The sequence below is a fragment of the Christiangramia aestuarii genome, from assembly GCF_009735585.1.
Taxonomy (GTDB): domain Bacteria; phylum Bacteroidota; class Bacteroidia; order Flavobacteriales; family Flavobacteriaceae; genus Christiangramia; species Christiangramia aestuarii.
The window spans coordinates 288,357-345,846 of sequence record NZ_VJVW01000002.1; the positions used below are offsets into that span (position 1 = coordinate 288,357).

Annotated in this window: 57 protein-coding genes (2 of these 57 only partly in view); 33 read left to right on the forward strand and 24 right to left on the reverse strand. The window is 42.7% G+C overall.

Features of this window, described 5'->3' with window-relative positions; genetic code table 11:
• A protein-coding gene (locus FLP08_RS05340; protein WP_156274794.1) for an O-acetylhomoserine aminocarboxypropyltransferase/cysteine synthase family protein crosses the window boundary here: on the reverse strand, positions 1-750 show its 5' portion. The gene continues 543 nt to the left of window position 1, outside the view; 750 of the gene's 1,293 nt are visible here — the first part of the coding sequence; its start codon is at positions 748-750; its stop codon lies off the left edge, out of view.
• An 867-nt stretch (positions 751-1,617) separates the two neighbouring features.
• Here FLP08_RS05340 and metK point away from each other — a divergent pair.
• The 5 genes from metK to FLP08_RS05365 all read left to right on the forward strand — a co-directional run bounded on the left by metK (position 1,618) and on the right by FLP08_RS05365 (position 6,810).
• Positions 1,618-2,877 carry a methionine adenosyltransferase gene (metK, locus tag FLP08_RS05345; RefSeq protein ID WP_156274796.1) on the forward strand — a complete coding sequence of 420 codons (1,260 nt, stop codon included), beginning with the start codon at positions 1,618-1,620 and terminating at the stop codon, positions 2,875-2,877.
• Positions 2,878-3,029: 152 nt separating this feature from the next.
• Entirely contained in the window at positions 3,030-4,394 is a 1,365-nt protein-coding gene (locus FLP08_RS05350; RefSeq protein ID WP_156274798.1) for an acyl-CoA dehydrogenase family protein, read from the forward strand.
• Positions 4,395-4,410: 16 nt separating this feature from the next.
• The gene (locus FLP08_RS05355) at positions 4,411-5,340 is read left to right on the forward strand and encodes a 2-hydroxyacid dehydrogenase (RefSeq protein ID WP_156274800.1); all 930 of its coding nucleotides are present in this window, start codon (positions 4,411-4,413) and stop codon (positions 5,338-5,340) included.
• An 18-nt stretch (positions 5,341-5,358) separates the two neighbouring features.
• Positions 5,359-5,805 carry a universal stress protein gene (locus tag FLP08_RS05360; RefSeq protein WP_156274803.1) on the forward strand — a complete coding sequence of 149 codons (447 nt, stop codon included), beginning with the start codon at positions 5,359-5,361 and terminating at the stop codon, positions 5,803-5,805.
• Positions 5,806-5,868: 63 nt separating this feature from the next.
• Complete coding sequence (locus FLP08_RS05365; RefSeq protein ID WP_156274805.1) at positions 5,869-6,810, forward strand: threonine ammonia-lyase; 942 nt, start codon at positions 5,869-5,871, stop codon at positions 6,808-6,810.
• On the opposite strand, the gene FLP08_RS05370 is transcribed toward FLP08_RS05365, so the two are convergent.
• Positions 6,791-7,315, reverse strand: coding sequence for a DinB family protein (locus FLP08_RS05370; RefSeq protein WP_156274807.1), 525 nt, complete (start codon positions 7,313-7,315; stop codon positions 6,791-6,793). The genes FLP08_RS05365 and FLP08_RS05370 overlap by 20 nt on opposite strands.
• A 102-nt stretch (positions 7,316-7,417) precedes the next feature.
• Here FLP08_RS05370 and FLP08_RS05375 point away from each other — a divergent pair, with 102 nt between their 5' ends.
• The 3 genes from FLP08_RS05375 to FLP08_RS05385 are packed head-to-tail and all read left to right on the forward strand — an operon-like array spanning position 7,418 to position 9,924.
• The gene (locus FLP08_RS05375) at positions 7,418-9,223 is read left to right on the forward strand and encodes an SLC13 family permease (RefSeq protein ID WP_156274809.1); all 1,806 of its coding nucleotides are present in this window, start codon (positions 7,418-7,420) and stop codon (positions 9,221-9,223) included.
• Between the two features lie 2 nt (positions 9,224-9,225).
• A complete protein-coding gene (locus FLP08_RS05380; RefSeq protein ID WP_156274810.1) occupies positions 9,226-9,564 on the forward strand; it encodes a DUF202 domain-containing protein in 339 nt (112 codons plus the stop codon).
• Between the two features lie 9 nt (positions 9,565-9,573).
• Positions 9,574-9,924, forward strand: a complete 351-nt coding sequence (locus tag FLP08_RS05385; protein WP_341484972.1) for a DUF6122 family protein — start codon at positions 9,574-9,576, stop codon at positions 9,922-9,924.
• On the opposite strand, the gene FLP08_RS05390 is transcribed toward FLP08_RS05385, so the two are convergent.
• Positions 9,921-10,418: a DUF302 domain-containing protein gene (locus FLP08_RS05390; RefSeq protein WP_156274814.1), complete on the reverse strand. Its 498-nt coding sequence runs from the start codon at positions 10,416-10,418 to the stop codon at positions 9,921-9,923. The genes FLP08_RS05385 and FLP08_RS05390 overlap by 4 nt on opposite strands.
• A 178-nt stretch (positions 10,419-10,596) precedes the next feature.
• Between FLP08_RS05390 and FLP08_RS05395 the strand changes: the two genes are divergently transcribed.
• Both FLP08_RS05395 and FLP08_RS05400 read left to right on the forward strand, forming a co-directional pair.
• The gene (locus FLP08_RS05395; protein ID WP_156274816.1) at positions 10,597-11,211 is read left to right on the forward strand and encodes a deoxynucleoside kinase; all 615 of its coding nucleotides are present in this window, start codon (positions 10,597-10,599) and stop codon (positions 11,209-11,211) included.
• 12 nt (positions 11,212-11,223) lie between these two features.
• On the forward strand, positions 11,224-11,892 hold the full coding sequence (locus FLP08_RS05400; protein ID WP_238388444.1) for a sterol desaturase family protein: 669 nt from the start codon (positions 11,224-11,226) through the stop codon (positions 11,890-11,892).
• Positions 11,893-11,961: 69 nt separating this feature from the next.
• On the opposite strand, the gene FLP08_RS05405 is transcribed toward FLP08_RS05400, so the two are convergent.
• From FLP08_RS05405 to FLP08_RS05420, 4 genes are all read right to left on the reverse strand, one after another.
• A complete protein-coding gene (locus tag FLP08_RS05405; RefSeq protein WP_156274820.1) occupies positions 11,962-12,999 on the reverse strand; it encodes an App1 family protein phosphatidate phosphatase in 1,038 nt (345 codons plus the stop codon).
• An 82-nt stretch (positions 13,000-13,081) separates the two neighbouring features.
• Positions 13,082-15,493 carry a DNA ligase D gene (gene ligD, locus FLP08_RS05410; RefSeq protein WP_156274822.1) on the reverse strand — a complete coding sequence of 804 codons (2,412 nt, stop codon included), beginning with the start codon at positions 15,491-15,493 and terminating at the stop codon, positions 13,082-13,084.
• 3 nt (positions 15,494-15,496) lie between these two features.
• Positions 15,497-16,273, reverse strand: coding sequence for a non-homologous end joining protein Ku (gene ku, locus FLP08_RS05415; protein WP_156274824.1), 777 nt, complete (start codon positions 16,271-16,273; stop codon positions 15,497-15,499).
• Between the two features lies 1 nt (position 16,274).
• Positions 16,275-16,523, reverse strand: coding sequence for a DUF7218 family protein (locus FLP08_RS05420; protein WP_156274825.1), 249 nt, complete (start codon positions 16,521-16,523; stop codon positions 16,275-16,277).
• Between the two features lie 394 nt (positions 16,524-16,917).
• On the opposite strand from FLP08_RS05420, the gene FLP08_RS05425 reads away from it, so the two are divergent.
• Positions 16,918-17,310 carry a hypothetical protein gene (locus FLP08_RS05425; RefSeq protein ID WP_156274826.1) on the forward strand — a complete coding sequence of 131 codons (393 nt, stop codon included), beginning with the start codon at positions 16,918-16,920 and terminating at the stop codon, positions 17,308-17,310.
• A 52-nt stretch (positions 17,311-17,362) separates the two neighbouring features.
• On the opposite strand, the gene FLP08_RS05430 is transcribed toward FLP08_RS05425, so the two are convergent.
• The 4 genes from FLP08_RS05430 to FLP08_RS05445 form a co-directional block, all read right to left on the reverse strand.
• Positions 17,363-19,777, reverse strand: coding sequence for a sodium-translocating pyrophosphatase (locus FLP08_RS05430; protein ID WP_156274827.1), 2,415 nt, complete (start codon positions 19,775-19,777; stop codon positions 17,363-17,365).
• 132 nt (positions 19,778-19,909) lie between these two features.
• Positions 19,910-20,422 carry an inorganic diphosphatase gene (locus FLP08_RS05435; RefSeq protein WP_156274828.1) on the reverse strand — a complete coding sequence of 171 codons (513 nt, stop codon included), beginning with the start codon at positions 20,420-20,422 and terminating at the stop codon, positions 19,910-19,912.
• A gap of 68 nt (positions 20,423-20,490) precedes the next feature.
• Complete coding sequence (locus FLP08_RS05440; RefSeq protein ID WP_202912749.1) at positions 20,491-22,983, reverse strand: DUF5686 and carboxypeptidase-like regulatory domain-containing protein; 2,493 nt, start codon at positions 22,981-22,983, stop codon at positions 20,491-20,493.
• A 59-nt stretch (positions 22,984-23,042) separates the two neighbouring features.
• Positions 23,043-24,020 carry a pyruvate dehydrogenase complex E1 component subunit beta gene (locus FLP08_RS05445; RefSeq protein ID WP_156274830.1) on the reverse strand — a complete coding sequence of 326 codons (978 nt, stop codon included), beginning with the start codon at positions 24,018-24,020 and terminating at the stop codon, positions 23,043-23,045.
• A gap of 307 nt (positions 24,021-24,327) precedes the next feature.
• Between FLP08_RS05445 and FLP08_RS05450 the strand changes: the two genes are divergently transcribed.
• The 11 genes from FLP08_RS05450 (at position 24,328) to FLP08_RS05500 (ending at position 33,966) form a co-directional block, all read left to right on the forward strand.
• Positions 24,328-25,074, forward strand: coding sequence for an electron transfer flavoprotein subunit beta/FixA family protein (locus tag FLP08_RS05450; protein ID WP_156274831.1), 747 nt, complete (start codon positions 24,328-24,330; stop codon positions 25,072-25,074).
• Between the two features lie 52 nt (positions 25,075-25,126).
• Positions 25,127-26,095, forward strand: coding sequence for an electron transfer flavoprotein subunit alpha/FixB family protein (locus FLP08_RS05455; protein ID WP_156274832.1), 969 nt, complete (start codon positions 25,127-25,129; stop codon positions 26,093-26,095).
• Positions 26,096-26,180: 85 nt separating this feature from the next.
• A complete protein-coding gene (locus FLP08_RS05460; protein WP_156274833.1) occupies positions 26,181-26,807 on the forward strand; it encodes a bifunctional nuclease family protein in 627 nt (208 codons plus the stop codon).
• Between the two features lie 6 nt (positions 26,808-26,813).
• Positions 26,814-28,520 (forward strand): NupC/NupG family nucleoside CNT transporter, encoded by a 1,707-nt coding sequence (locus tag FLP08_RS05465; protein ID WP_156274835.1) that lies wholly within the window; start codon positions 26,814-26,816, stop codon positions 28,518-28,520.
• A 133-nt stretch (positions 28,521-28,653) separates the two neighbouring features.
• Positions 28,654-29,631 carry a YihY/virulence factor BrkB family protein gene (locus FLP08_RS05470; RefSeq protein WP_156274837.1) on the forward strand — a complete coding sequence of 326 codons (978 nt, stop codon included), beginning with the start codon at positions 28,654-28,656 and terminating at the stop codon, positions 29,629-29,631.
• Between the two features lie 130 nt (positions 29,632-29,761).
• On the forward strand, positions 29,762-30,586 hold the full coding sequence (locus FLP08_RS05475; protein WP_156274839.1) for a thymidylate synthase: 825 nt from the start codon (positions 29,762-29,764) through the stop codon (positions 30,584-30,586).
• Between the two features lie 27 nt (positions 30,587-30,613).
• Complete coding sequence (locus FLP08_RS05480) at positions 30,614-30,991, forward strand: energy transducer TonB (protein WP_156274841.1); 378 nt, start codon at positions 30,614-30,616, stop codon at positions 30,989-30,991.
• A gap of 25 nt (positions 30,992-31,016) precedes the next feature.
• Positions 31,017-31,427 (forward strand): energy transducer TonB, encoded by a 411-nt coding sequence (locus FLP08_RS05485; RefSeq protein ID WP_238388445.1) that lies wholly within the window; start codon positions 31,017-31,019, stop codon positions 31,425-31,427.
• Positions 31,428-31,520: 93 nt separating this feature from the next.
• A complete protein-coding gene (gene egtB / locus FLP08_RS05490; RefSeq protein WP_156274843.1) occupies positions 31,521-32,684 on the forward strand; it encodes an ergothioneine biosynthesis protein EgtB in 1,164 nt (387 codons plus the stop codon).
• 13 nt (positions 32,685-32,697) lie between these two features.
• Positions 32,698-33,666, forward strand: coding sequence for an L-histidine N(alpha)-methyltransferase (locus FLP08_RS05495; RefSeq protein ID WP_156274845.1), 969 nt, complete (start codon positions 32,698-32,700; stop codon positions 33,664-33,666).
• A gap of 18 nt (positions 33,667-33,684) precedes the next feature.
• A complete protein-coding gene (locus tag FLP08_RS05500) occupies positions 33,685-33,966 on the forward strand; it encodes a DUF427 domain-containing protein (protein WP_156274847.1) in 282 nt (93 codons plus the stop codon).
• A 27-nt stretch (positions 33,967-33,993) separates the two neighbouring features.
• On the opposite strand, the gene FLP08_RS05505 is transcribed toward FLP08_RS05500, so the two are convergent.
• Positions 33,994-34,284 carry an isoamylase early set domain-containing protein gene (locus FLP08_RS05505; protein WP_156274849.1) on the reverse strand — a complete coding sequence of 97 codons (291 nt, stop codon included), beginning with the start codon at positions 34,282-34,284 and terminating at the stop codon, positions 33,994-33,996.
• 193 nt (positions 34,285-34,477) lie between these two features.
• The gene (locus FLP08_RS05510; protein ID WP_238388446.1) at positions 34,478-35,554 is read right to left on the reverse strand and encodes an aminotransferase class V-fold PLP-dependent enzyme; all 1,077 of its coding nucleotides are present in this window, start codon (positions 35,552-35,554) and stop codon (positions 34,478-34,480) included.
• Between the two features lie 63 nt (positions 35,555-35,617).
• Here FLP08_RS05510 and FLP08_RS05515 point away from each other — a divergent pair, with 63 nt between their 5' ends.
• The 6 genes from FLP08_RS05515 to FLP08_RS05540 all read left to right on the forward strand — a co-directional run bounded on the left by FLP08_RS05515 (position 35,618) and on the right by FLP08_RS05540 (position 41,536).
• A complete protein-coding gene (locus tag FLP08_RS05515; RefSeq protein WP_156274853.1) occupies positions 35,618-36,076 on the forward strand; it encodes a 2TM domain-containing protein in 459 nt (152 codons plus the stop codon).
• A gap of 6 nt (positions 36,077-36,082) precedes the next feature.
• A complete protein-coding gene (locus tag FLP08_RS05520; RefSeq protein ID WP_156274855.1) occupies positions 36,083-36,568 on the forward strand; it encodes a dihydrofolate reductase in 486 nt (161 codons plus the stop codon).
• The gene (locus FLP08_RS05525; RefSeq protein WP_156274857.1) at positions 36,552-37,409 is read left to right on the forward strand and encodes a fructosamine kinase family protein; all 858 of its coding nucleotides are present in this window, start codon (positions 36,552-36,554) and stop codon (positions 37,407-37,409) included. The genes FLP08_RS05520 and FLP08_RS05525 overlap by 17 nt, the downstream gene beginning before the upstream one ends.
• 98 nt (positions 37,410-37,507) lie before the next feature.
• Positions 37,508-38,008 (forward strand): pyridoxamine 5'-phosphate oxidase family protein, encoded by a 501-nt coding sequence (locus FLP08_RS05530; protein WP_156274859.1) that lies wholly within the window; start codon positions 37,508-37,510, stop codon positions 38,006-38,008.
• A 92-nt stretch (positions 38,009-38,100) separates the two neighbouring features.
• A complete protein-coding gene (gene fabD / locus FLP08_RS05535) occupies positions 38,101-38,985 on the forward strand; it encodes an ACP S-malonyltransferase (protein ID WP_156274861.1) in 885 nt (294 codons plus the stop codon).
• Between the two features lie 166 nt (positions 38,986-39,151).
• Positions 39,152-41,536 (forward strand): hypothetical protein, encoded by a 2,385-nt coding sequence (locus FLP08_RS05540; protein ID WP_156274863.1) that lies wholly within the window; start codon positions 39,152-39,154, stop codon positions 41,534-41,536.
• Positions 41,537-41,648: 112 nt separating this feature from the next.
• Here the strand turns inward: FLP08_RS05540 and FLP08_RS05545 are convergent, their stop codons facing one another.
• Positions 41,649-42,932 (reverse strand): metal-dependent hydrolase family protein, encoded by a 1,284-nt coding sequence (locus FLP08_RS05545; protein WP_156274865.1) that lies wholly within the window; start codon positions 42,930-42,932, stop codon positions 41,649-41,651.
• A 185-nt stretch (positions 42,933-43,117) separates the two neighbouring features.
• Between FLP08_RS05545 and FLP08_RS05550 the strand changes: the two genes are divergently transcribed.
• Complete coding sequence (locus FLP08_RS05550) at positions 43,118-45,481, forward strand: hypothetical protein (protein ID WP_156274867.1); 2,364 nt, start codon at positions 43,118-43,120, stop codon at positions 45,479-45,481.
• Positions 45,482-45,531: 50 nt separating this feature from the next.
• Here FLP08_RS05550 and FLP08_RS05555 read toward each other — a convergent pair whose 3' ends face one another.
• Positions 45,532-46,662 carry a DegT/DnrJ/EryC1/StrS family aminotransferase gene (locus tag FLP08_RS05555; RefSeq protein WP_156274869.1) on the reverse strand — a complete coding sequence of 377 codons (1,131 nt, stop codon included), beginning with the start codon at positions 46,660-46,662 and terminating at the stop codon, positions 45,532-45,534.
• A 98-nt stretch (positions 46,663-46,760) separates the two neighbouring features.
• Between FLP08_RS05555 and FLP08_RS05560 the strand changes: the two genes are divergently transcribed.
• From FLP08_RS05560 to FLP08_RS05570, 3 genes are all read left to right on the forward strand, one after another.
• Entirely contained in the window at positions 46,761-47,990 is a 1,230-nt protein-coding gene (locus FLP08_RS05560; protein WP_162430938.1) for a glycosyltransferase N-terminal domain-containing protein, read from the forward strand.
• A 103-nt stretch (positions 47,991-48,093) separates the two neighbouring features.
• The gene (locus tag FLP08_RS05565) at positions 48,094-48,333 is read left to right on the forward strand and encodes a hypothetical protein (RefSeq protein WP_156274871.1); all 240 of its coding nucleotides are present in this window, start codon (positions 48,094-48,096) and stop codon (positions 48,331-48,333) included.
• 75 nt (positions 48,334-48,408) lie between these two features.
• Positions 48,409-48,867 (forward strand): hypothetical protein, encoded by a 459-nt coding sequence (locus FLP08_RS05570; protein WP_156274873.1) that lies wholly within the window; start codon positions 48,409-48,411, stop codon positions 48,865-48,867.
• Positions 48,868-48,920: 53 nt separating this feature from the next.
• Here FLP08_RS05570 and FLP08_RS05575 read toward each other — a convergent pair whose 3' ends face one another.
• From FLP08_RS05575 to FLP08_RS05605, 7 genes are all read right to left on the reverse strand, one after another.
• Entirely contained in the window at positions 48,921-49,688 is a 768-nt protein-coding gene (locus FLP08_RS05575; RefSeq protein WP_156274875.1) for a LexA family transcriptional regulator, read from the reverse strand.
• Positions 49,689-49,769: 81 nt separating this feature from the next.
• Positions 49,770-51,758, reverse strand: a complete 1,989-nt coding sequence (locus tag FLP08_RS05580; RefSeq protein ID WP_156274877.1) for a heavy metal translocating P-type ATPase — start codon at positions 51,756-51,758, stop codon at positions 49,770-49,772.
• Positions 51,745-52,125 carry a DUF3703 domain-containing protein gene (locus FLP08_RS05585; protein WP_156274879.1) on the reverse strand — a complete coding sequence of 127 codons (381 nt, stop codon included), beginning with the start codon at positions 52,123-52,125 and terminating at the stop codon, positions 51,745-51,747. The genes FLP08_RS05580 and FLP08_RS05585 overlap by 14 nt, the downstream gene beginning before the upstream one ends.
• A 63-nt stretch (positions 52,126-52,188) precedes the next feature.
• Positions 52,189-52,602, reverse strand: coding sequence for a Fur family transcriptional regulator (locus FLP08_RS05590; RefSeq protein WP_156274881.1), 414 nt, complete (start codon positions 52,600-52,602; stop codon positions 52,189-52,191).
• 105 nt (positions 52,603-52,707) lie between these two features.
• Positions 52,708-52,938, reverse strand: a complete 231-nt coding sequence (locus FLP08_RS05595) for a hypothetical protein (protein ID WP_156274883.1) — start codon at positions 52,936-52,938, stop codon at positions 52,708-52,710.
• A gap of 274 nt (positions 52,939-53,212) precedes the next feature.
• Complete coding sequence (locus tag FLP08_RS05600) at positions 53,213-53,554, reverse strand: hypothetical protein (protein ID WP_156274885.1); 342 nt, start codon at positions 53,552-53,554, stop codon at positions 53,213-53,215.
• 143 nt (positions 53,555-53,697) lie between these two features.
• Positions 53,698-54,162 carry a hypothetical protein gene (locus FLP08_RS05605; protein WP_156274887.1) on the reverse strand — a complete coding sequence of 155 codons (465 nt, stop codon included), beginning with the start codon at positions 54,160-54,162 and terminating at the stop codon, positions 53,698-53,700.
• A gap of 237 nt (positions 54,163-54,399) precedes the next feature.
• Between FLP08_RS05605 and FLP08_RS05610 the strand changes: the two genes are divergently transcribed.
• Positions 54,400-55,245 (forward strand): universal stress protein, encoded by an 846-nt coding sequence (locus tag FLP08_RS05610; RefSeq protein ID WP_156274889.1) that lies wholly within the window; start codon positions 54,400-54,402, stop codon positions 55,243-55,245.
• Between the two features lie 92 nt (positions 55,246-55,337).
• Here FLP08_RS05610 and FLP08_RS05615 read toward each other — a convergent pair whose 3' ends face one another.
• Positions 55,338-56,117 carry a hypothetical protein gene (locus FLP08_RS05615; RefSeq protein ID WP_156274891.1) on the reverse strand — a complete coding sequence of 260 codons (780 nt, stop codon included), beginning with the start codon at positions 56,115-56,117 and terminating at the stop codon, positions 55,338-55,340.
• A 323-nt stretch (positions 56,118-56,440) separates the two neighbouring features.
• Positions 56,441-57,490: the final stretch of a catalase/peroxidase HPI gene (gene katG / locus FLP08_RS05620; protein WP_156274893.1), read on the reverse strand. Its footprint extends 1,248 nt past the window's final position; 1,050 of the gene's 2,298 nt are visible here — the last part of the coding sequence; its start codon lies beyond the right edge, outside the window; the stop codon is at positions 56,441-56,443.

Consider the following 57,490-nt stretch of genomic DNA (forward strand, 5'->3'; position numbering starts at 1 on the left):
TTCGTGGTAAACCAGTCCGTGATAACCAGGAGAAGGCTCGGTGAATTCAGGGAATTTTCCATTGGCCCAGTCGAATTTACCGGCATCGATAATTGCGCCACCTAAGGCAGTTCCGTTACCATTGATATATTTCGTTAATGAATGCAGCACGATATCTGCCCCGTGTTCAATTGGATTGAGTAAATAAGGTGTAGCAACCGTATTATCTACGATGAAGGGAACTTTAAAAGCTTTTGCTTCTTTTGAAATTCCTTTTAGATCCAGCACATCCAGTTTTGGATTTCCCACAGATTCAGCGAAGAATACTCTGGTATTCTCTTTTGCTGCTTTGGTAAAATTTGTTGGATCTGTTGGGTCTACGAAGGTGGTGGTGATGCCGAGGCGAGGTAAGGTATTCTTGAAGAGGTTGTAAGTTCCGCCGTAAAGGCTATTTGAAGAAACTATATGATCTCCTGCTTTTAAAAGGGTGAGCAGCGCGGTGCTTGTGGCTGCAGTTCCTGAGGCGGTTACCACGGCTGCGATCCCGCCTTCCAGTGCCGCCAGTCGCTGTTCCAGGATATCCAGCGTTGGGTTATTGATCCTGGTGTAAATAAATCCTGGCTCGGCCAGCGAGAATAGCGCAGCGGCATGATCGGAATTATTAAATACGTAAGAAGTGGACTGGTACAGCGGTACTGCCCTGGTTCCGCCATTTTGTTTTACATCGTGTCCTGCATGTAATGCTTTTGTTGAAAAATTTTTAGTACTCATGATATTGATTTTTAATGTTGATTTATCCCTAATAAAAAAGTCCCCCTGATATGCTATTACCAGGGGGACTTTGCGAATTGAACTTTATAACTAATTAAATTCTCCAGTTTTGGCAATAGCGATTCATACGGCGCATACACATCATGCACATACACATAGTCATCATTAGGTTGCCAATTGTTTTCATTAGATCTCTTCTTTTTTAGTCCTCCTGAACTTGGTTCGGGCTGAGGTTTGATTTGGGTTTTCCAACTTAAAAATCATGATATAAAAAAAGCCGCTGCGGTTGGCAGCGGCTTTTTGCAATTATATCTTTTCAGTTTTATGCAATAGAGTGCGCTGCGGAAGGTTTCCACATCATACACATCATATTACAAATTAGACTGATCATTTTTTCGTTTTCTGAATTACAAAGATATGCACGGAAATTTTTAATATCCAAGCTTTTAGAAAAGAAATGCGAAAATTTATTTTTTAAGCCCTTTATTTTGAAGTATTTAAAATTTCAATACACCTTTTTTGGTTTTTATTGAAAATATTTTGCGTTAGGGATTGAGCGGTTGTTTGAGCTCTCCCGATTTTTCATCGGGAAGCGAGCAGCGAAAGCCCGGCCCTACCCGCTTAGCGGGGAAGGGCAACGCCCCGATCAAAAACCCAGTGAACAAATAGGATAAAATGACGTTAAAAGAATTTGGGATGAACTGAATTTTTATACATTTGTAGCCAAGTTATTGAAAGGGATAGATTTGACTGATTGCAACCCTTATACTTCTAAAGTATAGCAAATGCTAAAGCAGAATGTAGACACACCTCTCTTAGCTCTTCACGTCAAATTTTTCCATTCGTATTAATTAAAAAAGAAATTGAATGGCTTATTTATTTACTTCAGAAAGTGTTTCTGAAGGGCACCCAGATAAGATTGCAGACCAGATTAGTGACACTCTTTTAGACAATTTTCTAGCCTTTGACGAGGAATCGAAGGTAGCCTGCGAAACGCTGGTAACTACCGGACAGGTGGTACTGGCAGGGGAAGTGAGAAGTAATACCTACCTGGACGTTCAGAACATCGCACGAGACGTGATCAATGATATTGGTTATACCAAAGGCGCCTATAAATTCAGCGGGGATTCCTGCGGGGTGATCTCTCTAATTCATGAACAGTCCCAAGATATTTACCAGGGGGTGGACCGCGGTAAAAAAGATGAGCAGGGAGCCGGTGACCAGGGAATGATGTTCGGCTACGCGACCAATGAAACTGAAAACTACATGCCTCTGGCACTCGACATCTCCCATAAGATCCTGATCGAACTCGCGAAATTGCGCCGTGAAGGAAAGGAAATCGATTATTTAAGACCTGATTCCAAAAGTCAGGTAACGATAGAATACAGCGACGATAATGTACCTCAGCGCATTGTGGCGATCGTAGTTTCTACACAGCATGATGATTTTGACAAGGACGACGAAAAAATGCTGGCCAAGATCAAAAAAGATATTATTGAAATCCTGATCCCTAGAGTGAAAGAACAATTGCCGGAATATGTTCAGAAATTATTCAATGACGATATCGTTTATCACATTAACCCTACCGGGAAATTCGTAATTGGTGGGCCTCATGGTGATGCCGGGCTTACCGGAAGAAAGATCATCGTGGATACCTATGGTGGAAAAGGTGCCCACGGAGGTGGTGCATTTTCTGGAAAAGACCCTTCAAAAGTAGACCGTTCCGCAGCTTATGCTTCAAGGCATATCGCCAAGAATCTTGTTGCTGCTGGAGTAGCTCCTGAAATTCTTGTCCAGGTATCTTACGCAATTGGAGTGGTTGAACCAACGTCCATTTCGGTTTATACTTACGGAAAGAAGAATGTGGACCTAAGCGACGGAAAGATTGCTGAGAAAGTAAGAGAGATCTTCGACATGAGACCAGCCGCCATCGAAGACCGACTGAAACTTAGAAACCCGATCTACCGTGAGACCGCGGCTTACGGACATATGGGAAAAGAACCACGCGTTGAAACCAAGGTTTTTGAGAGTCCCTATAATGGACGCATCACCAAAGAGGTAGAATTGTTCACCTGGGAGAAACTGGATTTTGTGGATAAGGTAAAAAAGGTTTTCGGGATCGAATAATCCCAAACCAAATCTTTGAAATATAAAGCCGCTTTTAGAGCGGCTTTTTTTATGCTTCTATCCCACCGCCAGTTTTATCATTTCTTCGGAAAACCTTAACAGCCTGCAGCTCTTATAATCCTTATTTTTAAAATTCACCAAGCCATCTTCGTATGTCATTTTTTAAAAAGGTAAGAAACACCATCAACCTGTTAAAGCAGGTAGATATGGATCAGCTCGCCAAGATCAACAGTAAAATTGATCTTACGGAAGCCATGCAAACCCTGGGCAAGCTTGACGACCGGCAACTAGCCGGATTGATGAAAATGTTAAAAACCAAGCGCCGAAAAGGCCAGCATGACCTACCTCCTATCGACGGTGATTTTTACAATCTCGATCTAAGATTGACTGAGGAGCAACGGGAAATTCAGCTGAAGGTGCGCAATTTCATGGAGGATGAGATCAAGCCTCTGGTAAACGAATACTGGAAGAAAGACCAGTTCCCGTTCGAGGTGATCGAAAAATTCAGCAAGCTCAATATCGTTGGTGTGCCTTATGAAGGATATGGCTGCCCGAATTTACCATTTTTAATGGAAGGTATCATCGCGCAGGAAATTGCACGTGTAGATGTTTCTATCTCTACTTTCTTCGGAGTCCATAGTGGTTTAGCGATGGGCTCTATTTATTTATGCGGAAGCGAGGAACAAAAACAGGAATGGTTGCCAAAAATGCAGAAAATGGAGAAGATCGGTGCCTTTGGTCTTACCGAACCTGATGTAGGTTCAGGCGTTGCCGGCGGACTTGAAACCACCTGCAAATTTGATGGAGAGAACTGGGTGCTGAACGGCCAGAAAAAATGGATAGGAAATGCTACTTTTTCTGACGTCACGGTCATCTGGGCTCGAGATCTTGATTCCAACCAGGTCAAGGGATTCCTGGTAAGAAAGGAAAATCCTGGTTTTGAAACCGAAAAGATCAGGGATAAGATGGCACTGCGAATCGTTCAGAATGCCATTATTACTTTGACCGATTGCAAGGTACCTGAAAGCGACCGACTTCAGAATGCCAATTCCTTTAAAGATACCGCCAATGTTTTAAGAATGACCCGTGCCGGAGTAGCCTGGCAGGCGGTGGGCTGTGCCCGCGGCGCTTACGAAAGTGCCTTGAAATACACGAAAAAGAGGGAACAGTTCGGCAGACCAATTGCCTCGTTCCAGCTGGTTCAAAACCACCTGGTTGAAATGTTATCCAACCTTACCTCAATGCAAACCCTTTGTTTCAGATTATCTGAATTACAGGACCAGGACCTGTTAAGAGACGAACATGCCAGTTTAGCTAAGGTTTACTGCAGCATGAGGATGCGTGACGTGGTGAGCCAGGCAAGAGAAGTACTTGGTGGAAACGGAATATTATTAGAATACGACGTGGCTCGCTTTGTGGCAGATGCCGAAGCGATCTACAGTTATGAAGGAACAAAAGAAATCAATTCACTTATAGTTGGCCGAGCCATTACCGGCTACAGCGCCTTTGTTAGTTAAAAAAGAAAAAAAATTTATGTCAGTATTGATTGTAAGTCCGGGAAGAGATCCGGAGGAATGGGTAAAAGCTTTAGAAAACAGACATCCGGGGATGAACATTTACGTATATCCCGAAGAGCATGATACAGAAGAAGTAGAATTTGCACTTACCTGGAATCACCCGAGAGGATTGTTTAAAAATTATCCTAATCTAAAGGTTATAGCCAGTATGGGAGCGGGAGTAGACCATATTCTTAGCGACAGTGCATTGCCGGAAGGGGTCAAAGTAACCAAGGTAGTAGACGACACACTTACCGAAGATATGGGAGATTTCGTATTAAGCCAGGTAATGAACCACATTCGTGACCTGCATTATTATTCCAAGGCGCAGAGAAAAAAGGAATGGGAACAGTTCCAGTACAAGCGCCCACAAAACACTACCGTAGGAATCATGGGACTTGGAGTCCTGGGTAATGCCGTGGCTGGGAAGCTTACCAAGAACTTTTTCAAGGTGAATGCCTGGTCCAGGACCGAAAAAGAATGTGAAGATGTTAAATGTTATCACGGCAAGGACCAGCTGGAAGAATTTCTAAAAAACTCCCAGATCCTGGTTTGCCTTTTACCATTGACCGAAGACACCAAGAACATTCTAAATTCAGATCTTTTTGATATGTTACCGGAAGGTGCTTACGTGATCAACGTAGCGAGAGGGGAACATCTTGTAGAACATGACCTTATGGAAATGATCGACAGTGGTCACCTCTCGGGAGCCTCATTAGATGTATTCCGGGAAGAACCTTTACCGGAAGAACATCCTTTCTGGGAACATCCAAAGATCAATATTACTCCCCATATCGCCAGTGTGACCAAACCAGAATCGGTAGTTGGACAGATCGCTGACAATTACGACCGAATGAAAGAAGATGAACCTCTTGAAAACAAGGTAGAAAAAGATAAAGGTTATTGATAATTAAATCGCTGAGAGATGGATACGTTTAAAAATATCATGGTCGCTGTAGATTTTAATGACAGCATCGGGGAGTTAATGGTTTATGCAGACAGCATTGCCCAGAAGTTTGAATCTAAAGTTTGGGTTCTTCATGTTGCTGAACCCGAACCCGATTTTGTAGGCTACGAGCCAGGGCCACAATATATCCGCGACATAAAAGCCAATGAATATCGCGAGGAACACCGAAACCTTCAGGAGATCTGTAAGAATTTTTTAAGCGAGGAAGTGAAGGCAGATGCATTGTTGATACAAGGTTCTACCGTAGAGACGGTACTTGCTGAAGCCAAGAAACTAAATATTGACCTGCTGATCGTAGGAACTCATAAACACAGCTTCCTTCACAACCTTTTGCAGGAAAGCGTATCCAGAGAACTTATCAAAAAAGCGGAAATTCCCATCATGGCAATTCCGATAGACGAATAATGTTATTAGAAAATTCCCCGAGATATTCGGGGAATTTTTATTTTCACTCCAAACTTCAATATTTTGAAAACAGGAAAGGAACAGCTTAGCAAAGTATCTGAAAGGATTTTACCACATATTCACCGCACGCCGGTGCTTACCTCCAGTTTGATAAACGAAGTGGTAGGAGCCGAAGTTTTCTTTAAATGCGAGAATTTTCAGAAAATGGGTGCCTTTAAGATGCGTGGCGCTACTAATGCCATCCTGAACCTTTCTGAAGAAAAACAAGCCAAAGGAGTGGTGACCCATTCCTCTGGTAACTTCGCCCAGGCCCTTTCACTCGCAGCTAAAAGCCTGAATGTTCCAGCCTATATCGTAATGCCAGATTCGGCTCCTGAGGTCAAAAAAGCAGCAGTACGCACTTATGGCGGACAAATTACCGAATGTCCATCAACTTTAAAGGATCGTGAGGAAGCGGCTAATAGAATTCAAAAAGAAACCGGAGCTACATTTATTCATCCTTCTAACGATATAAATGTGATCCTGGGACAGGGAACTGCAGCGATGGAATTACTGGAGGATTATCCAGACCTGGATCATATTTTCTGTCCCGTAGGAGGTGGCGGACTCATTGCCGGTACTGCCCTCGCTGTGAAACACTTCGGAAAGAACTGCAACTGCATTGGCGGTGAACCTTTGGAAGCCGATGATGCCTGGCGGTCACTCCAATCTGGCAGAATCGAGACCAACAAATATGCAAATACGGTCGCAGACGGTCTAAAAACCCAACTTGGCGACCAGAATTTCCCTATCATCCTGGAAAATGTTGAAGAGATCATAAGAGTTGCCGAAGACGAGATAAAATCTGCCTTAAGGCTTATCTGGGAACGCATGAAGATCATCGTTGAACCCTCCAGCGCGGTGGCACTTGCCGCTGTGATCAAGGAAAAAGAGCGCTTCAAAAACAAAAAGATCGGGATTATCATTTCCGGCGGTAACGTAGACCTTACCAATCTCCCATTTTAGCTTTGACAACCGAAATTGTTACCAGCATTTGCCCAACATGCCTTTGAGAATGTTCCGCGGCATGAAAAAGAGTACCTATTAAAGTAGATCCTATCCTTTTTCTACCAATTCCCACTTTCCGCGTAAGATCTTCCTCCTGCAAACTTTTGAGATACATCACAGCTGAGTCGATAGAGTTTTCGAGATCCTCCAGAAGAGTAGAGAGGCTAAGATCAACATCAGGAATCCCTTCATTATCAAGAAATTTTAATTGCTCTTCATCTAACTGCCGTCCTTTGGCATAGGTTACTAGGCGATTGGTCACGCCAGTTATATGCTGAAGATGGAAAGCCACCGAGGCTCTGCCCGCCGGTCTTTCCCAAAAGAGTTTGGCAGGGAAGCCTTCTAGATAAGCTTCTGCCTCTTCCCTGCTTTGCAGAAGGGCATGTGCCGCCGGCTGGAGCATATCTGACACTCCTTCTATTCTACCTCGCAACCAGTATTCATTTTTTTCATTTTTACTCATTCTACAAATACAGTTGGCTGAATTTTAGTTTTTTATACCATTAAATAAAAGAAATACTATCTTTAAATAAACCAAAAAATTAACTAACCAACAGGTTCACAGATGGAATTGTACCTAACTGTAGTAATAATCGTTATAGGGATCATTCTCTTTGTGCGCGATTATTTCTCGATAGATACCACTTCCATTATCATTATGGCCCTGTTCATCGTTTCGGGAGTCCTGAGTCCTGAAGAAGGTTTTTCAGGATTCAACCATCCTGCCACCATTACCCTGGGCTGTATGTTCGTGGTAAGTGCGGCGGTATTTAAATCGGGAATTATCGATGGCCTGAGCGCCAAATTGATCAAGATAGCGCGCATCAATTATTTTTTCGCTTTGGTCTCACTTTGTGCTACTTCGGCAGTGCTTTCAGCTTTTATCAATGATTCAGCCGTAGTGGCCATCCTCATTCCAGTAGCACTGCTGGTATGTCGTGAAGCCAATATAAGTCCGGCCAGGCTGCTTATCCCTATTTCCTTTTCAGCTTTATTTGGCGGAACCTGTACCCTGATTGGTACTTCCACGAACATACTTGTAAGCAGCTATGCTGAAAAACTGGGCTCAGAAGCCTTTGGTATGTTCGAATTTTCGCTGGCGGCCCTTTGCCTTCTAACCATCGGGATGACCTATATTTTTATAGTCGGCCCCATCATTTTGCCTAAACGTGACCTTCCGGAAACCGCCGGCCTTAAGAAGGAGGCTGAAAAATATATGGCCGAGATCGAACTGCTGGCAGATAGTGATGATATAGACCATTCCATATCTGAATCCAAACTGGTGAACGATTTCAAGGTGCAGATCCTGCGCATCAAAAGAAAACATTACCGGGTTTACGAGATTAACGGAGAGACCGTCCTTAGAGAAAATGACCTGGTCCGCATCCTGGTAGACCCAGTAAACCTGGCTAAGCTCAAGGTTAGGAAAGGTCTTTCGGTAAGGGGAGATAAGGAAAATGTGAATAATGTAAAGCCGAATGATAAACTTGAGGCCGGAAAAAATCCGCCAAAGGAAGAAAAAAAGATCTACGAGGTTATGATCCCCTATGGGTCTGAACTTGCAGGAAGATCGATAAGGCAGATCAACTTCAGGAGTACCTATTATGCTTCGGTCCTGGCCATAAGGCATAGAAAAGAAACCATTACCGAAGACGTTTCCCAGGTGGTGTTAAGGGAAGGCGATATGATGCTGCTTTTTGCTTCAGAAAAGGCCATTTCCCTGCTTACCGGTGAAAAACTAATCGTAACACTTTCAGAATATCAGGGAAGAAGGGTAGATTACAAAAAGGCAATTCCCGCACTTCTCATCGTGATAGGAGTGGTTAGTGCAGCAGCCTTCAATATTACTTCCATCCTAATTAGTGCGATGATTGGGAGTCTTTTATTGGTGACCCTTACTATTTTGAAACCACAGGAGGCCTACGAGGCCATAGAATGGAAGGTGATCTTTATGATCGCCGGGGTTCTCTCCATGGGTAAGGCCCTGGAAAAGACCGGCGGTTCCGATATTATTTCGCAATATATCTATGAATCCCTGGGCAGCCTGGACCCGAGATGGACGCTGAGCCTTATTTTCCTGTTCACCTTCCTCTCTACCAACGTGCTTTCAAGTAAAGCAGCGGCAGCACTTATGACCCCTATCGTGATTAGCCTAGCCGCGGCAATGCAGGTAAGTGAAAAACCATTTTTAATAGGCGTGATGTTCGCCTGTTCCCTCACATTTATGACGCCGGTGAGCTATCCCGTGAATACTATGGTATATGCTCCGGGAAATTATAGGTTCCGAGATTTTTTAAAGTTCGGGACACCCCTTAACTTTATCATCTGGATCGCAGCATCCTTTGTAATTCCAATATTTTTTCCGTTCTGATCATGAGAAGAGTAAAACTTCACAATCCCTTTAAAACAAGAATAATTGATGAAAAGCTGGTACGGGAGCATCTCGCCCTGGAGCGCACCAAGCTGGCCAACGAAAGGACACTGCTCTCTTATATACGTGCCTCCATCTACCTGCTCATTAGCGGCCTGGCCCTGTTACAGATCAAAGAATACCAGGGCATAAGCCTTATGTGGGTAGGATATTTATCCCTATTTATCTGTATACTTTTTATGATCGTGGGCTTTTCAAGGTATATTGCTCTGGAAAGGAAACTCAATAAATTACTGCAACCAGACGAGGAGAAAGATGAGAATAGAAGCAACCAAAACTAAGCCCTGCTCTTGCAACAAATAGTACATTACTCACTTCATTTCCTAGTTATTGGCGGGATCGCCTATCTATACGACAAGGAAAAATGGCTTAAATACTGGCTTATCCTGGCCGCGACCATGCTGGTAGACCTGGACCATTTACTGGCTGTACCCTTGTTCGATCCCGATAGATGCAGTATAGGTTTTCACCCGCTGCATTCTGAAATTGCCATTACTGGCTATGTGCTGGGAATGATCTTTATTAAACACAGGGTTTTAAGGCTCGTATGCATTGGCCTTTTCTTCCATATGTTCACAGATTTCGTAGACTGCATCTGGACCTATGCCAAATGTGCCACCTGTTTGCAGGACGTATTTTAGATGCCCGCGGCCCGGTTAGCCAGTTTATTCAAGGCCTTTTCCATTTTTTCCAGCAATTCATCATTGTTTTTAAGGCCATGCCTTTCCGCTACATAATAAGGATCATTGAAAGAGATATACACATTTCCCGAAGTATCTTCCCAAATGAGCATTTTCTGCGGAAGGTCCAGGGCGATACTCTGCTCCTCCTGCATTAACGGAGTTCCCAATTTCGGGTTTCCGAAGATGATGAGCCTGGTGGGAGAAAGTTTCAGGCCTGAAGTTTTAGCATTTTCCTGATGGTCTATCTCCGCCATAATTCTAATTGCCGGGTTTTCTTCCAAAGCCTGCCTTAAGCTTTCATAGGTTTCTTCAAAATTCCGTGTGCTTTGCTTCGTTACTATTCCTTCTTTAAAGGTATTTTCAACCGAAATCGGATTATCGGCTTCTGTACTCGATTGGGAACTAGCGATTAAAGTAAATACCAGGAAGCTTAAAAAAATAAGTCTTTTCATATTGATTGATTCTAACAAGGATTAGATCCTAATGATTTCATTTTCAGTAATTTAATCATCTTGTTTGAAATCTTAAAATCTGGCTGAAAAAATTCTACCTACTCGCAAAGGGATACTGCCTATTTTAATTCAATTATTTTATCTTTACACTCCTTAATTCAGCCTAAGAAATCAAATTATGCATGTAGCCATCGCCGGAAACATTGGTGCAGGAAAGACCACTCTAACCAGATTATTAGCGAAACATTATAACTGGGAACCTCAATTCGAAGATGTCCTGGAAAACCCATATCTGGAAGATTTTTATAACAAAATGGAACGCTGGTCGTTCAATTTACAGATCTATTTCCTTAACAGCAGGTTTAGACAGATACTTCAGATTAGAGAGAGCGGGAAGAAGATCATTCAGGACAGGACCATCTACGAGGATGCCTACATCTTTGCTCCCAACCTGCATGCGATGGGATTGATGACCAACCGGGATTTTGAGAACTATAAATCCTTATTCGATCTTATGGAAAGCGTGGTTCAGGGCCCAGACCTTCTAATTTATCTTAGAAGCAGCATCCCGAACCTGGTAGCGCAAATTCACAGTCGAGGGAGGGATTATGAGAACACGATATCTATAGATTACCTGAGCAGACTGAACGAACGATACGAAGCCTGGGTACATAATTACGACAAGGGGAACCTGCTGATTATAGATGTAGATAATATTAACTTTGTGGATAATCCGGAAGATCTTGGAGGTATTATTAACAGGATCGACGGGGAGTTACACGGACTTTTTTAAATGAATGGAACTATGGAATCGACAAAATTAAAAAGACCTAAGCACAAGGGATCGCCAAAGTTATTTGACAATCCTATCCTGGAAAAACTAACGCATACGCATATTTCTATTCCCCTAATCATTTTTGGGGTGATCGCCGCGGCGCTGGTTTATTACGGTATCATCGAAAAGGGTTTTGAAGCGCCTGCGATGATAGGGCTGTTCCTGGCCGGGCTTTTCTTTTTCACCTTTATTGAATACGTGATGCACAGGTATCTTTACCATATTCCTGCGACCTCACCCAGAAAACAGAAGCTTTCTTACACCATGCATGGTGTACACCACGATTATCCAAAAGATAAATCCAGGCTGGCTATGCCACCGGTACTGAGTTTAGTAATCGCAACCGTGCTGTTTATCATTTACCGAGCAGTACTGGGCGATTATGTTTTTGGTTTCCTTGCTGGCTTCCTTATTGGATATGCCGGTTACCTGGCGGTACATTATTCGGTACATGCTTTTAAGGTGCCCAATAACTTTTTGAAAATACTTTGGCACCACCACAGTATTCACCACTATCGCGAGCCAGACAGGGCTTTTGGAGTTTCTTCTCCACTATGGGACCAGATCTTCAGGACCATGCCAAGAAAAGCTCCAAAAAATGAACGAGCTGCGGTAGGTACAAGCATTGACCCGAGCTAGAAAAGAACTTTATATCATAAAAAAAGATCCCGAAAATTTCGGGATCTTTTTTTTGATGATAATTTCGGTCTATTCTATAAAACCGTTTTCCCGGGCGTGCTTCAAGGCCTCTTTAGAACTTTCAGCCAGTAGCACAGGCACCGTATCGAAATTATCGATAAGGCTTCTAACCCTTTCCATGCGCTTTTTATGCTTTACGCTTCTCAGGTAGATCGCCAGGATTCGGTCTGAGTACTGTGCCGCTATATCGGTATAAATACTCGCATCGTGTTCCCCACTATCCCCTATCAGAATGAATTTTAGATCTGGGTAAGTTTTAAGGATGTTGGTGATCTCTTTCTGCTTATGGGGTTTTTCGGGTTTTAATGTACTTTCAAAAGGAGTACGAAGATCCCTTAACAGGATTGGCCCCTTCGGAAATTCATTGTGGTCCAGAAACAGCTTTAAATATTCATACATATTCCAGGGACTGTTGCTTAAATAGAACATGGGGTTCTTATTTTCCCCGCTCTTTCCCCTGTGCAGTTTTTGATAAAGATCTGGCGCTCCCTTTAACGGAATTCTTTTATAAGCATTGGTAAGCAGGGAATTTTTAAGCAGTCTCCATTTTAAAAAAGAGGTCACCCCGGTATGTAAGATAGTGTCATCTATATCGCTTATCACTCCAAATTCGGCATCGGCCTGGGGTACCAGGAATTCTCCCCTGGCAGGATCGGCGATAAGGTCTGTGCCGGGCTCCACCTCGTTACGATAATAGATCTCATAGTCTACCCAGCCTTCCCTGGAAGCATGTTCAGATAAATTCTCATCGATGGTCTTATCGAAAAGAAAATAACCCTCATCATTAGTGGTTGCCTTTAAATTGATCTTATCTGGTACGATAAGCTCCATCTGGGCATCGGGGATCTCGAAACTATCAAATTGTTTATAGGTGTTTTTCAGGGTTCGGTAGACCGACTGGTCTTTAACGATCTTAAGGGGTTCATTGTCCAGAACCCTGCCTTTTACATAAAGATGTGAATAAGTACCATAACTACGGTAAGGCACCACGTATACCTGCTCCAGGTTCCGATACCTCCCGAGGATTTTTTTAATGCGTTTGATCATTAAGATAAAAGCTTTGTTTCAATGTACTTCATATTCTGAGAAGCCCCGTAAATAGGGCTAAGTTTTATAAATTATTTAATATTTAAAGCTTATCTAATCTGCCCAGGGCTTTTTCAATATCGGTTCTTTCACTCAGAAGCTTTTTAAAGATATCACCCTTCTCTTCCAGCCTCTCTGGCATATTATGAATATTGAAATCTGTGATCTTCATTCCTTTCTTAAGCTCCTTCCATTGCAAGGGAGCCGAAACCGGGGCACCTCTTTTTGGCCTTACACAGTATGCCGAAGCCAGGGTCTGGCCACGTCGATTCTGCAGATAATCTAGATAGATCTTTCCTTTTCTGTTTTTCACGGCCCGCTCCATACTGGTAAGCTTTCCGGTCTCTTCCTGAATGAAATAACATAGCAGCTTGGTAAAATCCCGCGCTTCTTCATAGGTATACCCGGCATTGAGCGGAATATAGATATGCAGCCCGCTGGAACCTGAAGTTTTCAGCCAGGCATCGATTTTAGCTTTTTCAAGTATTTCATGCCCCGCCTGGGCCACCTCGATCACCTCATCAAAACTGTTCTTATCTGAAGGATCCAGATCTATAACCGCGTAATCGGGCTTATCTAAATTCTGAATTCGGGAATTCCAGGGATTGATCTCAATACAACCCAGATTGGCCATATAGATTAAGCTGGCTTCATTCTGGCATAAAAGGTATTCTATATCTCTCCTGGCCGATTTTGAATAGATACTGGTGGTCTCCAGCCAGCTTTCGTGTAAACCTTCGCTATCCTTCTGGTAAAAGCCATCCTTCTCTATCCCATTGGGATGCCTGTGCAGGTTTTGAGGCCTGTCCTTTAGATAAGGCAAGATATATTCGGAAACTTTGATATAATAATCTATAAGATCATATTTCCGCAGACCCGAATCTGGCCAGTAAACCTTATCCAGGTTTGTCACCTTCACCCTATTCCCATCTATTTCCAGGACGTTATCAGAATCGGCTTTTTTATTCTTTTTCTTTTTTTCCGGAAGGTTTTCGTTATTGAGTTCTTCTGAAGATTTATCCTCTCTAAGACCCTTAAAAACGGGATGCCTCAAACGGCCGGCCATGGTCCATTCAGAAAATGTGACTTCACAAACCAGGCTGGGCTTGATCCAGTTTGCCTGCCTACCCTTAAGATCAGGCTTTTCTTTAAATGCTGAAGTTTTGATCTTCAAGGGTTTCATCTTTTCCAGCAGATTATTTCGAGCTTTATCTGAAAAACCAGTGCCACAGTTCCCAACATATTCCAATTCACCTTCCCGGATTACACCGAGGATCAGGGAACCAAATACGGCTGCTTCAGAATATGTATATCCGCAAATAAGACATTCCAGGCTATTACTTGCTTTTATTTTAAGCCATTTTTCTGTCCGGTAACCTGGACTGTAAGTGGAATCGGCCTTCTTGGCGATCACTCCTTCCATCCCTGCATTTATAGCTTTCTGGTAGAACGCAGTCCCCATGCCTTCTACATGATCACAATAGGTCGCTATCTCTGTATCTTCTAGTACCTCGGGGATCAGGCTCTTGCGCTCCAAAAGCTCAAGGTCAAGCATGCTATGACCGTTAAGAAAGAGCATGTCGAAAACGAAAAACTTCAGTGCACCGGGAGTACCATTATCGTAATTCTGTAATTTCTGAAAATCTGGAATCCCATTTTTATTTACCACCACTACCTCCCCATCTAAGATGGCTTCATGAGGCACCTGTTCCAGGTCCCTTACCAGCTGCGGAAATTTGGAATTATATGAGATTCCATTCCGGGAGTGAAGCTCCACTTTTCCTTTGTATACATGGGCAATCACCCGGTAGCCATCATACTTGAGCTCATAGATCCATTCCGGGTCATTGAAGATCTTACCAGTGGAACTCGCCAGCATAGGTTTTACCGGGTCTTTGAATTTTAATTCTACAAGCTTTCCTTCTTGAGAACCCGATCGTTCTGCCAGTTCCTCGGCATCATATTCCAGTTCGGTCGAAAAGGTATCCTGCTTTTTTATCAGTAACCAGTGGTTCTTCTTTTCTTTACGACTGGTCCTTACCAGGGCAAACTCTCCCCTCAGCTTATTCCCTTTGAAAGTCAGCTTTAGATTACCCGATTTGTATTGTTTTAAAAGGTCTTTGGATGCAGGGGTATCGAATTGACCTTCATCCCAAATACTCATTTCACCTGCCCCGTAATTTCCTTCGGGGATGCTGCCTTCAAAATGTAGATATTTTATGGGATGGTCCTCGGTTTGTATGGCCAGCCTTTTATCCTTTGGATTCATAGAAGGACCCTTGGGTACGGCCCAGCTTTTAAGTACGCCGTCTATTTCCAGACGTAGGTCGTAATGCAACCTGCTGGCCTGGTGACGTTGTATCACGAACCTATGTTTATTTTCCCGGGAAATCTCTCCGCCAGGTTCAGGTGTCTTTTTAAAATCCCTCTTACCAATATAGTCATCCAGGCCCATGGCTTAGGAGGCTTTGTCCTTTTTCTTTTTATCAAGACTGGCTTTTAACTGCGCCATAAGGTCTTTAGCCGGGGTAGGTTCGCTTTCGTAATCTTCCACCTTCGGCTTTTTACCCGTTGATTTGGATTCGATGATCTTCATAAGCTGATCATTATATACATCCTTATACTTTTTAAAATCGAAAGCGGTGGTGTACTGCTTGATAAGGGAAACCGCCATATCTACCTCTTTTTTCTTAAGCTTGGTCTTGGGCAGTTTCAGGTCTTTAGGATCGCGTATCTCCTCTTCGAACCTTATTACATGGAGTACCAGTGCATCCCGGTATACCCCCACCAGGCTGAGATGCTCTTTTTGTCGCATCACAAAAGTGGCCACTCCAAGTTTCCCGGTCTCCTTGAGCGCATCCCTGAGCAGGTTATAAGATTTACCTCCGTCCTTTTGTGGCTCCAGGAAATAAGGTTTTTTGAAAAGCACATCGGCCACTTCGGTCTCCTCTATAAATTCCTCGATATCTATGGTTTTGCTTTTTTTCATATTGGCCTGCTCGAAATCTTCCTTTTCCAGCACCACGTAAGCATCATCTTTTTTGAAACCTTTTACGATATCTTTCCACTCCACTTTTTTACCCGTATCCTCGTTCACGCGTTTGTAGCGAATACGGGAATTGTCCCGGCGGTCGAGCATATCCAGCTCTATTCGCCGGTCTTCTGAACCCGAATAGAGCTTAACCGGTATAGAAACCAGGCCAAAGCTGATGGAACCGTTCCAGATCGAGCGCATGCTAGTGGTTCCTTAAGGCTTTAATGAGTTCATCCTTGGTCATTTCACTCCGACCTTCAATGTCCAGTTCCTTGGCTTTCTCGTATAATTCTTCCTTGGTTCGCTCCTCATATTTATCGGCCTTTCCGCCTTTCTCTCCAGAGTTGGGATCATTGGCAATTCTCGCTGCCTTTTCCTTGCTCATACCCTTATCACGCAATTCTTCATATTGCTCATCATTTTTGATGCTGGGTCCGTGATCTTTAGACATAACTTATTTAATTAGGTTTGCTTAAAACTACGATTTGGGCGGAAAAAACTGAAATTACAACCGGAGGATTAACCAGAGTTTAACTCTAAATTTTAACAACCTTAAACATTTATTAAGAAAATGTGAAAATCTGATGTTCAGAAAATTAGCGCTATACCTCAAAAATCATATTTGGCACATTCTGAAACCTGTTGAAAGAATATTAAAATGAGTTAATTTGGTTAAAATCTTAGTGATTCTTGGGATCTGGCTCTATTTTTATCTACTAACTAAATTCTGAAAAATATAAGAGATAAATCAAATCATTGGAGGACGAATTATGCGGTTTACTGAAAAGAAGAAAACCATTGAATTACTAGAAAAATTAAGAGTTTACAACAAGAAGAGCGCCTATATGTACAAAATTGCAATAGGCAAGGAACACCGACTGATGCTCAAGGATTTCTACCAGCGATTATACCAGCAGAAACTAAGGTTCCTGCAGGAAATCGAAGAAATGATCGAGCAACTGAAAAAGGAAATTTCGCCACTCAAAGATCCGCGCTTACTTTCATTCTATAAGCGCAAGAAATGCGAGTTTTCCAAGAACTACCTGAAGTACAAATTACGGCTGAGATATGCCGATATCCAGAAGAGGGAAATGAAAGCTCACAGGAAATATGAAAAATATCTTTCTAAAACCAGCCATGCATGCGTAAGGGAATTATTCCTGGACCATAAATATTATATCCGGGAAAATCTTCAGGAAATGAACAGCTCCGGGGTTATGAAATTTCCGGTAGCATAAAAAAACCTCCGCCAGAAAGCGGAGGTTTTTATTTTTTTTATCCCCAAGGGTTCTATTCGATTTTATCGATCTTGCTTTTAACTTCAGCTTCGGTTCCTTCGAATTCAAAGGTTTCGGTTTCTTCTTCCCCGTTCTCAATTTTAGTTACCACTACGTTAGCAGTAACAAAATCATCTTCAGAATTTTTATCCATTTTCACTTCCTTGGAAATCGTCTTTGAATCCTTGCTCCCGGAAACCATGACCTTCTCATTCAGGTTAGGGATATCACCTTCGGTATGTCCGCCTAAAATTGGTGCTATCACCAGGCCAATAAGACATGTAAGTTTGATAAGGATATTCATCGATGGCCCGGAAGTATCCTTGAAAGGATCACCTACCGTATCACCGGTAACCGCAGCTTTGTGCGCATCTGAACCTTTATAGGTCATCTCACCATTGATCATCACCCCGGCCTCGAAAGATTTCTTGGCATTGTCCCAGGCTCCACCTGCATTATTCTGAAAGATCGCCCAGAGCACACCGCTTACCGTAACCCCGGCCATATAACCTCCAAGCATCTCGGCAATTAGTACGTTTTCATATCCAAAAAGTTTCGGAATAAAGGCGATGAGGATAGGAAATCCAATGGTGATCACTCCAGGAAGCAACATTTCTTTCAGGGCTGCTTCTGTAGAAATCGCCACACATTTGTCATATTCCGGCTTACCGGTACCTTCCATGATACCAGGAATATCCTTGAACTGTCTCCTAACTTCGCGCACCATTTGCATGGCGGCCTTACCCACAGAACTCATGGCCAGGGCCGAAAATACCACTGGCACCATTCCTCCTACGAAAAGCATGGCCAGCACCGGAGCTTTAAAGATATTGATCCCGTCGATTCCGGTAAAGGTTACATAGGCGGCAAAAAGAGCAAGAGAGGTAAGGGCTGCAGAGGCTATGGCAAATCCTTTCCCGGTAGCGGCGGTAGTGTTTCCAACGGAATCCAGGATATCTGTACGTTCTCTCACTATTGGTTCCTGCTCGCTCATTTCAGCAATTCCCCCGGCGTTATCTGCGATAGGTCCAAAGGCATCAATAGCCAGCTGCATGGCCGTTGTAGCCATCATGGCTGAAGCCGCCAGCGCTACCCCGTAGAATCCGGCGAAGGCATAAGAGGCCCATATGGCCACGGCGAACAATAAAATGGAGAAAAAAGTGGAGATCATTCCGGTAGACAGGCCGGCGATGATATTCGTCGCTGCCCCTGTACTCGAGTTCTGTACGATTCCCAGAACAGGTTTTTTTCCGAGACCTGTATAATATTCGGTTACCGCAGAGATCACTCCTCCTACGATGATACCAACCAGGCAGGCATAGAATACATTAAGTGAACTAATAGAGATCATTTCAAAACCTTCCTGGCCTCCCACAAAGAATCCCATGGTCATAGGCTCTGCAGGCAGCATCCAGGTCACCAGGAAGTAACTGGCTACCGCCACTAAAAAGATAGAGAACCAGTTCCCTATGTTCAGGGCTTTCTGGACTTCTGCCTCCTTGGCATCATTAGATTTTATTCTTACCAGTAAAGTACCAATGATAGAAATTATGATCCCGGCACCTGCAATGGCCATTGGCAATAGAATCGGGCCTATTCCGCCAAAACCTTCCCCGGTGATATCTCCACCCATATCCTTGATGATATAGTTTCCCAGTACCATCGCGGCAAGAACGGTAGCTACATAACTACCAAAAAGGTCGGCTCCCATCCCGGCAACATCTCCAACGTTATCCCCAACGTTATCTGCAATAGTGGCCGGGTTACGGGGATCATCTTCAGGGATCCCTGCCTCTACCTTACCTACCAGGTCGGCTCCAACATCGGCAGCCTTGGTATAGATCCCTCCACCCACACGGGCGAAAAGCGCAATAGATTCAGCTCCAAGTGAGAAGCCGGCAAGGGTTTCCAGAACAACCGTCATCTGATCTGTATTGGTCCATTCCCCACCCATAAAATAATTGAAGAACAAGATAAAGAAACCGGTAAGGCCCAGAACGGCAAGGCCGGCAACTCCAAGACCCATCACGGTACCGCCTCCAAAAGACACATTAAGCGCCTTGGGCAGGCTGGTCCTGGCGGCCTGGGTGGTTCTAACATTAGACTGGGTAGCGATCTTCATTCCCATATTCCCGGCAAGGGCCGAGAAAAAGGCTCCAAAAATAAAGGCTACGATAATAAGATAATGGGTAGTGGGGACAAAGTAAGCGATCGCGGCCAGGGCTATACTTGCGCCGATCACGAAAAAAGACAATAATTTATATTCTGCTTTTAAGAAGGCGAGGGCGCCTTCGTAGATGTGAGCTGAAATTTCTTTCATTTTTCCGTCACCGGAGTCCTGTTTCATCACCCAGGATCTTTTGACCCACATATAAATGAGTCCGATTATTGCCAGCACCGCAGGCATATAAATCATTATTGCTTCCATATTTTAGCTAGGTTAAATGTTAATAGTTTATTAATGCCAGCTAATGTAGTAAAAACAGCAAGAATTAAAAAAGCAATAACTTTTTAGGGTTATTGCTTTCAATATCTCAATATATAAGGAGAATAATTAGGATTATATACCGAAGCGAGATTTATCACCTTCGTAATTCTCAAATCTCTCAACACATTGTCTAATGATCTCACGTGCCTCTTCAGCATCTCCAAAATCACCAGTATCTACCTTTTTCTTCTCAAGGTCTTTGTATACTTTAAAGAAATGTTCGATCTCCTTGATCATATGTCCATTAAGCTCTTTAAGGTCGTTCAGTCTGTTCCAGATAGGATCTGAAACCGGCACACAGATGATCTTCTCATCAGGTCCTTTTTCATCGGCCATATGGAAAACACCAATAGGCTTCACCTCCATTACGATCCCCGGGAAAGTTGGTTCTGAGACCAGTACCAGTACATCCAGTGGATCTTCATCTAGTGCAAGCGTATTAGGAATAAACCCGTAATCTGCAGGATACATCATCGAAGAGAAGATCATCCTGTCGTAACGAACCTTTTTCAGTTCAAAATCATATTCGTATTTGTTTCTACTCCCTTTAGGGATCTCGATCAATACATCAAAAGTATCAGACATTTTTGTTTGTTTTCTTCATTAAAATTAAGGGCTGCAAATATAGTTAATTCTGATATTTAAACTATTAACTAAAAGTGAAATCCGAAGTCTATTGTAAATGCCATCGACCTGGCATCTGGATTATCAAAATAATTACCCCTGAAGTGTACATCGAAACGCATTACCTTAAGAATATTCCCTATCCCGAAACTATACTCGTAGAATGGATCTGAATCTGGCGCCACCAGCGGTAGACCGGAAGCATCTATGCTTTTGCTTTCTTCTGAAATATCTCCCCATACGGCCCTGAAGCCAATAAGCTCCCTTAAATTGAGCTCTCTTAATAGCGGAATTCTTGAGAGAAATCTTCCGTTAAAATTATGGCTTAAATGCACCGCCGTGTAAGAATCGGTGACAAATTCGTAGAAATCAAGTGTAGGAAAGGTGTTATAAAGAGCGAAATAGGTCTGGTTCCCCGGAACCACGCTTAGCAAACCTAAAGGAACTGCGCCAAAGGTCTTCCCCGCCTCGAGGCTAAGATTAGACCTGCCCAGTCCACCAACCAGTAACGGCTGGTTGTAGAAGAACTGTACTTTTTTATAATCGAAATCACTGTTGAAGATATCCTTTACTCCCAGGCTGTAATTCAGAAAAAGGGTGGGGAATTCATCTTCGTTCACCACGTTACGTTCTACCCCGTAACCGGACAGCTTCCTTCCGGGCGTCCAGGTGAAAATGGTCGAAATCTCGGTCTGGTTGATTTCTGAATCTATGATGGTCCTGTCTTCATCAACATAATAATCCAGGCTGAAACCTTCAGATGCCGGTTTCAATTCCCGATAGTTCGCCCCTAACCTCACTGTGAAATTCTTCAGGGGTTCCATTTCTATGGCAAATACACTTAGATTGATCGAACTCAGCTTATCGGTGTCCCCAACGTTCAGAAGTGAGGAAGAGGCCAGGCTACGGCCCAGCACATCGGTAGAATTGGTAAGACTGGTCCCCAGCTGCTCTACATCCCTACGGTTACCGCCGCCAACGATTAATCTTGATTTTTGATCCAGCAGGATCTTTGCGGAAATTCCATATTTGAACTTATTGTCCTTAAAACCATAAGCGCCATAAGCCTCTATCCTCCAGGGATCGCTTTGTCCAAAATAGGTTCTCCCGCCAAACCTGGTACGAACGCCTTCTACATCGTTAAAACCAAAGGTGGAATAAACAGGTCCGTAATCCCAGCCTTCAAAATCCACATATCCAGACTGGATAATGGTAGCTACATCGTACAGGCGGTTAAATGCCCTGGTCTTGGTGAGACTGTCCAGCATGACGTAGATACCCTGCTCGTCCTCATTGAGCTTTTCCATACGGTTCTCTTCCCAGAATTCCTCGCTGCGATCATAGGCCTGGGCCTGGGGATTATAAACGGGTTGCTTATAAAAGGAAGTCGGGCGCTCGTTATTGAACTCATATTCATCATACAACAGGGTTCGCTTGGCATAGATCCCCTTAGACTTTTTCTTCTTGTTCAGGGCGAAATCGGCCATGAAAAAATCACGAGTAATCAGGAAAACCGAGTCGTTCAAGACCTTAAAATCCTGCTCGATATAGACCTGTTTTATCCAGTTGATATTAACGTCCTTAGTGGTTTCCATGTTAATATTCTTAACCGCCCAGGTGGTATCGTTCACCCAGAAATCTCCCTTAAAGGTTAGCTCGTTCTCCCGCCTGGGGTAATAGACGATATTATAACACCATTTATTGTCTATATACGCACTGTCTGACAACACATAATTATAGGTGTCTATTCCCGTGGTCGAAACCGGGCTAACGAAGCTCTTATCGAAGAATTTGATATAATTCTTATAAATGTCATAATCATCATATACTTCCTTGACGAAATCTATCAGGTTCCTGTTCTGGTTAAAACCCGAGTTCTTATTCCCAAGAAGCACTTCTTTCTTTTCATTCAGCTTATTATCGCCGTAAACCTTATAGACAGATTCATTGATAAACATAGGCAGGTAAGTCTTGCCCGTAACCGCATTGGTATCGGCATAATCAAAGATGAATTCCATCCCATTAAAAAGCGGGTTTTTGATGAGACTGCTGTCTATGGTATTAATGTCGAATTCCAGTTTTTCATATTCCTTATAGGAATATTGCTCGAAAGCGCGCACCCCGTTCTTCCTCCTGTTCTCCCATACCTTTTTAAGAATGTCTATGGCAGGATTATTTTTTTTCGAGGTTTTCCCGCGGTAGATCACAACTTCATCCAGGCTTGACGCCTCCTGATTCAGGGTGATCTCCATATTCAGGTTCACCGAAGATTTCAACGGAATTCTTGTTGTTTCATAACCAATAAAAGAAACTACCAGGGTATCATAATCTTCCTCTGCCTGCAGGTAGAACTCTCCATCTTCGTTGGTGGTGGTCCCGGTAGAGGAACTGGCAAACACCACGTTGGCGAAAGGCACAGTCTTTCCTGCATCGTCATTCACCACGCCTCCAACTTTGGTTTGGGCCTGCAGCAGGTTGAGACTGAAAAGAAAAAGGAAAAAAATGTAGGCTTGTTTGCTCATTTTTGGATAAAAAAAAACTTCATCGGAAAGATGAAGTTTCAAATATAGGTTGATTAATACTACTTATACATGACCTTTTTCACAGCTTTAACAACATCTTCGCTGTTAGGCAGCCATTCCTCTAAAAGAACAGGTGAATAAGGTGCCGGGGTATCGGCAGTATTTAATTTTACGATTGGCGCATCTAGGTAATCGAATGCTTTAGACTGTACCTGGTAAGTGATCTCTGTTGCTACGTTTCCAAAAGGCCAGGCCTCCTCAAGGATCACCAGGCGGTTGGTTTTCTTTACAGATTCAAGAATGGCATCATGATCCATAGGGCGTACCGTTCTAAGGTCAATGATCTCGCAGGAGATATCTTCTTCAGCCAACTTATCTGCGGCCTTATATGCTTCCTTGATGATCTTACCAAAAGATACGATGGTCACATCGCTACCTTCTCTTTTAATATCGGCCTTACCAATCTCGATCACGTACTCATCTTCTGGCACTTCTCCTTTATCACCATACATCTGCTCGCTTTCCATGAAGATCACAGGATCGTCGTCACGAATAGCAGCCTTTAAAAGACCTTTAGCATCGTAAGGATTAGAAGGCACGATCACCTTTAATCCAGGAGTATTGGCATACCAGCTTTCGAAAGCCTGAGAGTGGGTTGCTCCTAACTGACCCGCTGAACCTGTAGGCCCACGGAAAACGATAGGAATATTGAATTGCCCGCCACTCATCTGTCTCATTTTAGCGGCGTTGTTAATAATCTGATCAATTCCAACAAGAGAAAAGTTGAAGGTCATGAATTCAATAATAGGCCTGTTACCGTTCATTGCCGAACCAACCCCGATCCCGGCAAAACCAAGTTCTGCAATTGGAGTATCGATAACTCTTTCCGGACCAAATTCGTCGAGCATTCCTTTAGAAGCCTTATAAGCTCCGTTATATTCAGCAACTTCCTCTCCCATTAAGTAGATGCTGTCGTCGCGACGCATTTCTTCGCTCATAGCCTCGGCAACGGCTTCTCTAAATTGAATTGTCCTCATTATATAATATATTGTTTTTTATTCCTGCATGGCAAAAATAGTAATTCATTAAGGTATATACCATATTTGCCGATTAAAATTTTCCCAAGAGCCGTAAGTTGAAAACAGCTAATAGTCATTTTAAGAAACTTCTCAGAAATTGATAGCTTATTATGAACTTAAGCCCCATTTAATGCCAAATCATTAAACATTACTTAAAAATACTCCCTAAATTTTAGGTAAATTTATTATGCATGCATAGCAATTTTTGGATAAAAATACTTACCTTCGTCAGCGAAAACGATTTATTAAAAAAATAAACTTATATATGAAAATCTTAGTATGTATTAGTCACGTGCCTGACACTACATCAAAAATCAATTTCACTGATGGAGACACTAAATTCGACACTAATGGAGTGCAATTTGTGATCAACCCTAACGATGAATTTGGTCTTACCAGAGCTATGTGGTTCAAAGAAAAGCAAGGTGCGAGTGTAGATGTTGTGAATGTTGGAGGAGCCGATACCGAGCCTACCCTTAGAAAAGCCCTCGCTATTGGAGCAGATAGCGCGATTCGCGTGAATACTCCTGCTACCGATGGTTTCCAGGTTGCGAAAGAACTTGCCAAAGTAGTCAAGGATGGCGGGTACGACCTTGTGATCGCTGGTAGAGAATCTATCGATTATAACGGAGGAATGGTACCGGGAATGCTAGCCGGTCTTTTAGATGCTAATTTCATCAATAACTGTATCAGCCTTGAAGTAGAAGGCGAAAAAGCTACCGCGGTTCGTGAGATAGATGGTGGTAAAGAAACCTTAACCGCATCTCTTCCGCTAGTTATTGGAGGTCAGAAAGGTCTTGTAGAGGAAAGTGACCTGCGCATCCCGAATATGAGAGGGATCATGCAGGCTCGTAAGAAGCCATTGAACGTAGTAGAGCCAGCCGATACTTCTGTGAAGACCGAAGCTGTAAAGTTTGAAAAGCCAGCTCCAAAAGGAGATGTAAAACTTATTGACCCGGACAATCTTGATGAGTTGATCGACCTGCTTCACAACGAGGCTAAAGCGATCTAATTAGAATAGCTCTAAGGTCAAAAAGAATTTCAAAATTTTAAATCAGAAGAAAATGTCAGTTTTAGTATATATAGAATCAGAAGAAGGAAAATTCAAGAAAGCTTCGTTCGAAGTTGCTTCTTACGCAAAAGAAGTGGCCGGGATGATGGGAACATCAGTAACGGCGATCACTTTTAACGCCGAAGATGTTTCAGAACTTGGAAATTACGGAGTAGATAAAGTATTAAAGGTAAGCAACGACAAGTTTAAGAACTTCAATGCTGAAGCTTATGCAGATGCAATCAAGCAGGCAGCAGAAAAAGAAGGCAGCAAACTGGTTGTACTTAGCCAGAGCGCGAACAGCAAATATCTTGCTCCCTTATTAGCGGTTCAACTTGAAGCAGGTTATGCTTCTAACGTGGTGGCCGTACCAGAGAGTACCGATCCATTTACGGTAAAAAGAACTGCCTTTACAAACAAGGCTTTTAGTCACACTAAGATCGAAACTGAGGTTAAGATCGTAGGACTTTCCAAGAACGCTTTCGGAGTTAAGGAAGTTTCTGGAGATGCCGCTGCTGAAGATTTCAGCCCTAGCCTTTCAGACGAAGATTTCTCAGTAAACGTAGAATCTGTAGACAAGGCTACTAATAAGGTAACCATCGCCGATGCCGAGGTTGTTGTTTCTGGTGGTCGTGGTCTTAAAGGACCAGAGAACTGGGGAATGATAGAAGAAATGGCAGATATCCTTGGTGCCGCTACCGCTTGTTCCAAGCCGGTAAGTGATATGGGATGGAGACCTCACAGCGAACACGTAGGGCAAACAGGGAAGCCTGTTGCTTCTAACCTTTATATCGCTGTAGGAATTTCTGGTGCTATCCAGCACCTGGCAGGTATCAACGCCGCCAAGACCAAAGTAGTGATCAACAACGACCCGGAAGCTCCTTTCTTTAAGGCAGCAGACTATGGTATTGTTGGTGATGCCTTTGAAGTGGTTCCTAAGCTCAACGAAAAATTGAAGGAATTTAAAGAGAAAAACGCATAATTTTCATAAATTGCGACCCATAAAGGGGCTGTCTAAATTTGGTAAATGTCCTTATTTTAGACAGCCTTTTTAATTTTACTGAAGTATGAGTTTAGTGCGACTGAATATTAAGGGAATATCTTATAGTCAAACACAAAACGGAGCTTACGCATTGATCCTCAACGAAGTTGGGGGTGAGCGTAAATTGCCTATTGTGATCGGGGCATTTGAAGCACAATCTATTGCAATAGCCCTGGAAAAGGAGATAAAACCTCCCAGACCTCTTACCCACGACCTTTTCAAGAACTTTGCAGACAGGTTCGAAATCGTGGTAAAGCAGGTAATAATTCATAAACTGGTAGACGGCGTTTTCTATTCCAGTCTTATTTGTGAAAGAGACGGGATCGAGGAGATCATCGATGCCAGGACCAGCGATGCCATCGCCCTCGCCTTAAGGTTCGACGCACCCATATTTACCTACAAAAACATTCTGGACAAAGCCGGTATCTATCTTAAAGCTGAAGAAAAACAGCGTGAAAAGGAAGAAAAGCAGGAAGAAGAGATCATCGAAGAAGAGTTACTTAAAGAGGAGATCGATCTAAAAGCTGAAGACACTTCAGATTATAAAAAGATGTCTCTGGAAGAACTTAAAGAACTTCTTTCCCAGGCAGTAAGTCAGGAAGATTACGAAAAAGCGGCCCGCATCAGGGACGAAATTTCCAAAAGAAAATAACCCGAAATGAACAAAATCTGGTGTTGCCTAGCACTGATCGTATTTTCTATTACATCAGTTTCAGCTCAAACTATTTCCAAGAACTGGCAACTCGAATCTTCGGCCGATAGTATAGCCCAGAGATCCATATTTCAGAATGCACAGGACCTGCAATTCGATGAAGGCAGGTTTAATTTCACCGATGAGTCTGGAAAAGACACTCTCGCCTCGGGAGACTACCTGTACCAGAACAGGCTGCTGGTATTGTTCTACAACAGCCCAAAAGATACAATTCAAAACCTAAGGGTTTCTACGCTTACAGATTCCACAATGATCATCACCTCGAAAGGCACCGCCTTTAACCTGAAGGTAAAAGATCAGAGCGTGGAAAAAGTGATCCCGGCAGAGACAGCTAAGGAAATGATCCCTAGCCAGGGAATCAGCACCTCCAGCCTTATAAGAGGTATTATCGGGATGCTGGCCCTTATCATCATCGCATTTTTATTCAGCAGTAACCGTAAGGCGATCAATTGGAAAACGGTTGGGATGGGAATTTTGGCCCAGCTAACCCTAGCTATAGGAGTTCTTAAGATCACCATAGTTCAGAAAATATTTGAATTTGTTGGGAACATTTTCGTTCTCATCCTGGATTTTACCGCTGCCGGTAGTGAATTCCTTTTAGGCGGAATGATGGACGTAGATAGCTTTGGCTTTATATTCCTTTTCCAGGTTTTGCCTACTATCATTTTCTTTTCGGCACTAACCTCTGTTCTGTTCTATCTAGGTGTGATACAGATCGTGGTAAAAGGCCTGGCCTGGATACTTACAAAACTACTTGGAATTTCGGGGCCTGAGAGTTTAAGTGTTGCCGGGAACATCTTCCTGGGACAAACCGAAGCACCTTTAATGATCAAAGCCTACCTGGAAAGAATGACCAGGTCTGAGATCCTGCTGGTTATGGTTGGCGGAATGGCCACGGTGGCCGGTGGTGTACTTGCCGCCTATATCGGCTTCCTTGGTGGAGACGATCCGGCACTAAGATTACAATTCGCGAAACACCTGCTTGCCGCTTCAGTTATGGCCGCACCTGGCGCGATCGTGATCTCCAAGATCCTTTTCCCGCAACAGGAAAAAGTGAATACAGATGTGGAAGTCTCTTCAGAAAAGATCGGCTCCAATATCTTGGATGCGATCGCTAACGGAACAACCGAAGGTTTAAAACTGGCGGCTAATGTGGCGGCAATGCTACTTGTTTTTATCGCATTTATCGCGATGATCAACTATATTCTTGGATATATCGGGGCGCTTACCACGCTTAACAGCATTATGGCCGAGTATACTCCGTATTCTAAATTCTCCCTGGAATCTATCCTCGGGATCATTTTTGCCCCTCTTATGTGGATCATTGGTGTGGCCAAGGAAGATATGATGCTTATGGGACAGTTACTAGGGATCAAACTAGCCGCAAGTGAATTCGTTGGTTACGTGCAGCTGGCAGACCTTAAGAACCCGGCGAACGCCCTTAGCCTGAACTATGAGAAATCGGTCATCATGGCTACCTATATGCTTTGCGGATTTGCCAATTTCGCCTCTATTGGTATACAGATTGGCGGCATAGGATCACTTGCTCCGGGACAAAGAAAGACTCTTTCAGAATTTGGAATGAAAGCTTTGATCGGGGGTACTTTAGCCTCATTATTATCGGCTACTATTGCCGGAATGATCATTGGATAAGCAAGCTTTTCCTGAAGTTTTTAGAAAACTTTCTAATTTCATTTTCTTTCAGCTAACAGATAAATTCTAAATTACCGTTCTGGCAATTAGATATCTGAAAACAGCGCTTATCGCTGCAAATGCTGACTGAAAAATGAAAGAAAACAAATCAACATCGGTTTATAGAGGGCAGGATGCCCAATGGCCGCACCAGATCCCTTTTACCGGGTGGAAAGACATTGGCAAGCGGGTTTGGCGCGAAATGAAACTGGACCATGTGCAGATCGTTTCCGCGGGCGTGGCCTTTTATTTTTTCCTTTCCATCTTCCCCACCATTGTTGCGGCGATATCAATTTACAGCCTCGTACTGGAGCCTTCGCAGATAGAAGCCCAGATCGCCAGGCTCGACCTTTTTCTGCCAGAAAAGGCCTTCAGCATAATTACAGATTTCTTACAACCCATCATTCAACAGGACCGCGAGGGAATTGGCTGGGGGATGGTAGTAAGTATTCTTGTTAGTATCTGGAGTGCGAACAAAGGTACTAACGCACTGTTCCAGGGAGTGAACATTGCCTACGACGAACTCGATGACCGGAACTTTTTCAAAAAAAACCTCATCACCCTTCTCTTTACCTTAGGCGGACTGGTGCTGGGCCTTCTCAGCATCCTGGTGATCATCTTTTTCCCGCTACTCATAGACCAGTTTGGCCTGCCTGCCCAAATTGAAAACATTTTAAACTGGATAAGGTGGGTGATACTTGGATTCTTTTTGATAACTGCCCTGAGCATGGTTTACAGGATCGCGCCTAATCGCAGAAGCCCAAGATTCAGGTGGGTAAGCTGGGGCGCCTTACTGGGAACCTTATTATGGCTGGCCGGCTCCATTCTCTTTTCCTGGTATGTAAGTAATTTCGGAAGCTATGACGATCTATACGGAAGTTTTGCTGCCGTGGCCATTTTAATGTTATGGTTATTCCTTACCGCTTTTATCGTGCTTATGGGTGCAGAGATTAATTCTGAAATGGAACATCAAACCAGGTATGACACCACTATTGGCGAGGAAAGACCCATGGGAGAGAGAAGAGCCTATCATGCCGACCGCTGCGCCGTTGAAGAAGATTGTGAAGACTAGATCTCTTTTCTCGTTGATACTAAGTTGATAACTCTTGCTTTTTCCATCAAAATAAGCCCTTATTTTTTGCGTGTTTTGTTATTTTTATTGGAATTAAATCTGAAGTTTTTCTCCATTAAAGCCTCTGTAAATGAAACAATACCACGACCTTTTAAAGCATGTATTAGAGCACGGAACCCAAAAAGGTGATCGCACAGGAACGGGTACCAAAAGTGTTTTTGGATACCAGATGAGATTCGACCTTAGCGAAGGTTTCCCTATGGTAACCACCAAGAAGCTGCACCTTAAATCTATCATCCACGAATTATTGTGGTTCCTCAAAGGGGATACTAATATTGAATATCTTAAGGAAAACGGAGTTCGTATCTGGAACGAGTGGGCCGATGAGAACGGAGATCTTGGTCCGGTATACGGTCACCAATGGAGAAACTGGAATAGCGAAGAGATAGACCAAATAAAAGAAGTGGTTCATACTTTAAAGCATAACCCGAATAGCCGCAGAATGCTGGTTTCTGCCTGGAATCCCTCGGTATTACCCGATACCTCGGTATCATTTTCAGAAAATGTAGCTAATGGAAAAGCCGCTCTCCCGCCCTGCCATGCATTCTTTCAGTTCTACGTGGCCGACGGAAAACTATCCTGCCAGCTTTATCAAAGAAGTGCCGATATTTTCCTGGGGGTACCTTTTAATATCGCTTCTTATGCTCTACTCACCATGATGATGGCCCAGGTATGTGGTTATGAGGCCGGAGATTTTATTCACACCTTTGGCGATGCCCATATTTACAGTAATCATATGGATCAGGTACAATTGCAGCTTAGCCGTGATCCCCGACCTCTGCCTACCATGGAAATCAACCCCGAGGTTAAAGATATTTTTGATTTTACCTATGAAGATTTTATATTAAGGGATTATAATCCGCATCCTGGTATCAAAGCCAGCGTAGCGGTATAGTTTAATCTTAAAAAAGTTTTCAATATTATGAAGAAGTTATTTGTTATCACATGTTTTTTACTGGGCGGAATAAGCCTTTCCCTGGCACAACAGACATCTCCGGTATGGCCGGGATGTGAGAATGCCGAAGATGTAAAGAAATGTTTTAACCAAAAACTTTCGCAACACGTTAGTGATAATTATGAATATCCGCAGAACGAAGCGGGAGAATATATCAGAGGTAAGGTGACCATCTCCTTTGACATCAATAAAGAAGGAGATGTCGTGGTGAACTCAATAGAAGGCGATAAGCCCGAAGTAAAACAGGCGGCCAGGGAAATGATAAACAAGATCCCAAAGATGAAGCCTGGTACCCTGAATGGCGAACCAGATTCAAGGACCTTTACGGTGCCATTCAATTTTTAAAAAGTAACTTATATACCATTATATTATGAAAAAATTATTGATCATTGCCCTGATGCTTACAGGATTTTGTGGTTTTGCACAGGATGACGTTGAAGTTAAGGGAAATACGGTGACCATGAGAGAAACGGCCCCGATCTGGCCTGGTTGTGAAAGTGCCGATGACAAAAAAGAGTGCTGGAACAAGAACTTCATGGACCATGTAAAGCAGAATTACAAGTATCCAAAAAATGAAAAGGGCGAGTATATTCGAGGAAAAGCTACCGTTTCTATGGAAATAACCGAAAAAGGAAACGTTGTGGTAACCAAGGTAGAGGGTGACAACCCCAAGGTAAATGCAGCAGCTAAGAAAATGATCATGTCTATCCCGAAGATGACCCCGGGAAAACTGGCAGGCAAACCAAGAGCTATCAAATACACCATCCCTCTTACTTTCTAGATCTACATTTAACGCCACCTTAACGACTGATTGGCAAGGTCGTTTTTAAAAAATTGTAAATTTGAGTGATACCTAAACGTATCACTCTTTTTTATGCTTTCACAAAACGACTTACTTCAACTTTTCAAGGAAACCAGGGCAGATTCAGAAATGATCTGTTCCTTTCTGGAGACCGAAGATTACGTGGTGCAGCCGGTGGTGGATGTTTCTCCTCCAAAATGGCATTTAGGCCATACTACCTGGTTCTTCGAGGAGTTCGTACTCAAAAAATACAGCAAATCACACCAGTTATACGATAAGAATACGGCCTATGTCTTTAACAGTTATTACGAGAGCGTAGGCGATAAGGTTATTCGTACCAACCGCGGCAATCTTTCCAGGCCTACCGTTGAATGGATCTATGAATTCAGAAATTATGTGACCAAGGCCATGACCGAGCTATTAATGAAGGAAGAATTGAGCAAAGAGGCCCTGGAAGTAGTAGAAATTGGTTGCCATCACGAAAAGCAACACCAGGAATTGCTATATACCGACATCAAGTATATACTCGGTAATAACCCTTTACTACCCAAATATAATGATGAATTCAGGGAAAACCCTGTACAGGAATTTGAAAGAGAATGGATAAACATTCCGGAAGGCATCTATGAAATAGGGCATAAATCTGATGACTTTTGTTACGATAATGAAAAAGGGGCTCATAAGAAATACCTGTGTGAATTCAATATTTCAAACAAGCTGGTCACCAATGCAGAATATTTGGAATTTATGGAAGCTGGTGGTTATAAGGATGTACTGTTATGGCATGCCGAGGCTTGGGACTGGGTGAACGAAAATAAGATCGATTCTCCCTCCTACTGGCATAATATAGACGGTGAATGGAAGCAATATACTCTGAATGGACTTGTGAATCTCGAGCCGGAAGCTCCGGTAACACATATTTCGTATTTCGAAGCTTTCGCCTATGCCCAATGGAAAGAAATGAGACTTCCTACTGAAGAGGAATGGGAGGCAGCCCAGGATAAATTTGACTGGGGCATCCGCTGGGAATGGACTGAAAGTGCTTATTCCCCTTACCCTAACTACCACAAACCCGAAGGCGCTTTAGGAGAATATAACGGGAAATTCATGGTGAACCAGAAGGTATTAAGAGGAGCTTCAGTAGCTACTTCAAGAAACCATACCAGGCCCACCTACAGGAATTTTTTCCATCCACATCTGAGATGGCAATTCACCGGATTCAGACTTGTTAAATAATATTTTAGATTAAATGAAAAACCAAACAAAAACCATGTTTGAATCGGCCTTTGCTGAAGACACCTATAAGGGGCTTACGAGTTACCCGAAATATCTACTGTCTAAATACATCTATGATAAAAAAGGCGATAAGCTTTTCCAGCAGATCATGGATATGCCGGAATACTACCTTACCTCCTGCGAGTTCAATATACTTAAGCTCAATGCTACGAACATCGCAGAAATTTTCAGTAGCGACTCCGGTTTCGACCTTATTGAACTTGGCGCTGGCGACGGTAAAAAAACAAAGATCATCCTGCAGGAACTGGTAGACAAGAAATATGAATTCGACTACCTTCCCATAGATATTAGCCAGAATGTACTGGATGAGCTGGAGCATTCTCTGGAACAAGAAATTCCGGAAGTAAACGTCAAAGTGCAGCAGGGAACTTATTTCAAGACCCTGGAAAAACTGGCCGAGTACAATACGCGTAAAAAGGTGATCCTGGTTTTGGGCAGTAATATTGGCAACCTTTCACATAAGGAAGCGGTAGATTTCCTGGCCAATATCGCCGGAGCTATGAGCGAGGAAGATATGCTGTTCATGGGCTTCGACCAGAAGAAAGATCCACAGCGAATTCTGGATGCATATAACGATCCCGCGGGAATCACCGAGGCTTTCAACAAGAACCTACTGGTAAGGATCAACTCTGAGCTGGAGGGGAATTTTGATGTAGATAAGTTCCTGCATTGGGAAACATACGATCCCGAAACCGGCACTGCCAAAAGTTTCCTGGTAAGCAAAGAGGAACAACAGGTTGAAATAAGGAAATTAGGCATCAAAGTGAACTTCGAAGCCTGGGAAACCATACATACCGAGATCTCGCAGAAATATGATGACTCGGTGGTGCAATGGCTGGCAGATGAAGCCGGGCTTGAGGTAGAGAAAGCCTTTACCGACAAGGATAACTGCTATAAAAATTATATCTTTAGAAGAAAGTAATTTTAAAGCAGTAAGATTATGAAAGCCATTTGGAAAGATACCGTGATCGCCGAAAGTTCAGACACCCGTATCGTGGAAAACAACCATTATTTCCCGATGGAAGACATCAAAAAAGAATATTTTAAACCCAGTGAATCCCACACCAGGTGTCCCTGGAAGGGCAAGGCCTCTTACTTCCATGTAGAGGTAGACGGGGAAATAAATAAGGACGCAGCATGGTATTACCCTGAGGCAAGCCATGCCGCGAAACCTATAGAAAATTATGTCGCTTTCTGGAACGGAGTAAAAGTCACCGAATAGGCCAGTTCCAGAATATCACTTTAAATATTATACTACAAGCACGCTGTTTTCAGCTGCTGCAAATTCATTCCATTTATAGGCATCGGCCTCAGATTCATTTACCCACTCACCATCTACCACATAACGGAACTGGTATTCCTTATCTACAGGAAGGTTGAACTGCGCCTTGAAATTTCCATTCTTGTACTTTTTAAGTTCAGATAACTTCCATTCGTTGAAATCACCGGCCACTTCTACCTTATCGGCTTCTTTGGCGGGAACGCAAAAAGTGATCTTACATTCTGGTTTTGATTTTAGGTATTGCTTTGTAATTGGCATGACTGATGTTTTTTAATTCAAGGCTCAAATTAAAATAATATATGCTTATAAAGCAATATAAATCAGATAGTTATACTTATTTTTTCGAATATCGAAACAATTCTGAGTGTTTTCAGAAATTATGGAATTACGAAAACGTTGTCCTAAATTTTATTCCTAATTATTTCACTAATAAGAATTTAAATAGTCAGGCTTAAATTTTCAGGATACTGAATAGATGTTGCAGGTCCTTTTCAGAATTATAATAATGCAGGCTTATGCGAATTCCATCACCACGTTGTGAAGTAATGATCCCTTCTGTTCTCAATTTATTGAAAAGCTTTTCGTCTCCCTTGATATTGAAAAGAGAAGAAAACTGGCTTCTTTCAGCTATCCAGCCCTCCAGCAGACCGGCTTCCGCAAACCTATCTCTTGCTTGCTGTTTCAATTTATCTATTTGCTGCTGAATTTGATCTATACCAGTTCTTCCAATAAGCTGAATGGCGGCTTTAAGGCTTCCAAAGTTGAGGGTATCATAGTGCCCCGGCTCGAACTTCCCGATAAAATTACCTTCATGAGCCTTGTATTTACCCTGCAGCGAGCCAAAACCAAGATGCTTGGGATTCAGTTTTCCCTGTATACTTTCGTTGAACAGCATAAAACCATTCCCATAACCGGCATTCATCCATTTATAACAGCTGCTTACTGCGATGTCGATGCCGGAATCATCAAAATCGAAGGCTTCGGTTCCAAAATACTGGGTGCCATCTGCGATCAGGATAAGTTCCGGAAATCTTTCTTTCAGCTTTTTCAGAAAATCAATGCCTAGCTTCACACCATTGATATATTGAACAATACTGAAGGCGAAGAAATCTGGTTTTTCTTTTTCTACCTTTTCCAGGATATTCTGCTCAAGTTGCTGGTTGATCCCCGCATAGACCACCTTGAAATTCCTTGATTCCACCGGCCAGTTAATGGAGGGATAGTCGTTCTCGAGGAGCAGGAACTTAGCTGGCTTATCTATGCTTTCCAGGATACTGTTGAAACCATAGGAAAAATTTGGTACCAGTGCCACCCGATTAGGGGCACAATTAAAAAAATTACCCAGGCTCTCCCGCACCCCGGTTAGCATCTCACCCATCTTATCTTTCAGAATACTTCCCTTTATCAGAAAATCAAGGTCATGTTCCTGCCTGAATTCCCAGACCTTTTCTGGAAGCAAACCAGATGCTGCGGTGTTCAAATAGGTATACTGCTCCAGTACGGGGAAGCCTTTTCTTAAATTATCCATAAGCTTTAGGAAGTTCTTTTGATAAAAATGTAAATTTGATACTACACTAATGTAATTGTTATTATGTTTTCTAAAAAAAAAAACACTTCCAAAATAGATTACGAACAACAGGAACTTTATGAAAATGCCCGGAGAAGGGCCAAACAGAAAAAAAGGCTGTTCCAGCATTTTGTATTCTTCCTCATAGGTTCAGTATTTCTTATCGTACTTAACGTCGTGATAGGATATAAGGAAGATGTAAAACCTTTTGGCCAGAACTGGTTCGTATGGATCGTCCTGTTATGGGCGCTCATCTTTATAGTTCATTTTTTCAATGTTTATATAGTGAACAGTTTTATGGGCCGTGACTGGGAAGCCAAAGAAATAGACAAACTGGTAAAGAAACAAAAGGAAAAGATCGCGCAATTACAGGAGAAGGTAGAAAGGGAGCATCCCCTACCCAATAAGGACAGGCCTGCTGAAAGACTGGAACCTTCTAAAAAAATTAGACCGGAAGACCCGGACAGACCAATAAACTCTTAAGATTAAATGATTACAATGATCGCTGCCGCGGCAGAAAACAATGCTTTAGGAAAAGATAACGACCTGGTATGGCACCTGCCAGATGATTTTAAAAGATTTAAAAGACTCACTTCTGGACATCACATCATTATGGGACGAAAGACCTTTGAATCTTTCCCGAAACTTTTGCCAGAAAGAACCCATGTGATCATAACCCGTAAAGACGATTATAATCCTGAAGGCACCATCGTGGTGAACTCGCTGGAAGAAGCCCTGCGTGTTTCCAAACTGGATGAGCAGCCATTTATCATAGGCGGCGGTGAGATCTATAAGATGGGAATGGATGTGGCCGACAGGATAGAGCTTACCCGGGTACATGCAGAATTTGAAGCCGACACTTACTTCCCCGAGATCGATGAAGATGAATGGAAAGTAATTAAGGAGCAGTTCCATGAAGAGGATGAAAAACACGATCACTCTTTTACCTACCTAACCTATGAACGCAGGTCCTGAAAATTATCTGAATAAGATCGCCGAAGATAGCGGCATTGAAATTTCGGGCTTTTCACCGCTTACCGGTGGAGATATCAACCAGGTATTCCTCCTGGAAAGCGATTCTGGGAAATACGTGGTAAAGCTCAATAATGCCAAGAGGTATCCAGACATGTTCGAGGCTGAAAAACTGGGGCTGGAAAAACTCCTGGAACCCGGGGTAATAGACGTACCAAAACCTTTAAGAACTGGCCAGGTAGATGCTAAATCTTATTTACTGCTGGAGCATAAACCTTCGGGAAATAAGGCTTCAGATTTCTGGGAGATCTTCGGTAGAGAGCTGGCCAGGTTACACCAACATACCTCAGATAAATTCGGCCTGGAAAAGGACAATTATATAGGCAGCCTTCCGCAGTATAATGAAGAAAGAGCAACAGCATCTGCCTTTTATATAGAGATGAGGCTGCAGCCACAAATTAAAATGGCCCGGGACAGGGGTTTCGACCTGAATGTAAGCGATAGCTTTTTCAGGAATTGCGAAGAGATCATCCCACGGGAAGCACCGGCACTGGTTCACGGCGACCTCTGGAACGGCAACTACCTGGTAAACGCAGAGGGACTACCCTGCTTAATAGATCCAGCAGTGGCCCTTGCTCCCCGGGAAATGGACATCGGGATGATGCATCTTTTCGGCGGATTCCAGGAACCACTTTTTGAAGCCTATAACGCAGAATTCCCGTTGCAGGCAGGCTGGGAACAAAGAATACCGCTGTGGCAGCTGTATTATTTGCTGGTGCACCTGAACATTTTCGGGGCTTCCTATAAATCACAGGTAACTTCGATTATCAGGAAATACAGCTGATTTTACACTTCTTAACACCGGCCACCATATTTTTAGCAGTTCATTAGCGCATAAGCCGTTTCATCTAAAGTATCTTCATCTCAAACAAAAAATTGATTATGAGTACGAAGAATTTATACGATGACAAAGCCAGAGAAAAGATCAAGAAAATTGCAGAAGATGTAGATTTCTGCATGCTGGTGACCAATATGGATGAAAAACCACTTAGCGCGGTGCCTATGTCTACCAAACAGGTAGATGATCATGGAGCGGTCTGGTTCCTGAGCAAAAGCGACAGCGAACACAACAAGAATATTAAAAAGGACAGTGATGTTCAATTGCTATACAGCGGAACTTCAGATATGGAATTTCTCAGCATATACGGAGAAGCATTTATCGAAACCAACCGCGATGTGATCCACGAATTATATTCAAAAGCAGATAAAGCCTGGTTCGACGGAAAAGACGATCCAAGCATCACCGCGATCAAGGTAAACCCAAAAGAGGCTTACTACTGGGATAATAAAGACAATAAGGCGGTAACCCTGTTCAAACTGGGAATGGCCGCAGTGAGCGGAAAGAACCAGGATATAGGTGAAAAAGGAAAATTAGGAGTCTAATGACTTGTATTTGTCGGGAAAGACCTCATAACGAATCTTTGTTGTGAGGTCTTTTTATTTATACCTATTTTTGTGAACCTAAACCAAGATTTATGAAAGCATATGTATTTCCGGGCCAGGGAGCCCAGTTTTCGGGGATGGGATTAGATCTTTTTGAAAAATCCCCTCAGGCGCAGGATCTGTTCCACCAGGCAAATCACATACTGGGATTCTCTATCACAGATATAATGTTCGAAGGTTCTGCTGAAGACCTGAAACAAACCAAGGTTACCCAACCGGCAGTATTCCTGCATTCGGTGATCCTGAGCAAGGTGATGGGAGACAGCTTTAAACCAGATATGGTAGCGGGGCATTCTTTAGGAGAACTATCTGCGCTGGTAGCTAATAAAGTTTTGAGTTTTGAGGACGGATTAAAACTGGTTTCTAAAAGAGCCCAGGCGATGCAAAAAGCATGTGAACTGGAGCCTTCAACCATGGCTGCAGTGCTTGGTCTTGAAGACGAAATGGTAGAATCTGTTTGTTCTGAAACCGAAGGCATAGTGGTTGCCGCTAATTATAACTGCCCTGGGCAGCTGGTAATTTCAGGAGCTTATGATGCCGTAGAAAGAGCCTGCGAAAATCTTAAGGAAAGAGGAGCCAGAAGAGCCATGATCCTTCCTGTAGGCGGGGCTTTTCATTCCCCACTTATGGAACCGGCAAGGAAAGACCTGGCTGAAGCTATAGAGAACGCTACCTTCAACGATCCTATTTGCCCGGTTTACCAGAATGTAAGCACCTTCGCGGTAAACGACCCGGCAGAGATCAAGAAAAACCTGGTCTTCCAGTTGACCGCTCCGGTTAAATGGACACAGTCTGTTCAGAATATGATCAAGGACGGAGCCTCAGAATTCATCGAGGTAGGCCCTGGAAAGGTTTTACAAGGACTGGTCAAAAAAATCGACAGAAGTACAGCTACTTCTTCAGCTGAAATAGGCTAGAATAAATTCTTAGATAACTAAAAGGCTCTTATACAGAGCCTTTTTTTATACCTAAAAGTGGGTATTTTACAATCTTTAAGTATTTCGGAATAAAAGTTGTAGAATTTTCCTACAAATATTATAAATGCTTCTTCCCTACAAGGCATGATAACTGAAAATCTAAATTATGAAATCAACCTTAACTTTTTTATCACTGCTTTTAGGTCTAGTTTTTTCCTTTGAGTTCCAGGCCCAGCCAAAAAATGAATCTGAATTACAAAACAATTACACCGACTACTTTAAATCCAACCGGCACTCAGTTTTCCTTCATTTAAATAAAAACATACTACTCCAGAATGAAAATCTATGGTTTGCAGGATATGTATACGATCTTCAGACAAAAACTCCTGAAATGGAAACAACCAATCTGGAAGTAAGTGTATTTAATGCAAATGGAAAATTCATAGAAAGTCTTACACTATATACTTTTCAGGGAAAAGCTTCAGGATACTTGCCCCTCACCAAAAAAGACTATAAACCGGGTAAATATTTTATTCGCGCTTCCACCGCATATATTGAAAATTTAAATGAAGATCTAAGCTTTAAAAGTGAATTTCAAATAATTAATGATTCAAAACGAAAGCAGCCTGAGGGCAATTTGACTTATGACCTTCAACTTCTGCCCGAAGGAGGACACCTGGTGCAGGAGGTTAGAAATACGGTTGGGGTGAAGCTAATAGACCAGCATGGTTTAGGAGTTGAATTTGAAGAAGGCCATGTTCTGGATAACGATCTCGATACTATTTCTAAGTTTCGGTCGAACCGGTTTGGCCATGCAAGTTTCAACATACAGCCAGATGAGAATTCAACTTACAGTGTAAAAATTTACCTTAATAATGGGGAGGTAGTGGAAAAAACACTACAGGATCCAAATAGATCTGGGATAGTTATGAGAACTACTCTTAAGCAGGATGATCTTCAAATTAGCCTCTTAACTAATGAAAATAGTCTTCCAGTAATAAAAGATGAAAAATTTTATCTCGGAATTTCCCAGGATGGGAACATTAAAAACCTGGTTTTTAAGTTTCCGAATAATAAAAAAGAAGCCATTTTCAATTTCAGTAAAGACTCATTATATCGGGGCATCAATAGAATAACCCTTTTTAATAAAGAGTTCCAGCCTATTCTTGAACGCCTAGTTTTTAATGATCATGGATTAAAGTTAGATCATTTATCTACAGGTTCAGTGAAGAAAATAAATGATTCGATACAAATTGAAATAAAAGGAATAAAAGATGAAACTGCAAGGTTGTCTATATCCACCTTACCTCAAAAAACAGAAGCGTATTCTCCAGACCACTCAATTATTTCCGCATTTTTACTCAAACCCTACCTTAAAGGGAATATTGAAAATGGAGATTATTATTTTTCAGATGAACATTCGGCCAGAAGAAGAAATTATGATCTAGACCTGTTATTATTAACACAGGGATGGAGCAAATACCCCTGGTCTCAAGTATTAACTTTCAAAAGAGATCGAACAATTGGAAAAAACAAAGGCTTTGACCTGGAAGGAGAGATCTTTAGTAAAACCAGACCGGGTGATAAAGTATTTATAAGGAATGAAAAATCTGGCCTTTTTGAAATTATCGATGTCGAGGACAACAACAGGTTTAGTATAAAAAACCTATTTATTGAAGATAGTACTCAAATTTCTGTTGGGCTTTTAAGGAACAGGAATGGGAAAATGAAAAAGCCATCAATCTCGGTGCAGATATTTCCCCAAAAGGAAAGAACTCGACTCGATGCGGAACAAATTCAACCTAGCCTTAAGCCGGTGCCAGTTTTGAGTATTCCTAAAAATTTCATTACAGATAACGAGGTATTAGACACGGTAAATCTGAAAGCCAGTAAAAGATCTGAAAAGAAAAAAGATTTCCTAAATGCGCCTACTAGCTCGGCATTGTCAAATTATATTGAAATTAACGAAACCATCGCCAGTTCTAATTATTATATAACAGATTTAATCGAGAAGAACTTTTTCAGGGTAAGAAGAACTCCCGCCAATATTGAAATATGGTCGCAGACTCCATTTACCTTCAGGGATGATTTAGGACCTAGCCCGGTAATATTTCTTAATGGTGTAAGGATGGGCCAAGACCTTAGCTTTTTATATAATTTAAGAACTTCTGAAGTGAAATCCATCTATTTAAATAGATCTGCTGCGGCCGGTTATGGCGGTAATTATGAAGGAGGCGGAGTTATTAAAATTAAAACTAAAACTGGTGCAAGTAGATTCAATAATACTAACAATTCTACCCTAACCCTTATTGCCAATAATGGCTATCAGCCTTACAAAGAATTCTATGCTCCTAAGTATAATTCTTACAATAACTCTCTGTTTGAAAACTATGGCGTCATAGACTGGGAACCAGATATGGTTATTGCGGCAGATTCGAATAAAATTCACTCTATTTATAATACCTTGCAGGATAGCATAATCTTATATATTGAAGGAATTACCCAGTCTGGAAAACTAATTTCTGAAAAGATCGAAGTAAAAATAAACTGATCAAAATAAATAAAAAAAGCCCGATCGAACTGATCGGGCTTTCTTTATTCATCCTGAACTTGTTTCGGGATCTTCCAGGAAGAATATGAAACAGGATCAGATTGACATAGATTTATTCATTTTTGTAGACCTCTCCATCTTTCATCACGAACTTTACATTTTCTAATGTTTGGATGTTACTGGTTGGATCCTCATCCACGGCAATAATATCGGCATAGAAACCAGGCGCTAGCTGACCGCTCTCCTGTGCCATTTTCAAGATCCTGGCCGGAACGATCGTCGCCACCTGTATAGCTTCCATTGCCGGCATCCCAGCTTCTACCATATATCCAAATTCCCGGGCATTTTCTCCGTGTTTAAATACACCGGCATCGGTACCAAAGGCGATAGGTACTCCCTTTTTATAGGCTTTGGCAAAAGTGTTCTGGATTTTTGGTCCTATCTCCCTGGCCTTGGGAACAACCAGCTCCGGATAATAGTTTTCTACTTCAGCCTTCTGGGTTACCTCCTTGCCAGCCGTGATGGTAGGCACCAAGTAGGCCCCATATTCTTTCATCAGGTCCATGGTCTCCTCACTCATTAATGTTCCATGTTCGATAGTGGTCACTCCTGCCCTAACAGCTCTTTGCATGCCTTCGTCCCCATGCGCGTGGGCCGCCACATGAAAACCATAATCATTAGCGGTCCTAACGATCTCCTCTATCTCTTCTTTAAAGAATTGTGGGTTGGAACTGCTTTTGGCCACGCTCAGCACGCCACCCGTAGCGGTGATCTTAATAAGGTCTGCTCCATTCTTATAACGCTGCCTCACCGCTTTACGGGCATCTTCCACGCTATTTACCACCCCTTCTTTGGGTCCTGGATCTCCCTGCATCTGCCTGTTCATTCCATTGGTAGGATCTGCATGACCTCCCGTGGTTGCCAGGGATTTTCCCGCGGTAAAAATCCTGGGACCGGCAATATTACCTTTATTTATGGCGTCACGCAAGGCGATGTTCACCCCCGAGCCGCCAAGGTCCCTAACCGTGGTAAACCCGGCCAGCAGGGTCTTCTCAGCAAATCCTACAGAGCTTAAGGCGTCATCTGCGGGATTGTTGGTGAATCTTTGTAGATATTTACTAGGATTGGTTTCGCTTTCCAGGTGCACATGCATATCGGTAAGACCCGGCAGAACAGTTTTTTCCTTAAGGTCGATAAGCTCATCATCTTTGTTCGCGGGATCCTTATATCCTTTTTCTATAGCTTTTATTTTATTTCCAGACACCACGATGGTCTGCTCATTAAGAACTTTGCCGTTTTTGGTATCGATCAATTTTCCGGCATGTATATAAGTTTCCTGGGCTGAAAGGCCAATGCTGACCATTAGCAGGCAAAAAAAAGATATCAGTCTTTTCATATAGGTATAGTTATTTTAGATTTGAGTTAGTAATATAAGAAGATCTAAAATTTATTGAGCATAGTGCAATATTTTAAATTTTGAAACAAAAATCTCAGCAAATAATCCATTTTTTTGGCATGTTTGTTGGTTATTTTTCAGCCTAACTAGTCTTGCCCTACAAAGACCAACCTAATTTACCAGTGATGAATAAATATTACTTCCTATGGGTAATTATGCTTTCCAGTATGATATTAGCTGCCCAAAAAGAGCAAGACCTTCAAGAATTCCAGAATCAATTTGTTTCCTTAACAAGTGAAAAACAGGAATCTCTATACCTGCATCTTTCAAAAACTAAATTCCTTCCCGGCGAAGACCTTTGGTTTTCCTCCTACCTGTTTAATCATGCCACGCTAACACCAATAAACAGGGATGAGAAGATACATGTACAATTGGTTAATAAGGCGGGAAATGTTTTAGAATCTAAAACCTATTTATCGAGCCAGGGCCATACCGAGGGAATGCTGCAATTATCTGATAAAAAATATAGAAGCGGTAACTATCTGTTGATCGCCTATACCGATAGCCGGGAAAACCACTTCTCACAACCTATTGAGATTCTGGGTTCTGCCAGGGATAAAGGTGCAGCACAGGAATTAAAATATGATTTGCAGCTGTTACCGGAAGGAGGGCACTTGATTAGTGGCATCCTCAATACGGTGGGCGTAAAACTAATTAATGCCAGCGGTCATGGAATTGATTTTCAAAAAGGTTACCTGATGAATTCTACCGGGGATACTCTAACAAGTTTTGCTTCTAACAGGTTCGGAATGGCTAAATTCCTGATCAGGCCAGAAAAAGGAAATAAATATAAGGTAGTAATACCTGCCGATCCCGAATTTTATACGGCAGCGTTACCCGAAATCGAAGAAACAGGAATAGTCCTGAGTTCGAGTTATCTTAAGGATCAAATAATCCTAACCACAAAGACCAACCAGGTTACTAATCAAAGAATTCAGGATCAGGATTTTTATCTCGGTATTGAAGAAGCCGGTGAATTAAAGTTATTTGAATTTCATTTTCCAGAGGAGCAATTAAACGTAAATATTCCTGTGATGAAAGACTCCCTTAGTCGGGGAACACATTTAGCAACCTTATTTGACGCTGAGCTGAATCCTATTTCTGAAAGGATCGTATTTAATGGGACAGAGACCGGCGGCGAAATAAAACTACAAATCACAGAAAATACCGGTGACTCCCTGAAGGTAAATATCTCTTCCCAGGAAAATTCCTTATCGCTACTAAGCATTTCTGTTCTGCCTAAGGCCACCAAAGCCTATGGAAATCAAAAGGGAATTCATTATTCGGCCTTTATAAAGCCTTTTGTAAATGGATTTGTGGAGAATCCGGGATATTATTTCGATCCCAAAATAAATGAAAGGGAAAGACTTTATAACCTGGACCTTTTGTTCCTAACCCAGGGATGGAGCAAATATGACTGGAACCAGGTTTTAGAGAATCAAACCCCAAGCACCCCTCAAATAGGTTATAGTATCGAAGGCCGAATTCAAAGCGATTTTGACGCATCCAATAAACTTTTGCTTAAATCAAGAGATTCCGGTTTGTTCGAAGTCCTGGAGATAGAAAAAAACGGAGATTTTGAAATGGACAGCCTTTTTGTGCTAAAGGATTCTGAAATTTCCATTGGTTTACTTAACAAAAGAAATCAGGTAAGCAAACCGGTAATGTTCGCGAAGGTACTTCCGCGGGAAAATTCCCTGGCCATAGAGATCTCAGAGGAAGAATGGGAAGATACGGAAGCTGAATTTTTAGCCCGGGAAGCTGGTGATTTCAGGAATTTCACCAGGAATTCCACGCAATTAGACACCCTTACCATCAATGTAAAAAAGAAAGAGAAAGAGGAAATAGATCTGGATCCTTTCATGAGAAGCTCTCCCATGAACAGTTTAAGAATGGTAGATGATGAAATGAGGTCGCAATTCGTGTTCATCCTTGATTATATAAGGTTCAAAGGTTTTACGATAATATCTTCGCCTAACGGAGTACTGGTATGCAAAAGAGCTACCGGATTAAAAGGTTGTACTCCGGCCAGGATCTACCTTGATGGGATGGAACTCAGGGAAGATGCAGGGATGTTATCAAATCTTATGACCGAGAATATATCAGCCATCTCTATAAATAATTCCGGTATCGGGTTATTGCAACCAAGCCAGGGAAATGGTGGCGGTGGAGTCATCAGGATACAGACCAGAAAGGATTACGAGCAGGCAGACAATAATTATAATGAAGAAACTACCTATAAATTAAAGGCCAAAAACGGATTTAGTATCTCAAAGGAGTATTACAATTCGAAATATGGCTCCTATACCTCCAAGCTGTTCCAAAATTACGGCATTATTGACTGGAAGTCGCTGATATATCTTGACAATGAAGAAAAGCTGCAAAATTTCAAAATCCTGAACACCGCTACAGATAAGATCAGTTTTTTCGTGGAAGGCATCACCGGAAACGGTAAGTTGATCTCCCAGCGGATAGATATAGATCTATAAAATAAAAACCCGGCAATTAGCCGGGTTTATTTTTGAAAGAAAGTTGGTTACTATTTTAAGAACTTAATAATCGTGTCAGTAATATATTTTATCTGGTCATCTTCCAGTTCGGTATGCATCGGCAGGGAGATCACTTCCTGCACAAGTTGATTGGTCACCGTGAAGTCTTTCTCATTATATCTCTCGTCTACATAAGCTTTCTGCCTGTGTAATGGAATAGGATAATAGATCCCGAAAGGAATTCCTTTTTCCTGAAGATGTTTGGCCAGGGCGTCCCTTCTGCCCTTACCTATCTTTAAGGTATACTGGTGAAATACATGGGTATCGCAATCACCTCTTCTTACGGGAGTCACGACTTCCTCTATTTCGGTGAAAGCTTCAGAATATTTAATAGCAGACTCCTTACGTGCCTCATTATAAAGATCCAGATTTTTCAATTTCGCCCTGAGCACCGCAGCCTGGAAACTATCCAGCCTGGAATTCACCCCTACCACATCGTGATGATAGCGCTCATACATTCCGTGGTTCACAATGCCGCGAATAGTATGGGCCAGTTCATCATTATTAGTAAAGATCGCTCCCCCGTCACCATAACAACCCAGGTTCTTGGAAGGAAAGAAAGAAGTTGCAGCGACATCTCCAAGGGTCCCGGCCTTACTCACCTTTCCGTTTTTGGAATGGTAATCTGCGCCTATCGCCTGGGCATTATCCTCGATCACAAAAAGATCGTGCTCCCTGGCGATCTCCATGATCGCATCCATATCTGCAGTCTGCCCGAAAAGGTGAACCGGAACGATAGCTTTGGTCTTAGGAGTGATGGCTTTTTTGATCTCTTCGGGGTCTATATTGAAGGTTTCCGGGTCTACATCTACCAGCACCGGAGTAAGCTGAAGCAGGGCGATCACCTCTACGGTCGCGGCAAAAGTAAAATCTGCGGTGATCACCTCATCCCCGGGCTTAAGGCCCAGTCCCATCATAGCGATCTGCAGGGCATCGGTTCCGTTAGCACACGGGATCACATGTTTAACTCCAAGATATTCCTCAAGCTCCTTCTGAAAGGCATGAACATGAGGACCATTAATAAAGGAAGTATCTTCCAGAATTTCCTGTATCCCGTGGTTCACTTCGTTTTTTATCCCTTCATATTGACCTTTAAGGTCAACCATTTGAATCTTTTTCATCTGCAATTTTTTTCAGGAGTACGAAAATACGAAATATAGGTCCTACAGGCAATCATTTATTTGGAAAGGCCTATTTTAGCAGTCTCAAGTTTTTCGTTGTGCAGGGAATCTATAACGTACTGGTAAAGCTAAGCGGAGCCGTGTTAAAGTCGGCTGGGAAATTCAGTCCCAAGCTAAAGGAATTCACCGAAGGCCGAAAAGATCTCTTTCCAAAACTGGAAGCCGGAATAGATAGCAGCCAGGAATATTTCTGGGTGCATGCCGCCTCCCTGGGGGAATTTGAAATGGCCGTCCCCGTCCTTCAAATGCTGAAAAATAAATATCCCGAAAGGAAGATCCTGGTAAGTTTCTTCTCCCCTTCCGGATATAAGAACAAGAAAAAGCACCCCTTAGTTGATCTTTTCACTTACCTGCCCCTGGACACTAAAGAGAACGCCAGCAAATTCCTGGAGATCGTACAACCGAAAATGGCCTTTTTCATTAAATATGATTTCTGGCCCAATTTCCTGAATGAATTAAAGGAAAGGGAGATCAGGACTTTCCTGGTTTCGGTAGTTTTTAGAAAAGACCAGGCGTTCTTTAAGCCCTACGGAAAATGGATGCTCAAATCGCTACAGGCCTTTGAGCACTTTTTTGTTCAGAATGAAGAATCGCGCAATTTACTGAATTCAGCAGGCTTCGAGAATGTTAGCCTGAGCGGGGACACGCGTTTCGACAGGGTGGCCGCACAGATAGAAGCCAACAACCAGATAGATTTCATAGAACAGTTCAAAGGGGAAGAAATGCTGGTGGTATGCGGAAGCACCTGGCCAGAGGACGAAGACCTGATGATAGATTTCATCAACTCTTCGGTTAAGATCAAGTTCATCATCGCCCCGCACGAGATAAAACCGGAAAAGATCAGGGCGCTGGAAAAAAAGATTAGCATTTCCTGCATCAAATATTCAGAAAAGGAAGGAAAAAACCTGGAAAATTACCGGGTACTCATCCTTGACACCATCGGCCTGCTGGGCAGGGCCTATAGTTATGCCAATATCGCCTATGTGGGTGGAGCAGCAGGACACACCGGCCTGCACAATATACTGGAACCCGCCACTTTCGGCATTCCAATCATTATTGGCGAGAATTACGATAAATTCCCTGAGGCAGAGCGTTTAAGACAACTGGCCGGACTGTTTTCTGTTAAAAATTCAGGAGAATTTTCGGCCATCATGACCCGGCTTTATACACATTCAGATTTCCGGGAAAAGAGCGGTATGATCTCTGGCCACTTTATTAACAGCAATACCGGCGCCACCCGGATCCTCGAGGAATACCTTTCAAAATAGGCTTTTAAAACCTTAACATACTCTGCTAAAAAAACCTAAAATAAAATCTACCAATAGGTTTTAGTTGTAATTTCGATGTTATAACCAAATAAACTATCGAACAATGAAACGATTATCAATGCTGGCAGGAGGATTATTAATGATCTCTGCCGTATTCACCTCTTGCAGGGACACTAATGAAAAAGAAGTAATTGTAAAGGAAGTTGAAGTAGAGAAAAAAGCAGAAACCCCAGAAGAAGCCGGGGATAAGGAAGGTATCCTGGAACGTACTGCTAAAGAAGTAGATAAGGAAATCAACAAAGAGATAGACGAGGAGATCGAAAAAATTGGGGACGACAACTAAAATGTGAATTTTTTTTATGATCTTAAGAGTCGAAGTTAAATTTATGAATTAAACCACTCTAAAAATTATAAAAAGATGAGAAAACCAGTTTTAATATTTGCCCTGATGCTCTCCATGGGAGTAGTATTTACTTCCTGTAGAGATACGGCAAAGGAAAATGAGGCAGAAGAAACCGAAGAAATGATGGAAGAATCTGAAGACGCCATGGAAGATGCCGCCGACGATATGGAAGATGCGGCAGAAGACGTGGAAGACGCTTCAGAGGATGCCTGGGACGATGTTGATGACGACGCCAACAGCGTAGGAAATGATATCGAAGAGGCTGCCAACGATGTAGACGATGCGGTTGAGAACGCTGCCAGAGAAAGCGGAAGCGCGGTAAAAAACGCTGCCAATAAGGTAGATGACGGTGTTGAAGGCGCAGTTAAAAAAGCCGGAGACGCTATCAGCAAGGGAGCTAAAGATGCCGGTGATGCGGTAAACAAAGCTGCCAAGGACGTTAGCAACGAGGTAAAAGGCACCGACGATAACTAAATAAAGTTCTTTAATTCTAATCCAGAAAACCCTTTTCTAATGAAGAGGGTTTTTTAGTTCTTAAAGGATTTCAATTCTCTTTTGAGCTCCTCCATAGACTGCTGTAATTCCTGGAACAAACCGCTGTTAGAAGGATTATCAAGATTAAAGGTAAGCTTGGAATTCACCTGCCAGATCTCCTGTATCTCGTGAATATTGACCTCGATGGGCAGATATTCTTCATTGAGAGAAATAAGCAGCACCTTGGAGGGATCGGGCATTTTCTGAAGTTTCTTTACCAGTACAGAATCGTACATTACCACCACATAGACCTTATTATTACTGGCCTCCTCTATACTGGCCACGGCCTTACCCATTACCCATTCCCCGGGCCTGTAATCTGGTAACATACTATCCCCTTCTATCTGGAAGCCACGATAGGTAGCATTCCTGAATTCAGGCAGGGGAATATCAAAGGCGGGAAGCTGGTTATACCATTCCACATCCTGTACATTATGAGGATAACCTGCCGCAGCTTTCTGGTTCACCAAGACAATATTCTCATTATCGGCATTGTCTACGGTAACCACTTTCGGGCTTACATCACCCTTGGAGACCTGGAGATACTTCTGCCCGCTTTCACCAAACAACCAGAGAGGATTAATTCCGAATTGCCTAAGCAGTTCAGATACTACCTTACCCGAAAGTTTGGTTCTTCCTCTTTCGATATCTGCCGTGGAGTTTTTAATTCCCAGCAAAGTGGCAAACTCTGTTTGCGTATAATTGTTCTCTTCACGAACTTCTTTAAAGTGTTTTATCTCAATAGATCCAGGTGTACCCATAATTTCAAGATTAGGAATATTTCCAAAATTTACTCAAAAATATTGGAATTTATCCTATTTAACTAAAAAACATGCAAAAAATTACGCCGTGCTGTATTTATCCCGGAAACCTAGCAATCTCAGGGCGTTCAGGACTACTACGATAGTAGAGCCTTCATGAAAGACCACGGCTATACCTATGTTGGCCCAGCCAAAAATGGTCGCGGGAAGCAGCAGGGCCACCACCCCAAGGCTTATCCACAGGTTCTGTTTTACGATCTGCTGGGATTTCCGGCTAAGGGCAATCGCGAAGGGCAGGATCTCCAGCTTATCTGCCATCAGAGCAATATCTGCCGTTTCCAGAGCTACATCGCTACCTGCGGCACCCATGGCAATTCCAACAGTACTGTTGGCCATGGCCGGAGCATCATTCACCCCATCCCCCACCATGGCTATCTTATTTTCTTCCTTTTTAAGCTGCTTTATGCGTTCTACCTTTTCCTCGGGTAACAAACTGCCATAAGCATCGGTCAGGCCTATCTCGGCAGCGACGGCATCTGCCACTTCCTGGTTATCGCCGGTAAGCATGATCATTTTCCTGATCCCGATCTTTTTAAGCTTGGAAAGGGTAGCTTTGGCGGCCTGTCTAGGAGTATCCATCAAGCCCAGTATGCCGCTGAACTCCTCGTTATGCTTTATGAGCATGACCGTTTTCCCTTCTCTTTCCATTTTCTTCACCTTATCTTCTACCTCAACAGGAACACCTCCCGAGGACTCGTAAAGCTCCAGGTTACCAATCTTAATAAGGTCCCCGTTCACCTTCCCCTGTATTCCTTTTCCCTGGATAGCCTCAGAATTTGTGGCCTCGGGAATCCCGTTCACCTCCTGCATTTGCTTCTTGCCATCTCTCACCACGGCTTTAGCCAGAGGATGATTGCTCGAACTTTCCAGCGCGATCACTCTCTTCAGCAACTCGTCGTTGGAGAGTCCGTTTAAAAGGACGACATCGGTAAGCCTGGGTTTTCCTTCCGTTAAAGTTCCAGTTTTGTCAAAAGCCAGCGCCCTTAGGGTACCCAGGTCTTCCAGCGGCTTTCCTCCTTTGATAAGGACCCCGCCCCTGGCCGCGCGAGCAATTCCGCTTAAAACTGCGGAAGGGGTAGAGATCGCCAGGGCACAGGGACTGGCAGCGACCAGCGCAGCCATAGATCGATAAAAACTATCCTGCCAGGTCTCGTCTACCACGAGGAAGGCAAAATTGAGCAGGATGATGAGGATCAGCACGGCGGGCACATAATATTTTTCAAAATTATCGGCTAGGAGCTGGGTGGGAGATTTCATTTCCTGGGCTTCCTGAACCATGGTGATAAGGCGATTCAGGGTGGAGTCCCTCGCCTCTCGGAGAACTTTCACCTCTATGCTATTATCCCCATTAATGGTCCCGGCGTATACCCGGCTTTTCTGGGGGATGTCTGCTTCTGAAGCATATTCTTTTTCAGGATCTTTTACCGGTTCTTTATCTACCGGGATGCTTTCGCCGGTGATGGGAGCCTGGTTAACACTGGTCTTTCCGCTAATGAGGATACCATCTGCGCTAACGGTGGAATTAGGTCGTATCCTGATCACATCTCCTAGTTTAAGTTCCTTGATATTCACCTCAACAATATCTTCCCCTTGTTTTTTTAGCGCAACTTTCGGGGAAAGCCTGGTAAGGGACTCTATAGATTTGGTAGCTTTTTCCATCGCCAGGTGTTCCAGGGCGTGCCCCAGGCTGAACAGGAATAACAGCAACGCACCTTCAGCCCACTTATCCAGCAAAGCAGCACCGATGGCCGCAACCAGCATAAGAAAATCTATCTGAAACCGCCCGTGGGAGATCTCTTCTATGGCTTCGATCAGGGTATAATATCCTCCAAAAGCATAGGAAATCAGGTAAGGGATCACCACGTATATAAAAGGGAATCCACTGAATTTATCCAGAAGAAAACCTGCCAGCAAAAAGACACCGCTTAAAATGGCAAAAATAAGCTCGGTCCTTTCCCCGAAGATTCCGGTATTATTAGATTTGCAACATCCGTGGTTATGACCTGACATGGGGGTATTTTTTTGAATTATCTAAAATAAGCTTAAGCTCGGCCGGAACAGGCATAGGTTTTAATGCAGATACATTAGCACCGCCAGTATTTCCTCGTGGGATAACTCCTGAAAAAGATTTTATACCACCTACAAGAAGCCGTGGTAGCTGCCCCAGTACTTCCCGGAGATCCCTGTTCTTAACACCGAATTTTAGCATCTGCCAGTGTGAGCAGGTATGCTCAAAAGGATATTCATGGCCAAGAATATGGCTTCTTTCAAGATGGGTCCAGGCACTGGCCAGATCTCCACCTATTAAGGATAGTTGGTATCCCAGCATTTCCTTCTTATAATGCTCCCTGAGCATTTCAGGCATTCTAAGATTCATTTGCAGCTTATTTTCTTAGCAACTAAGATAAGCTGAAAAACGTGCAACCTTAGTGCAAACTCACTAGCTACTGCATTTATCGCAAAGTCCTTTAATTACAAGGTTGATATCCTTGCTAACAAATCCCTGCGGAAGACTAATATGGGGGATCTTGTGGTCGGTAAGGCAAATGGTTTCGTTGCATTTCTCACAATGAAAGTGCAGGTGCAGGTCCTGAGGCAAGCCTGCCTCGGCGATCTTTTCGTCCAGGGCATATTTGGCGACGCCGGTACCGTCGTCTATCTGGTGAACAATACCATTCTTTTCAAAAGTCTTGATGGTGCGATACAAGGTAGTACGCTCAGATCTATCAAAGGCCGACTCCAGGTCGTTAAGGGTCATGGCAACTTCGCTTTCGCTAAGGTACTTATAGATTAGAAGCCTTATGGCCGTGGGCCTTATCTGGTGCTTCTTTAAAACTGATTCTATTTCGCCCATACCAAAAGTAACTTAAACAAAGTTAACGCGAAATGTAGAAATAAAATAAAGCCGGAACTAAATAATAGCCTTTAAAGCGAGGTTTCTAAGGAAGATGCGAACTGCTTATGAAATTAGGTCCTGGTCTGTGCAGCAATTGCAAACCTTCACCCTGGTAAGCTGCAATTTTTCCCTGGCCGAAGCAACTGCCAGGTTACTATTAGGAAAAATACCCAGATATATTCTTGCCAGGATATCAGGCAATTCCACGCAATTTTGAGCATGAACCCGAATGTGACCGCCGATATCCGGCTTTTTACTGGAGTAATAATATTGCATGGCGCAATTTATACTCATTTTAAATTATCAAATGTTCTATTTCAACCTAGTTTTAATGTTTTTAATAAAAATTTGTTAAAAGAAAGCTCTGAAAAATCAAAGAATCCCGGAGCCATGCCCAGTAATCATAAGATGAAACATCAGGAAGAACCTGGGTTAGCCCCCCTCCCTGTTCAATTTTTTTCGAATGGAGCATTACCTTAAACCAGGTTTCCGAGCCAGGTTAGCTGTTGCATATGGACTAAATCGTCAGTTTTTGTATAATAATCAGGTTAAATTATCCCTGAAGGCCTTAAAAACCTTTTAATTCGAGGGCCCAAAAACCTATGATAAGAATTAGCGATATGAACATGCCTCCGAAGATCATGACCAGGCCACGATTCTCTATCTTCATATTCTGGATCTCATCATCGAAGAACTGCCTTTCGGTCTCTTCAAGTCTTAGATAATTTTTCACGCCTAATTTTGAGGCGATCTTACCCTTTTGGGTTAGCCTCACCTCTCCTCTGTGGTTAAGCACGATCAATTCTTTTTCTCGTAGGGTATTAATAAAACTAATGGAAGTATTCTGTCTTAGTTCAGACACCATCATACCCTCACGAAACTCAACTGCATTATTTGGTTGTGTCTCCATATTAACATTTCATTAACTTTTATTAAATCTAATTAACGAAATTTAACTCTTTAAACCAAAAATTGCAGCTCTCGAATTATCAACACATTATGAACCGAAAAGGAACTTAGGTAAAATCTCTAAAAGTTGATCTATTTCCTAAATCAATTGGAGGCAGTACCAGAGCGTTTAAAGATATAGCGGGTAATATAAATCCCATTCTCATCTTCTGGGCCGCTGTAACTTTCTACCCCGCTATTCACAAAAACAAGCTCCCAACCATCGGCGGCCAGGGCATTAATTTTTGAGGTTACTACCGCATCATTGGCGGCAATATTCTGGAACCTGATGCCTCCCATATTAAAGAAGTTAAGGAGCTTGGTTTCCTCGAAGTTCTTAAGCCTGATCTCTCCACGGTCGGCCTTATTGCGTTCGTTATCCTCTTCAGTGCGTTGAGTGGTGAACTCCCTGAAATCACGGGCCTCTTCGCTACTTATCATTCTGGACCTGCCAATCCCGTTAGGGATGATGGATTCTACCACGGTAATGGTCTTGTATTCCCAGGTTTGCGCCAGAAGGTTCGTATTGAAGATTAGGAGTAGCAAACCGAAAATAACTGCATTTTTCATCTGTTTTCAATTTTAAAAAAACCGAACTAAATAAGTAAAAAAAGGAATCGGATCTTTCGACTTTGGGAATAAATTAACTCGGCCTAACCCAGAGCAAATAATTCTGCTACAGCTGTCTAAAAAAATAAATCAAACTAGCGCTAAGCTGATGTTCATCATATTTTAAAAACGTCTTCCGAATTAATTTTATGCTGTTGAAATCCCTTACAGAATTTATAACCCAGGAAATTTAAAGTCATGAAAAATATACTAGTTGCCACCGATTTTTCTAAAGAAGCTTACTGCGCCTTACACTACGCAACCAGGCTTTTCCAGGAAAAGGACAATAAGTTCTATATCGTCAATTTTATAGGTGATAAGGTTCAGCCTACGGTTTACAGCGGCATCAACGAGATGGAATTCAGTAAACTGGCGAAATTGAAACAGGATTCAGAAATCGAATGTCTTAGCACCAAACACCAGATAGTGCGTGATTCAGAATTCAGCAGTGATAATTTTGAGACCATTAGCTCAGAGAACAAACTGCTTCCAGGAATCAAGGATCTCATAAAAACCTACCAGATAGATGTGGTGGTAATGGGAACCAGGAAACATTCCGGAACCTTGGCCAGCATCCAGGGTACAAACACCACCAGGGTCATCGACAAGGGAATACAGGTACCTTTGCTCATCATTCCGAGGGAACTGGAATATACCGAACCTAAAAAGATCGCCTTTGCGAGTGAACTTATTTACGATTACAACTTTGATGCCCTGCAGGAGTTAAAGGATATAGCCCTGGCCCATAGATCCAGGATCATCCTGGTACACGATGGGGACGAAACCGAGGTTAGCCAGCGACAATGGAAGAATTACAATGCCTTTAAATCCTTCTTCGGCGAAGTTCCCGTGGAACTCGAATTCTATCATTCCCATTACGAAGTTTCGCGCACCATCGCGAAATTTGTAAAAGAGAAAAAAATGGATATGCTAAGCATGGCCTATTACCGGCATTCAGCAGCGGGAAGATTGTTCCGGGAACCGACAGTAGAAAAAATTGACAGGCACCTTTCCTTTCCTTTCCTTATACTTCCGCAGGCATAAATTTTAAAAGGATTTTGAAGCATGAAAAAGATCGCCGACAGTTAGGCGATCTTTTTTTTATTGGTTTTTCGAGAGGACCCAACTAATTAGAATTAAAAACGATAACCAAGGGCCAGACCGGCACGAATTCCGGCCCATGGACCGTCGACCTTTATCCTGGCGCCTTCAGAAGTAACCGTATAGGAAAAATCACCCATGGGTAGATCTATATCTTCCAGTGTCTGCTCTAGGCTTCTCTGCTCCCCTTCAGAAAGAGGTTCTTTTGAAGTACCTGCAAGGTCACCGTTGCTGCTTCCATAATGCGGTCCCACAATGAACCAATCCAGTACCAGGCGGTTGTCCAGCTTGAACTGACTACCTATCTGTAAACCAAAAGTATTACTGCTTAGATCTCCCCCGGTGTCTACCATATTTTCTCCTCCTTCATCTGTATCATAATAAAAATTGATATCCTTTATTTTGTACTCTGTATGCCTGTAGAAAGGAGCCAGATAGAAACCCTTAGCGTATCCTTTTCCTAAATAAAAGCGTATTTCGGGAGTAAAGCTGGAATACCGCAGAGAGGTGTTTTCAATATACCTGCTAATATCCTCTTCATCTCCTGCAGATTCTACGATAAGATCCTGAAAGGGAAAATCTCCCTGCGGAAGGTTCGAATAGGTTAGCGCTGCAGAGAATTTCCTACTCAGCACCCTTTCATACTGAAACTGGAAATTCCTAAAAACAAGACCGGTGGGTGCAAATTTTGGAATATTCTTTCGCTGCGTATAGACCGGCAGATCATCCCCTAAAATCTCCGTACTTTCCGGCTGCTGGGCATATATAAAATTAAGGCACAGGCAAAACACGAATAACATGCTGAAATTCTTCATAATTCTAAGATTTAGATTGGAAATTTGTTAACGGCATCACGTTGCCGGCAACGGTATTTTACTGAAATACTAAGGATTGTTGGGAATCAGTCAAATGTATATTGCGGTCAATTTATCCGAAATACCTGAATTCAGGTATTTTCAGCAATAATTACCAGTACTTAATTAATGAGGTGCTAATCATATCCAGATCTATATAATGTCGCTTAGGCCTATTAAAGAAATTTGAAGTCTAAAAAGGAGCAACAAACACGTAGGGATATAAAAAATGCCCGATATACTCCTGGAGCATATCGGGCATTTCATCTTTACCATAACGGCAATTAATCGTCCTTCACATCATACCTGTCCAGCATCATCACTTTATCCCATGCCCTGATAAAATCTTTTATAAAACGTTCCTCTCCATCGTCGGCCCCATAGACCTCAGCGATATTTCGCAACTGGGCATTAGAACCAAAGATAAGGTCGCAACGAGTGGCGGTATATTGGGTATTACCGGTTTTACGATCTTTTATATCAAAAAGCATTTCCCGGTCATTTTGTGGCACCCACTCGTAATCCATACTTAAAAGCACCTTAAAGAAGTCGTTGCTTAAAGTCTCTGGACGATCGGTGAAAACCCCGTGTTTGGAGTGATCGAAATTCTGATCCAGCACCCTAAGTCCTGCGGTTAGAACCGTCCATTCCGGCGCACTAAGCGAGAGCAGTTGCGCACGGTCCAGGAAAATTCTTTCGGCAGGTACATGATACCCCACTTTATCATTATGATAATTCTTGAAACCATCAGAAACCGGTTTTAACCAGTCAAAGCTTTCCACATCAGTTTGCTCCTGGGTAGTATCGGTACGTCCCGGAGTAAAAGGAACACTTAGGTTGAAACCGGCCTTTTCAGCCGCTTTTTCCACCGCTGCACAACCACCAAGTACTACCAGATCTGCCAGGGAAACTTTTTTGTTACCAGACTGATTTCCGTTGAAATCATTTTTGATAGATTTGAGTGTATCCAGAACTTTATTTAGCTCTTCCGGCCTGTTCAGGTCCCAGTTATTCTGAGGTTCCAGAGCGATACGGGCGCCATTGGCGCCACCACGCTTATCTGAATCCCGGTAAATAGCCGCTGAAGACCAGGCTGCGGAAACCAGGGCCGAAATTGAAAGGCTGCTTCCCAGGATCTTATTTTTCAGGCTAGAAATATGAGCTTCCTCAATAAGATCAAAATCTCTTTTTGGAACCGGATCCTGCCAGATCAAATCTTCTTCAGGAACTTCCGGACCCAGGTAACGATCTTTTGGTCCCATGTCCCTGTGGGTAAGTTTATACCAGGCCCTGGCAAAGGCATCGGTGAAATAATCGAAATCGTTCAGGAATTT

Coding starts and splice junctions, on each gene's coding strand:
- metK (WP_156274796.1), top strand. CDS start 1,618: ATGGCTTATTTATTTACTTCAGAAAGTGTTTCTGAAGGGCACCCAGAT.
- FLP08_RS05350 (WP_156274798.1), top strand. CDS start 3,030: ATGTCATTTTTTAAAAAGGTAAGAAACACCATCAACCTGTTAAAGCAG.
- FLP08_RS05355 (WP_156274800.1), top strand. CDS start 4,411: ATGTCAGTATTGATTGTAAGTCCGGGAAGAGATCCGGAGGAATGGGTA.
- FLP08_RS05360 (WP_156274803.1), top strand. CDS start 5,359: ATGGATACGTTTAAAAATATCATGGTCGCTGTAGATTTTAATGACAGC.
- FLP08_RS05370 (WP_156274807.1), bottom strand. CDS start 7,315: ATGAGTAAAAATGAAAAAAATGAATACTGGTTGCGAGGTAGAATAGAA.
- FLP08_RS05375 (WP_156274809.1), top strand. CDS start 7,418: ATGGAATTGTACCTAACTGTAGTAATAATCGTTATAGGGATCATTCTC.
- FLP08_RS05380 (WP_156274810.1), top strand. CDS start 9,226: ATGAGAAGAGTAAAACTTCACAATCCCTTTAAAACAAGAATAATTGAT.
- FLP08_RS05390 (WP_156274814.1), bottom strand. CDS start 10,418: ATGAAAAGACTTATTTTTTTAAGCTTCCTGGTATTTACTTTAATCGCT.
- FLP08_RS05395 (WP_156274816.1), top strand. CDS start 10,597: ATGCATGTAGCCATCGCCGGAAACATTGGTGCAGGAAAGACCACTCTA.
- FLP08_RS05400 (WP_238388444.1), top strand. CDS start 11,224: ATGGAATCGACAAAATTAAAAAGACCTAAGCACAAGGGATCGCCAAAG.
- FLP08_RS05405 (WP_156274820.1), bottom strand. CDS start 12,999: ATGATCAAACGCATTAAAAAAATCCTCGGGAGGTATCGGAACCTGGAG.
- ligD (WP_156274822.1), bottom strand. CDS start 15,493: ATGGGCCTGGATGACTATATTGGTAAGAGGGATTTTAAAAAGACACCT.
- ku (WP_156274824.1), bottom strand. CDS start 16,273: ATGCGCTCGATCTGGAACGGTTCCATCAGCTTTGGCCTGGTTTCTATA.
- FLP08_RS05420 (WP_156274825.1), bottom strand. CDS start 16,523: ATGTCTAAAGATCACGGACCCAGCATCAAAAATGATGAGCAATATGAA.
- FLP08_RS05425 (WP_156274826.1), top strand. CDS start 16,918: ATGTACAAAATTGCAATAGGCAAGGAACACCGACTGATGCTCAAGGAT.
- FLP08_RS05430 (WP_156274827.1), bottom strand. CDS start 19,777: ATGGAAGCAATAATGATTTATATGCCTGCGGTGCTGGCAATAATCGGA.
- FLP08_RS05435 (WP_156274828.1), bottom strand. CDS start 20,422: ATGTCTGATACTTTTGATGTATTGATCGAGATCCCTAAAGGGAGTAGA.
- FLP08_RS05440 (WP_202912749.1), bottom strand. CDS start 22,983: ATGAGCAAACAAGCCTACATTTTTTTCCTTTTTCTTTTCAGTCTCAAC.
- FLP08_RS05445 (WP_156274830.1), bottom strand. CDS start 24,020: ATGAGGACAATTCAATTTAGAGAAGCCGTTGCCGAGGCTATGAGCGAA.
- FLP08_RS05450 (WP_156274831.1), top strand. CDS start 24,328: ATGAAAATCTTAGTATGTATTAGTCACGTGCCTGACACTACATCAAAA.
- FLP08_RS05455 (WP_156274832.1), top strand. CDS start 25,127: ATGTCAGTTTTAGTATATATAGAATCAGAAGAAGGAAAATTCAAGAAA.
- FLP08_RS05460 (WP_156274833.1), top strand. CDS start 26,181: ATGAGTTTAGTGCGACTGAATATTAAGGGAATATCTTATAGTCAAACA.
- FLP08_RS05465 (WP_156274835.1), top strand. CDS start 26,814: ATGAACAAAATCTGGTGTTGCCTAGCACTGATCGTATTTTCTATTACA.
- FLP08_RS05470 (WP_156274837.1), top strand. CDS start 28,654: ATGAAAGAAAACAAATCAACATCGGTTTATAGAGGGCAGGATGCCCAA.
- FLP08_RS05475 (WP_156274839.1), top strand. CDS start 29,762: ATGAAACAATACCACGACCTTTTAAAGCATGTATTAGAGCACGGAACC.
- FLP08_RS05480 (WP_156274841.1), top strand. CDS start 30,614: ATGAAGAAGTTATTTGTTATCACATGTTTTTTACTGGGCGGAATAAGC.
- FLP08_RS05485 (WP_238388445.1), top strand. CDS start 31,017: ATGAAAAAATTATTGATCATTGCCCTGATGCTTACAGGATTTTGTGGT.
- egtB (WP_156274843.1), top strand. CDS start 31,521: ATGCTTTCACAAAACGACTTACTTCAACTTTTCAAGGAAACCAGGGCA.
- FLP08_RS05495 (WP_156274845.1), top strand. CDS start 32,698: ATGAAAAACCAAACAAAAACCATGTTTGAATCGGCCTTTGCTGAAGAC.
- FLP08_RS05500 (WP_156274847.1), top strand. CDS start 33,685: ATGAAAGCCATTTGGAAAGATACCGTGATCGCCGAAAGTTCAGACACC.
- FLP08_RS05505 (WP_156274849.1), bottom strand. CDS start 34,284: ATGCCAATTACAAAGCAATACCTAAAATCAAAACCAGAATGTAAGATC.
- FLP08_RS05510 (WP_238388446.1), bottom strand. CDS start 35,554: ATGGATAATTTAAGAAAAGGCTTCCCCGTACTGGAGCAGTATACCTAT.
- FLP08_RS05515 (WP_156274853.1), top strand. CDS start 35,618: ATGTTTTCTAAAAAAAAAAACACTTCCAAAATAGATTACGAACAACAG.
- FLP08_RS05520 (WP_156274855.1), top strand. CDS start 36,083: ATGATTACAATGATCGCTGCCGCGGCAGAAAACAATGCTTTAGGAAAA.
- FLP08_RS05525 (WP_156274857.1), top strand. CDS start 36,552: ATGAACGCAGGTCCTGAAAATTATCTGAATAAGATCGCCGAAGATAGC.
- FLP08_RS05530 (WP_156274859.1), top strand. CDS start 37,508: ATGAGTACGAAGAATTTATACGATGACAAAGCCAGAGAAAAGATCAAG.
- fabD (WP_156274861.1), top strand. CDS start 38,101: ATGAAAGCATATGTATTTCCGGGCCAGGGAGCCCAGTTTTCGGGGATG.
- FLP08_RS05540 (WP_156274863.1), top strand. CDS start 39,152: ATGAAATCAACCTTAACTTTTTTATCACTGCTTTTAGGTCTAGTTTTT.
- FLP08_RS05545 (WP_156274865.1), bottom strand. CDS start 42,932: ATGAAAAGACTGATATCTTTTTTTTGCCTGCTAATGGTCAGCATTGGC.
- FLP08_RS05550 (WP_156274867.1), top strand. CDS start 43,118: ATGAATAAATATTACTTCCTATGGGTAATTATGCTTTCCAGTATGATA.
- FLP08_RS05555 (WP_156274869.1), bottom strand. CDS start 46,662: ATGAAAAAGATTCAAATGGTTGACCTTAAAGGTCAATATGAAGGGATA.
- FLP08_RS05565 (WP_156274871.1), top strand. CDS start 48,094: ATGAAACGATTATCAATGCTGGCAGGAGGATTATTAATGATCTCTGCC.
- FLP08_RS05570 (WP_156274873.1), top strand. CDS start 48,409: ATGAGAAAACCAGTTTTAATATTTGCCCTGATGCTCTCCATGGGAGTA.
- FLP08_RS05575 (WP_156274875.1), bottom strand. CDS start 49,688: ATGGGTACACCTGGATCTATTGAGATAAAACACTTTAAAGAAGTTCGT.
- FLP08_RS05580 (WP_156274877.1), bottom strand. CDS start 51,758: ATGTCAGGTCATAACCACGGATGTTGCAAATCTAATAATACCGGAATC.
- FLP08_RS05585 (WP_156274879.1), bottom strand. CDS start 52,125: ATGAATCTTAGAATGCCTGAAATGCTCAGGGAGCATTATAAGAAGGAA.
- FLP08_RS05590 (WP_156274881.1), bottom strand. CDS start 52,602: ATGGGCGAAATAGAATCAGTTTTAAAGAAGCACCAGATAAGGCCCACG.
- FLP08_RS05595 (WP_156274883.1), bottom strand. CDS start 52,938: ATGAGTATAAATTGCGCCATGCAATATTATTACTCCAGTAAAAAGCCG.
- FLP08_RS05600 (WP_156274885.1), bottom strand. CDS start 53,554: ATGGAGACACAACCAAATAATGCAGTTGAGTTTCGTGAGGGTATGATG.
- FLP08_RS05605 (WP_156274887.1), bottom strand. CDS start 54,162: ATGAAAAATGCAGTTATTTTCGGTTTGCTACTCCTAATCTTCAATACG.
- FLP08_RS05610 (WP_156274889.1), top strand. CDS start 54,400: ATGAAAAATATACTAGTTGCCACCGATTTTTCTAAAGAAGCTTACTGC.
- FLP08_RS05615 (WP_156274891.1), bottom strand. CDS start 56,117: ATGAAGAATTTCAGCATGTTATTCGTGTTTTGCCTGTGCCTTAATTTT.